Here is a 56,145-nt window from a genome sequence, read left to right as displayed (position 1 = left end):
CCAGGACAGCTTCTCCGGGTCGGAGAGGTCGCCGACGAGGGTTCTCGCGCCGGGGAACTGCGCGGCGAGCTCCTTGGCGCGGCCAGCGTCGCGCGCGTGCAGGAAGAGTTCGTCCCCGCGCGCGTGGAGGCGTCGGGCGACGGCGGCGCCGATGCCGGAACCGGCGCCGGTGATCACATGTGCAGCTGTGCCTGTCATGGCCGCCATGCTCGCACTACTCGATGCCCTGCGACTCCTCCAGGTAGGCCAGCGCGCCGACCGGCTCCTCGGCGAAGAACACCAGGTCGGTGAGGGGAATCGGCAGGAACCCCTCGTCCTCCATGCGGCGGAACTGCTCCTTGAGCCCGTCGTAGAAGCCGGCCGAGTTGAGCAGCACGATCGGCATGGTGGTCTTGCCGTGCTTCTTCAGTTCGAGAATCTCTGTGGCCTCGTCGAGCGTCCCGGTGCCACCCACCATGATCACAACGGCGTCGGCCTTCCCCAGGAGGAGCGCCTTGCGCTCGGCGAGATCCTTGGCGACGACCATCTCGTCGGGCGCCGAGACGGCCCGCGCCTTCGCCGCGAGAAAGTCCACGGAGACCCCCACGAGCCGCCCACCGGCCTCCTGCACCCCATCGGCGACCACCTTCATCAGCCCGCTCTCCGAACCACCCCACACCAGGGTGTGCCCCGCCTTGCCGAGCAGCTCGGCGAACTCGCGGGCGGGCCGGGTGTAGCGGTCGTCGAGGTCGGCGGCGGAGAGGAAGACACAGATGTTCATGGGGTCCACGGTACGACCCGCCATCCACAGCGGCCGCTGCCCCTGGAGAGAGCTCGTATGCGGCCGTCGGCGAGTTCGGTCAGAACGACGTTCGTATCGGACTCGGCGGAGCGTGATCCTTTCAGCGGCCTGCCCGTACCGGGAAGAACCCGTCACCTGTGAGCGCTGACACAGGTATGGCTGATGGACACACGATCACGATCGAGCAGGGTTCGCAGCGGGTGCGCGTGGTGCGCGACGGACAGGTGGTCGCCGAGAGCGCGCGGCCCCTGCTGTTGCGCGAGACGGGCTGTCCCGTGCGCTATTACCTCCCGGGCGAGGACGTCGCCATGGAGCTGCTGACGGCCTCGGACACGACGACGTACTGCCCCTTCAAGGGCACGGCCTCCTACTGGTCGCTGCCGGACGCGCCCGACTTCGTCTGGTCGTACCCCGAACCGAAGGCGGAGGTGGCTGCCATCAAGGGGCACTTGTGCTTCTACGAGGTCGAGGTGGTGGGTTGACGGCCGGGCAGGCCGCTGTGCGGGTCGCTATGTAGGAGCAGGCGGTTCCCTCCGCTTCAGGCGGAGCTTTCCGTGACCGCGGCGGGCCCGTCCATGAGTGCCGGGTGCGGGCGCGGCGCAGGACGCAGGTGCCGCTGTTCTCCACCATCACCCGGGGGCCCGGGGCTGATGCCCCGGCCCCGCAATTCACCGCTGCCGGGCCCCAGTTGACGCCTCGCCCGATCGGATGACTCCGCTCAGCGGGTGGCGACCAAGGGCCCGTTGAGTCGCGGCAGCCCGCCGCCCCGATCCTGCGCCCTCGGCGCGCTCTCCTCGCCTGTCGGCATCACTACTGTGCCGCTCCCTGCGATACCGCACCGAGGAGACGTAGTGACCGCCGAGACACCGCCCCGGCTCGACCGAGCCACCTATATGGACCTGACAGACGATCCGGTCCAGCAACGCCTCCTGCGCAAGGCGATGGAGGTCTTCCGCCGAGGGGACGCCGGGCCCGTTCTGAAGGAAATGGCTCAGGAGGTTCTTGCGGGGCGGGTGGGGTTGCGGGAGGCCGCGCGGATCCCTGCGTACGCGGAGGCGGTGATCGAGCGGGGCCGGGACTTCCGGGGGCGCTGGGACGCGATGTCCGACAGAGAACGGGATGAATTGGCCCGGAGCGGTGAGCAACAGGTGGCCGCGGAACTGGCCCACGTGAAGGCAGACCGCGCCGGGCAGAGGTCGGCATGACGCTGGCCGTGAAGTCCGGGAACCTCATCGGGTATGCGGGGCTGCTCCACCGGGCAAGCGGGGACTGCGGGAGTGCCCGCGCCTACCTCGATCGCAGCACCGGCATCGACTCGTCGCTCGTCGGGGAGCTCTGGAACTGGGCCCTTGGTGATCACGAACGGAGGATGCGTGACGCCCGCGACGTCCTGTGCCGTTTCGACACGATCCTCGACGCCTCGGTGGGCGAGCTGAAGAAGACTGCAGCCTGGTACGACGCGGTCGACCTGGAACAGGCGCGAAAGATCGATGCGACCTATCCGGCCGTGAAGCCCTCCGGTGTACCTAGGACCCGCCCGAGCGGCGATATGTCGTTCCGGGATGTACGCGACGCCGTCAGCTGTCTCAAACCACCCGGCAGCGCGGACGGCTGGCTCCAAGGGCACATGGCAGAACTCGAGTTCGCCCCTGCCAACAAAGCAGCGGGGACGCTGCTCGACTTCGGCAGCATGTCAGCGTTGGCTAACGAAGGTATCAAGTTCGCTTTCGGCCAGGACATCCTCGGATACGTCACGAATTGGCTCGCGGGCGATTGGCAGAGCTACGCCGATTGCGCTGACGCATGGGACTCCCTGGGGCGTGCGTGTGCCGACATCGCCGCGAACATTCGGCACGGGAATTCCGTGCTCGACCTCACGTGGCACGGGAGAGCTGCGGATGCCGCATGGAAATACTTCGAAAACTCTGCCACGAAGCTCGAAGCGACACGTGAAGCATTCCACGATCTCCGGGATCGCTACCTGCACGTGGCCACCATCGTCTTCTCGTTCGCTGAAACGGTGAAGGGAGGTATCGCGGAGATCTGCGACTGGGGAATTCAGGTTGCCATCTCCGCCGCTGCCTCCACCGCCATGGCAGCTTCTGGTGTCGGTGTCGGCGGCGCCCTCGTAGGAGCGGCCTACGCGGCAGAGCGCGTGACTGCGATGGTCAAGCGGTACCGAGAACTCACCGAGCAGTACGACAGAGTGATGAGCGCGGTCAATCTGGCTTTCGCCGGTGTCGGCGTCATGTGCGCTCTCGTCGGCGAGATGCGGAAGTTTCCTGTAGTAGGCAAGAGTTACGACAACGCGCTGGTGTGAAACACCCACCGGTCTCAGCAGGGAAGATCACATGAACCTCGAACAGAGATTGGCCGACGAGGCCCGAGAAAATCGCGACCGGCGGTTCACCGCCTTCGCTGTGGCTTTCTTCGCCACAGTGGCGACATTCGGAACCGTGACAAGCGCACTGGACGGCACACTTGCGTGGCCGGTGATCGGCATGAACTCAGTACTGCTCTACGGCGTGCACCTGGCATTTCAGGGTTGGCGGCACAAAGAAACCCGCTTCTCCTGCGCCGCTATGCTGGTGCTGCCCGGACTTTTCCTGGGAGCTCACCTTATGAAGTAGACCTGCGACTCGTGCCAGGGCCGGCACCGCCATGATCTCGGATCTGCCTCGGAAAACCGACGGGCTACGCCACCGCCGTGACCCGCGACGTCGACGCGATAGTCGCCGACCCCACAACCCGCGTCCCGTCATACAGAACAATCGCCTGGCCCGGGGCGACCCCTCGGGCCGGCTCGGTGAACGTGACTCGGAGTTCGGTGTCCACCAGCTCCGCCGAGACCTCGGTTTCGCCGCCGTGGGCGCGGAGTTGGGCCGTGTAGGTGCCGGGGCCGGAGGGGGCCGCTCCGCACCAGCGGGGCTTGATCGCCGTTAGGGATGTCACGTCCAGGGCGTCGACCGGGCCGACGGTCACGGTGTTGTTCACCGGGGAGATGTCCAGGACGTAGCGCGGCTTGCCGTCAGGGGCGGGGGTGCCGATGCGCAGGCCCTTGCGCTGACCGATGGTGAAGCCGTACGCGCCCTCGTGCGTACCCACCGTGGCCCCGGACTCGTCGACGATGTCGCCCTCCGCCTTGCCGAGGCGGGAGGCGAGGAACCCTTGGGTGTCGCCGTCGGCGATGAAGCAGATGTCGTGCGAGTCGGGCTTCTTGGCGACCGCGAGGCCGCGCCGCTCCGCCTCCGCGCGGATCTGCTCCTTGGTCGTCACCGTGTCGCCGAGCGGGAACATGGCGTGGGCGAGCTGGCGGTCGTCCAGGACTCCGAGGACATAGGACTGGTCCTTGGCCATGTCGGAGGCGCGGTGGAGTTCGCGGTCGCCGGACTCGTTCACGATGACCTGGGCGTAGTGGCCCGTGCAGACCGCGTCGAAGCCGAGGGCGAGCGCCTTGTCGAGGAGCGCGGCGAACTTGATCTTCTCGTTGCAGCGCAGGCACGGGTTCGGGGTGCGCCCGGCCTCGTACTCGGCGATGAAGTCGTCCACGACGTCCTCGCGGAAGCGCTCGGCGAGGTCCCACACGTAGAACGGGATGCCGATGACGTCGGCCGCGCGGCGCGCGTCGCGGGAGTCCTCGATGGTGCAACAGCCACGGGCCCCGGTGCGGAACGACTGCGGGTTCGCCGAGAGGGCCAGGTGTACGCCCGTCACGTCGTGCCCGGCTTCCGCGGCGCGGGCCGCCGCGACGGCGGAGTCCACGCCGCCGGACATGGCGGCCAGAACGCGCAGGGGGCGGTCGGGGCGGTCGGCAGGGCGCTGCGAGGTCTGCGGAGTCTGCGAAGTCATAGCTCTAACAGGGTACGGGGCGCCGGGAACCGAATCCCCCGGATATCCGTTTGGATCTAGTACGGGGAGGACGGGGGACGTGGGATGGCGAAGCCGGGAGCCGGAAAGGGCGGCCGGGACGGGGACCGTCGGGTCAGCAGGCGGACGCTGATCATCGGTGGCGCGGCGTCGGCCGTGGGCGTGGGGCTGCTCGCGCGCAGCGATCTCGCGCACATGTGGTGGCAGATGCCGGGCGTCGACAAGCCGCGTGACGCCGGGGCGGTGGACTTCAGGGGCGCGGAGTGGGTGGCGGCGGCCGCGGCGAACTGGCGGCGGGCGGACCGGCCCGCCGACTACACGATCGACCGGGTCATCATCCACGTCACGCAGGGCAGCTATCAGGGGACCCTGAAGGTCTTCAAGGACCCGTGGCACGGCGCGGCATCGCACTATGTGGTGCGCCAGGACGGGCACATAGCGCAGATGATCCGGGAGTTGGACGTCGCGTTCCACGCGGGGAACCGGGAGTACAACGAGCGCAGTGTCGGTATCGAGCACGAGGGGTTCGTCGACCGCCCGGAGGACTTCACGGAGGCCATGTACGCGGCCTCGGCCCGGCTGACCGCGGCGATATGCCGTCGCTACGACTTTCCGCCGGACCGCGAGCACGTCATCGGGCACGTGGAGGTGCCGGGTACCGATCACACCGATCCCGGGCCGCACTGGGACTGGGACAAGTACATGCGGCTGGTGCGAGCGGCTCACAAGCGGGCCGGCGCCGCCAAAGCCTGAGCCCGGGCTGAGCCTGCGGCCCCGGCCCGTCACCTCACGTCAGGCCCGCCGATCGCGCCCGTTCCACCGCCGGGCCGATCGCCGCGGCCACCGCTTCCACGTCCGCCTTCGTCGACGTATGGCCGAGTGAGAAGCGGAGCGTGCCGCGGGCCAGGTCCGGGGCGGTGCCGGTGGCGAGCAGGACGTGGCTGGGCTGGGCGACGCCCGCGGTGCAGGCCGAGCCTGTCGAGCACTCGATGCCCTGGGCGTCCAGGAGCAGCAGGAGGGAGTCGCCTTCGCAGCCGGGGAAGGTGAAGTGGGCGTTGGCCGGGAGCCGGCCGCCGGGGGCCGGGTCGCCGCCGAGGAGCGCCTCGGGGACGGCGGTGCGGACCGCCGTGACCAGGTCGTCCCGGAGGGCGCCGATCTCGCGGGCGAACCACTCGCGCTGCTCGACGGCGATCCGGCCCGCGGTCGCGAAGGCGGCGACGGCCGGGACGTCGAGGGTGCCGGAGCGCACGTGCCGTTCCTGTCCGCCGCCGTGCAGGACGGGGACGGGGGTGTGTTCACGGCCGAGGAGGAGTGCGCCGATGCCGTACGGGCCGCCGACTTTGTGGCCCGACACCGTCATGGCCGCGAGGCCCGACGCGGCGAAGTCGACCGGGATCTGGCCGTAGGCCTGGACCGCGTCGGCGTGCAGCGGGATGTCGAACTCCTGGGCCACGTCGGCGAGTTCGCGGATGGGCTGGATCGTGCCGATCTCGTTGTTGGCCCACATGACGGTGGCCAGGGCCACGTCGGCGGGGTTGCGGGCGATGGCCTCGCGCAGCGCCTCGGCGGGGACGCGGCCGTAGGAGTCGACGGGCAGGTACTCGACGGTGGCGCCCTCGTGCTCGGCGAGCCAGTGCACCGCGTCGAGGACGGCGTGGTGTTCGACGGGGCTGGAGAGGACGCGGGTGCGGGCCGGGTCGGCGGCGCGGCGGGCCCAGTACAGGCCCTTGACGGCGAGGTTGTCGGCTTCGGTGCCGCCCGCGGTGAGGACGACCTCACTGGGCCGGGCGCCGAGGGAGGCGGCGAGGGTCTCGCGGGACTCCTCGACGGTGCGCCGGGCGCGGCGGCCGGCGGCGTGCAGGGAGGAGGCGTTGCCGGTGACGCCGAGCTGGGCGGTCATCACCTCGACCGCCTCCGGGAGCATCGGAGTGGTCGCGGCGTGGTCGAGGTAGGCCATGGTGACCACGATTCTACGAGGCCGCCGGGGAACCTCGGCCGCCGCGTGGGGTCCCGTGCCCACGCGAGGCTTTTCGTAGGGCGTCAGCCTGCGATGCTCCAGGACAGAGTGCCGTCGGCGGCGACGAGGGCGCCGAGCACGACGAGGTCGGCGATGCCGAGTCCGAGACCGAGCAGGGCACGGCCGCGGCGCGCGGTGCCGCGCCACAGGGACAGGCCCGCGAGGACGATCGCGATCGGGCCGAGGAAGACGTTCAGGACCAGCAGGCCGATGAGGCCGAGGACGAACGAGGCGACGGCCATGCCGTCGGTGTCACGCCGTCCGGTGGGCCGGGTCGGCGTCTTGGTCTCGGTTGCCTTCGGCGTCTCGCTTGCCTCGGGCGCCTTCGATGTCCGGGCCGGTGCGGTGAGCTGCATGGTGGTACCCCCTTGCTGACGAATACTGACGAAACCGGTGCTGCGGCTCAGTGCTCAGTGCTCAGTGCTGGTGGCGGCGCCCGTGGCGCTCGCGGACCGCGAAGACGGCCAGCCAGACGCCGATGACGGCGGCGGCGACGAGCGTGAACGACAGCGGGGCGTGCGCCACGGTGCCGAGCGCGAAGCCCAGGAGCAGAAGGGCCGCTACGAGGAACAGCATGGAGAAGACCTCTCAGACTCAGCGTGGTTACCAGTGCGTGGGTTACAACTGTTCACTGACTTAGGAGTCTATCCCTCCTACGGCTTTCCAATTACGGAGAACAGTTGTTAACTGGATGACATGAGTCACACTCTCGGCATCCGGCAGGCACAGAAGCAGAAGACCCGGCAGGCCCTCCTCGACGCGGCACTGGAGCTGCTGGAGGAGCAGAGCCTCAGCAGCCTGGGCCTGCGGGAGGTCACGCGCGCCGTGGGGGTGGCGCCGACCGCGTTCTACCGGCACTTCGACAGCACGGCCGACCTGGGCGTGGCACTGGTCGACGAGGCGCTCGGCAGTCTGCACGGGGTCGTCTCCGAGTTGCTCACGGCGACCTGGGACAGCGACGAACGGATCGCGCGCACCGTGGAGTTGATCGCCGCGCACGTGGCCGCCCATCCGGCCCATGTGCGCTTCATCGCGCGCGAGCGGCACGGCGGCGTCCAGCGGGTCAGCGAGGCGATAGGAGCGCAGCTCGGGCAGTTCGCCGAAGAGGTGGCCGCGGCGCTGAGCCATGACCCGGAGTCGGTGGGCTGGAGCGAGGAGGACCTGCTGATGCTCGCGGGCCTGTACGTCGACCACATGGTGATGACGGCGTCGGTCTTCCTCACGACACCCCCCGAGCATTTCGCGCGCGCGGCCGGTCTGGCGGAGCGGCAGTTGAGGCTGGTGAGCCTCGGCCGCAGACACTGGCTGGACGCGTCATGAGCAATTAGCCTTATGGTCATGACAGCACCGGACCAGAACACCGGCTGGACCCTCGATCGCGGCTGCGCCGGCCCCTCCGGCGAGATCCGCTGGGCCGCGCTCGGCCCGGCGGACGCGCCACCCGTCGTCCTTGTCCACGGCACGCCGTTCTCGTCCTACGTATGGCGTGGCCCGGCCCGCGCACTGGCCGCCGAACACCGCGTCTACGTATGGGACTTGCCCGGCTACGGCGCCTCCGAGATGCGCCCCGGCCAGGACGTGACGCTCGACGCCCAGGCCCGCGCCCTGGCCGGGCTGATCGACCACTGGGGCCTGACCGAACCGGCGGTCGTCGCCCATGACTTCGGCGGCTGCGTCGCCCTGCGCGCCCATCTGCTGCACGGCGCCGGGTACTCCCGGCTCGCCCTGGTCGACCCGGTGGCGCTCGCCCCCTGGGGCTCCCCCACGTACCGCCTGCTCGCCGAACACGCGGATACCTTCCGGCAGTTGCCGGACGCTCTGCACGAGGCGCTCGTGCACCGCTACATCAGCTCCGCGAGCCACCCGGGGCTCCATCCGGACACGCACGCGCGGCTCGTCGCCCCGTGGCTGACCGAGGCGGGCAAGGATGCCTTCTACCGGCAGATCGAGCAGAATGACCAGCGCTTCACGGACGACATCCAGGTCCGCTACGGGGAGTTGGAGCTGCCCGTGCTGGTCTGCTGGGGCGCCGAGGACACCTGGATCCCGGTCGCGCGGGGGCGTGAGCTGGCCGGGCTGATCCCCGGTGCCGAGCTGCGGATCATCGAGGGCGCCGGGCATCTGGTCCAGGAGGACGCGCCGGCCGAACTCACGGCCGCGCTCGGTCGGTTCCTGCGTACAGGGCGGTGATCGCGGCGGCGCAGCGGGCCAGCTCCGCGCGTACCTCGGGGGGTTCGAGCACCTCCACGTGGTCGGCGAAGGGTGCCAGGGAACGGGCCGCGCCCAGGACCCCGTAGCCGAGCCCGACCGTGATCCACTCGCTGACGCCGTCGTCCTCGGGGTGTTCGGTCAGGGAGTTGCCGCACATCCGCAGGAACAGGTCGAAGCGGTCGCGGCGGACCCGGGCGGTGACGTCGATGCCGCCGGGCCGCACCTCGACCTGTCTCTTCAACGCGGCCCACACGTCGGCGAGTTCGACGCCCGCCCGACGCTTGACCGGGGCGTCGGTGGGCGTCGCGGCGTGCATCCGGTCGGCGCGGAAGAGGCGGGGCACGGCCCGGCGGTCGGCGATCAGGTACCAGACGCCGGCCTTGAAGACGAGGCCGTACGGGTCGACGGTGTACGTGCGGGGCGCGTCGGCGCCGCTGTGCCGGTAGCGGATGCGCAGTCGCCGGTCGGTGAAGACCGCGTCCCGCAGGGCGCTGACGTCGACCTCGGGCGGGGGCGGGCCCATCCAGCGCGAGGACTCGACCAGGATGCGGCGGCTGGTCAGTTCGGCGGCGGGCCGGTGCGGTGCGGGCAGGGCGGCCATGACCTTGCGCAGGGCCGAGCCGAACGCCGTGTCGAGGCCGAGGGCCGCGTGGGCGCCCTGCGCCGCGAGGATGAACAGGGCGCGGGACTCGTCGGCGGTGAGCCCGGTGACATCGGTGCGGTAGCCCGGCAGGAGGGCGATGCCGCCGTGGCGTCCGCGCTCGGCGTAGACGGGGACGCCCGCGGCGCTCAGCGCGTCGATGTCCCGGTAGATGGTGCGTACCGAGACCTCCAGGCGGTCCGCCAGTTCATGGGCGGGGACGCGGCCGCGGGTCTGGAGCAGCAGGAGGATGGAGAGCAGGCGGTCCGATTTCACCGCGCCAGCCTCTCGCACCCGGCCCGGCCTCCGCAGCGAAGAACTACCCGAGCCGCACCCGCGCCAGCTGCCTCGACTGGGCCACGAGACGATCCTTGGCGTCCCAGACCTCCGCGTCCTCCTCCAGGAAGCCGCCGGCCAGGTTGCGTGTGGTGATGGAGACGCGGAGCGGGCCCGGCGCCGGGCGGCAGCGGATGTGGACGGTCAGCTCGACCGTCGGGACCCAGCCCTTGAGGCCGAGTTCGAAGGCGGTCGGCGGCAGGGCGTCCACGGCGAGCAGCAGCGACAGCGGGTCCGCGTCGCGGCCGTCGGCCAGGGCGAACCACGCGCGCATCTCGCCCTTGCCGGACGGGGCGCCGAGGGCCCAGCCGAGCGTGGCCGGGTCGAGCTTGAGCGCGAGGCGGTCGGTGATCGCGGAGCTGCCGGGGACCGGGGGCGTGCCCTCGGGTGCGTCGCCCGCGCCGAAGCACTGCTCGATGGGCGGGATGGGCGGGGCCTGTGCGCTGGTGCGTACGTCGTCGGGGAGCGCGTCCAGGTCGCCGTAGGAGGCGAGGACGCGGATGCGCTCGACCTCGGTGCCGTCGTCGGCGTACTGGAACAGGGAGGCCTGGCCGGTGGAGAGGGTGCGGCCGGTGCGTACGACGTCGGTGCGGATCACGGCGGGGCCCGGGGCCGAGGCCGTCAGGTAGTGCGCCGAGATGGTGAACGGGTCACTGTGCGGCAGGGCGTCCGCGAGGGCGCGCCCGAGTACGGCGAGCAGGTAGCCGCCGTTGACGGCGTTGATGATCGTCCACCCGGCGGAGAGGTCGATGTCGTAGACACCGGGCTCCCGCCGGATGACGGTCGTGTCGCGGTCGAACTCGCTGTCGCCGATCGTCGCCGCGGTCATCGTCGTCGTACGGTCCTGCATGGACGCTGCTTCTGCCATACCGGCAACGTACAACAAGAAATTACTAAGCGGTAGCTTCGTATTTCGCGAGGATCTTGGTGAACGCCCAGGGCTCCTGGTCGACACCGGAGCACGTGTCGTCGTTCGGGTAGGCGCCGGGACAGGGCCGGTCGCGGTTGACCGACCAGAAGGAGAGACGGGCCAGGTGGTGCTCCTGCGCGTAGGCCAGGATCGTCTCGAAGTCGGCCTGGGTGACGGTCTCCTCGACGTCGGTGATGCCGTTCATGGAGGACAGGCCGCTGTGCCGGTACGCCTCGTCGTCGCTGTAGCCGTACGCCGACTTCACCCGGTCCTTCAGCCCGTCGGTGGCCTGCTCGGTCAGCTCGCCCATGTTCCGGCCCGCGCCGCCGAAGTCGAACGGCATGATCGTCCAGCCGTCCACCTCCAGACCCGCGTCGGCGGCCCGGTCGATCATGCTGCCGTCGGGACCGCTCTGGTCGGACGGGAACGTCACGTAGGTGGTGAGGCCCGCGTTGGCCGCCTTCACCTTCTTCAGGGCGTCGATCGTCTTCGTCTGCGTGGCCGGGTCGCCGTAGGCGTCGCCCTCGATGTCGATGTCGATCGCCTTGAGCCCGTAGGCGTCGATGACCTTCTGGTACGCCCCCGCGAGCGCGTCCGCGTCGGAGCAGGACTGCTCCAGCTTGGCGCCGCTCGCGCCGCCGAACGACGGGACGACATCACCGCCGCCCGCACGCACGGCCTCGACCGTCTTCTGGTCGGCGCCGCCGGTGAGCGGCCGGGAGCCGTCCCACTCCGGGGTGCAGCCGCCGGCGTCGAGGACGAAGGCGAGGGTGAACCAGCGGACGCCGGTGGCCTGTTGGACCTCCGCGGGGTCCGGCGGGTCGCCCCAGCCGTTGTAGAGGTAGGGGGCCACGGCCTGCGGGGCGGCCGCGGGGGCGGGGTCGGCCTGGGCGGTGGTGAAGAGGGCGCCTGCCGCGACGGCGGCGGTCGCGGCGGCCACGGCTATGAGCCGGGTACGAGTTCTCATGGGCCTTCCAAGCGTGGGGGGAGGGAAGGTTGGTCCAGACTTAATTCAGCACGTGAGTTAACTCGTGTGGCCGTTGGGCGTCAAGAGACAAACGGGAAAAGGGAGTTGGAGGCCCGCCCCGCTACGGCGTCTCCTCCGTCACGTCCACCGCGGCCGACCTGCGGTTCCACGCGCGGGGAGCGCGCCAGTGGTAGTGCATGGCGAGCAGCCGCAGAAGGAACGCGGTGAGGACCGCGACGGCGCTGGTGAAGCCGTTCAGGGCGTCGTAGTTGATGCACAGGACCACGATCCCGGCGCCGACCATCGCGGGGACCGCGTAGAGGTCGCGGTCCCAGCGGACCAGCGACGGCACCTCGTTGGCGATGATGTCGCGCAGCACGCCGCCGCCGACCGCCGTGGTGAGGCCGAGCGCGGCGGACGCGGTGAGGCCGAGCCCGTAGTCGTACGCCTTGGTCGTGCCCGTGACGCAGAACAGGCCGAGGCCCGCCGCGTCGAAGACGTTCACCGCGAGCTGGGTCCGCTCGACCTCGGGGTGCAGGAAGAAGACGAAGAACGCGGCGATGATCGGGGTCACGAAGTAGCCGAGATCGGTGAAGGCGGCCGGGGGCACGGCACCGATGACCAGATCGCGGAACACCCCTCCGCCCAGCGCGGTGGCCTCGGCGAGCGCGACGATGCCGAAGACGTCCCAGTTCTTGCGTACGGCCATCAGCGCGCCGGAGATCGCGAACACGAAGATGCCGATGAGGTCGAGCCAATGCTGGACGGAGGGGGTGAACAGTTCCTGGATCACCCGACATTCTTACCTGCCGGGCGGCCGGAACCCGGCTACAGGCTCGGCCTGCCCGTCGTGAACAGCCAGGTGTCGAAGAGACCGTCGAGCCGCTGACCGGAGATCCGCTCGGCGAGGGCGATGAACTCGGACGTCCGCGCGTTGCCGTAGCGGTGCAGCTTCGTCCAGGCGGGCAGCAGCTTGAAGAACGCCTTGTCGCCGATGCGCTCGCGCAGCACCTGGAGCGTCATCGCGCCGCGCTGGTAGACCGCGGAGGCGAACATCGTGTCGCGCTGCGGGTCACCGACCTTCGTCTGCCAGAAGGAGGAGGTGGCCGGGCGGGAGTTGTAGCCCGCGAGGAAGGAGTCGTGGGCCGACTGGGTCCCCTTGTGTTCCGCCCACAGCCACTGGGCGTACGTGGCGAAGCCCTCGTTGAGCCAGATGTTCTTCCACTGCTCGACGGAGACGGAGTCGCCGAACCACTGGTGGGCCAGCTCGTGCACGATCGTCGACTCGTTGCGGACGGCCGAGTAGCTGGGCTTGGACTGGGTCTCCAGGGAGAAGCCGGCCTGCGGCATGTCGTCGACGACCGCGCCCGTCTCCTCGAAGGGGTAGGGGCCGAAGACCCGGGACCAGTAGTCGGTGGCCTCGGCGGTCACGGCGTACACGTCGACGCTGTTGCTGTCGGCGAGGACCGGGTCGATGGCGACGTAGATGGGAGTGCCCGCCGGGGTCCGCCCCTTCTTCACGTCGAACTTCCCGATGCTGGCGGTCGCGAGGTAGGTCGCCATGGGCTTCGACTCGCGCCAGTGGTGGACGGTCTGCCCGCCCTTCGTGTCGTACGTGTCGACCAGCCGGCCGTTGGAGACGCCGGTGAGGCCCTTGGGCGCCTTGATGCGGATGTCGTAGGTCGCCTTGTCCGAGGGGTGGTCGCTGGACGGGAACCAGGTGGAGGCGGCGTTCGGCTCACAGGCGACGAAGACGCCGTCGGTGGTCTTCATCCAGCCGTAGTCGGAGCCGAAGACGATCGGGCCGCTGAGCGCTTCGGGGACGCCGCCGTAGGTGACGGCGACGCGGAAGGTGTGGCCCTCGCGGATCGAGCCGCGCGGGGTGACCGTCATCTCGTCGGCGGTGCGCGTGAAGTCGGCGCGTCTGCCGTCCACCTCGACCCGGGTGACCGTGAGCTTCTGCAGGTCGAGATCGAAGGAGGAGAGGTTCTGGGTGGCGCGCGCGGTGAGGGTCGTACGGCCGTCGAGGCGGTCGGTGTCGGGGTTGTAGGCGACGTCGAGATCGTAATGACGGGCGTCGAAGCCGCCGTTGCCGAGCTGGGGGAAGTACGGGTCGCCGATGCCGTCGGCGCCGGGGGTGGGGGCCGGGGAGGCGGCTATCAGGCAGAAGGAGGCGGCCGCGACGGTGAGCGCGGCCAGGCGTGCCGAACGGGAGAGAGCCATGGGGCGTCCCTTCGAACGTGTTCCGGTGTATCGGACACGGAGACACTGCCGTTCGGGGGCACGACGTGTACATGACCCTTCTGGGTCATGTTGGGCGGCGGCGCCGCGGAGATCCACCGGGGGGCCGCCGCGGCTCGTGCGGCAGGCCCCCCGCAGCGGGCTACTTCTTCTCGGGCTCCTCCGGCGTCTCCGGTGCCACCGACGCGTCCGGTGCCTCCGGTGCCGCCTCCGACGGCGTCTCCTCCGACGGCTCCTCCACGACCGCGGCCGGTGCCGGGACCGTCACCACGTCGATCGCCTCCTTCGCCACCGAGAGCAGCTTGGTGTCCTCGGGGGCCTGGTCCGGGGCGTTCTCCGGGTGGTGGCAGGCGACCTGGTGGCCGGTGCCGAGCTGGAGCAGCGGGGGCTCCTTCGTCGCGCACACCTCCGTCGCCTTCCAGCAGCGCGTGTGGAAACGGCAGCCGGCGGGCGGGTCGATGGGCGAGGGGACGTCGCCGCGCAGCAGGATGCGCTCGCTCTTGATGCCGCGCCGCTTCGGGTCCGGCACCGGCACCGCCGACAGCAGCGCCTTGGTGTACGGGTGCATCGGCGTCGAGTAGAGGTCGTTGCGGTCGGCGAGTTCCACGATCTTGCCGAGGTACATCACCGCGATGCGGTCCGAGACGTGCCGGATGACCGAGAGGTCGTGCGCGATGATCACGTACGTCAGGCCGAGCTCGTCCTGCAGGTCGTCGAGCAGGTTCACGACCTGGGCCTGGATCGACACGTCGAGGGCCGAGACCGGCTCGTCGGCGACCACCAGCTTCGGGCGCAGGGCCAGCGCGCGGGCGATGCCGATGCGCTGGCGCTGGCCGCCGGAGAACTCGTGCGGGTAGCGGTTGTAGTGCTCGGGGTTGAGCCCGACGCGCTCGAGGAGATCCTGTACGGCCTTGCGCACACCGCCCTCGGGCTTGACGCCCTGGATGTTGAATGGCGCCCCGACGATCGTGCCGATGTTGTGGCGCGGGTTCAGCGACGAGTACGGGTCCTGGAAGATCATCTGGACGTCGCGGCGGAGCGGCCGCATGCCAGTGGTGCCCAGGTGCGTGATGTCGGTGCCCTCGAACTCGACGCGCCCGGCGGTGGGTTCGAGCAGCCGCGTGATCAGCCGGCCCATCGTCGACTTGCCGCAGCCGGACTCACCGACCACACCCAGGGTCTCCCCCGCGCGCACGTCGAAGGTGAGCCCGTCGACGGCCTGCACCGCGGCGACCTGCCGCTTGAGCAGCCCCTTCTTGATCGGGAAGTGCTTGACCAGTCCCTCGACCTTGAGCAGCGGCTCGCCCTTGGCGGGATCCGTTGAGGTGGCCGGCGCGTCGCCCGCCTGCTGAGGGATCGTCATCTCGGGTCCTTTGGCGTCCGTCACAGCTTCGGCGCAATCTCTTCGGTCCAGATCCGCTCCCGCTCCTCGGCCGACATGTGGCAGGCCGAGTAGTGACCGGTGCCGATCTGGTGCAGTTCGGGGCGCTCGCGACGGGTGATGTTGTCCTTGGGGATGTCCGCGTACGGGCAGCGCGGGTTGAAGGCGCAGCCGCTCGGCAGGTTGATCAGGCTGGGCGGGGAGCCCTTGACCGGGGTGAGCCGGTCGGTCTGCTCCCGGTCGATGCGCGGCATCGAGCCCAGCAGGCCCCAGGTGTACGGGTGCTGGGGTGTGGAGAAGACCTTGCCCGCCGGACCGCGCTCGACGCAGCGGCCGCCGTACATGACGAGGAGTTCGTCGGCCATCTCCGCGACGACGCCCAGGTCGTGCGTGATCATGATGACGGCCGAGCCGAACTCCTTCTGCAGGTCCCGGATCAGGTCGAGGATCTGCGCCTGCACCGTCACGTCGAGGGCCGTGGTCGGCTCGTCGGCGATCAGCAGCTCGGGGTTGTTCACCAGCGCCATCGCGATCATCGCGCGCTGGCGCATACCGCCGGAGAACTCGTGCGGGTAGGCGTCGACACGCTTGTCCGGCTGGGGGATGCCGACCCGGTCGAGCATCTCGATGGCCCGCTTGCGCGCCGTCTTCTTGTCCACGTTGTGGTGGACCCGGTACGCCTCCACGATCTGCTTGCCGATCGTGTAGTACGGGTGCAGCGCGGAGAGCGGGTCCTGGAAGATCATCGCCATGTCGCGGCCGCGCAGCTTGCGCACCTTGTCGGGGTCCGCGGTCAGCAGCTCGGTGCCGTCCAGCCAGATCTCGCCGCTGATCTGCGCCTTGCGCCGGCCGTACTGGCCCGCGGTGTGCAGGCCGAGGATGCCCAGCGACGTGACGGACTTGCCCGATCCGGACTCGCCGACGATGCCGAGGGTGCGGCCCTTCTCCAGCTTGAAGGAGAGCCCGTCGACGGACTTGACCAGACCGTCGTCGGTCGGGAAGTGCACCTTGAGGTCGCGGACCTCGAGGAAGGCCTTGGGAGCGGCCGGGGCGGCGACGGGTTCTCCGACCGCCGCACCGGTCTTGTGCAGTTCGGTCATCCCAGCCTCACTCGCGGGTCGATGACGGCGTACAGAAGGTCCACGACGAGGTTGGCGACGGCGATCGCGAGAGCCGCGAACAGCGTCACGCCGAGGATCACGGGCAGGTCCTTGTTGCTGATGGCCTGGACCGCCGCGAGGCCGAGACCCGGCAGGTTGAACGTGGACTCGGTGAGCACGGCGCCGCCGAGCAGCACACCGAGGTCGAGGCCGAAGACGGTGAGGATCGGGGTCATCGCGGAACGCAGGGCGTGCCGGGTGATGACCGCGGACTCGCCGAGTCCCTTGGCGCGCGCGGTGCGGATGTAGTCCTCGCCCAGGATCTCCAGCATCGTGGCTCTGGTGAGGCGGGCGTACATCGCGGCGTTGAGGAAGGCGAGCACGATCCACGGCAGGATCAGTGTCTCGAACCAGGTGCCGATGGAATCCTCGGTGGAGAGGCTGTCGGCGATGTGCACCCAGCCGAGGCTGTGCACGAAGACGCCCATCGCGACCATGCCCGTGAAGAAGACCGGCAGCGAGACACCGCCGAGGGCGATGGTCATGGCGGAACGGTCCCAGATGGTGCCGCGCTTGAGCGCGGACAGCACACCGGTGGCGACACCGGCGATCAGCCACAGGACGCAGGCACCGGCGGCGAGCGCCAGGGTGACCGGCAGCGCGTCCTTGAGGGTGTTCCAGACGGGCTCCTCGGTACGGAAGGAGTACCCGAAGCACGGGGCGCCGCAGTGGGTCACGTCATTGCCGTTGACGTAGTCGCGGCCCAGCGGGATGCCCTTGACGAAGTCCCAGAACTGAACGAGCACGGGGTCGTTCAGGCCGAGCTTCACCCGGATACCGGCGAGCTGCTCGGCTCCGGTTGCCTTGCCGGCGAAGAGGACGGCTACGTCCTGACCCGCCCATTTGGGCAGCATGAAGAAGATGGTGAACGTCGCGAGCAGCACGACGAGCACCATGATGACAACGGCGAACAGGCGCCGGATGAGATAAGCAAGCACTGTGCGCGGCCCGGCATCGGCCGGGAACTCCTTGTGGGAGTTCCCGGTCGGCGCCCGGGGCCATCACCTGCCCTTCGGACTGGCGGGTTTCGGCGGCGGAGGTCCAGATCCGGGCAACGGATCGACTCCGTTGCCCGGAAAGGGTGTTACTTGACGACGCCGAGGGAGGCGTAGTCGTAGCGACCGTTGTACGCGTCGGACATGTAGACGTTGGTCAGACGCGGGCCACGCCAGGTGATGTTCTTCTCGTAGATGAAGGGCATCCAGTCGGCCTGGTCGAGGATCCGGTGGTCGAGCTCCTCGTAGATCTTCCCGGCCTTCTCGGCGTCGGTCTCGGCGATCGCCTTGTCGAAGAGACCGTCGATCTTCTTGTCCTTGATCTGGGACTCGTTGTAGTTACCGGTGTCCGACAGGAACCGGCTGTCCCACAGCGGCTGGCCGAAGCCCTGGCCGGACGGGAAGTCCGGGCCCCAGCCGCTCATCGTCATGCCGTAGCCGCGCTCCTTGACGACCTTCGGCGAACCGGTGATCGCGGAGGTCTCGGCGCCGTCGAGGGAGTCGACCTCGAGCTTGATGCCGACCTTGGAGAGCTGCTCCTGGAGCGCCTCGGCGGTGTCGACCTCACCCGGCTGGTTGTTACGGGCGGTGATCTTCGTGGAGAAGCCGGCCGGCTTGCCGCACTCCTTCAGCTCGGCCTTGGCCTTGGTCACGTCCGGCTTGCCCTTGCGGGCGAGGACGCCGTACGGGTCGTAGTCGCTGTGGCCCTTGATGGAGACCGGCAGGGTCGAGTTGGCGATCTCGCCACCGGCCAGCTGGCCACCGCGGGTCTGCTGCAGACCGGCGAAGTCCGTCGCGTAGAACACGGCCTTGCGGCAGTGGACGTTGTCGAACGGCTTGGCGGTGTGGACCAGGGCGACGTAGCGGACGAACGAGGTCCGCATGTTGTCGACGCTGTCCTTGTGGTCCTGCACGGCGGTGACGCGACCCGACTGCGTCATGCCGGTGCCGTTCAGGTCGACGTCGTAGTCGCCTTCCATGAGGCGCTTGTCGTTCTCCTCCAGGTTGGCGGAGATCGTCACGTCGATCTTGTCGGGAAGCGCGGCGCGGATCGGGTCCGAGGCCTTCTTCCACTTGTCGTTGCGGACCAGCACGATCTTCTTGTTGGCCTTGTACGACTGGAACTTGTACGGGCCGGAGGAGAACGGGTGCTGGGTGTACTTGGTCGCCGTGTCCTTCTCCTGCTTCACCGGCGAGCCGGACGGCATGGCGAGGAACTGCTCGAAGTCACCGTTGGCCTTGGGCAGCTTGAAGACGATGGTCTTCGCGTCCGGCGTCTGGATCGACTTCAGGCCGAGCTTGTCCTTGGACTTGTCCTTGTAGGGGCCCTTGTACTCGCCCTTGGGGTCCAGGTTCTGCTTCAGGTACTGCGGACCACCGGTGATGGTGTCCGTCGCCCAGATGCGCTCGATGCCGTACTTGATGTCCTGCGAGGTGATCGGCGAACCGTCTTCCCACGTGACGCCGTCACGCAGGGTGTACGTGTAGGTCTTGCCGCCGTCGGTGACCTTCGCGGTGGAGGAGGCGAGGTCGCCGACCAGCTCGGTGGAGGCGGCGCCCGCCTTCGGCGCGAACGTCACCAGCTGACGCGTGTAGAACCGCATGAAGTCCCACGACATGCCGTAGTAGGCGCGCTGCGGGTCGGCGGAGTCCAGGTCCTGCTTGCCGACCATCTTCAGCGTGCCTCCCTTCTTCGTGGAGGCGTTGGCGATCTTGTTGTACGCCGCGTCGTAACCGGCGCCCTTCGACGAGTCCTTGGAGTCGCCGTCACCGCCGCCGCACGCCGTGGTCGACACGAGCGCCGCGACGACGAGGGCCGCGCCAGCGGCGAGCCGTCGCTTCGGGGAACTTGTGGGCATTTTCTCGTAACCTCCGAGATCGCGGTCCCGGGCAGAGCTGCCGGAGAACCATGGAGTAGAGCCACCTGACAGTGCGGCAGGGGCAGTTCGGTACAGACCTGTCGGGCCTGTGGCTTTACCGGGACCCCTTGGGGTCGAGCGCGTCGCGCAGCCCGTCGCCGAAGAGGTTGAACGCGAGGACGGTGATGAAGATCGTGACGCCCGGGAAGATCATGAACATCGGGTCGTGCTCGTACGTCTCGAGCGCGTCGCGGAGCATGCCGCCCCAGGACGCCGTGGGCGGCCGGACACCGGCGCCGAGGAAGCTGAGCGCGGCCTCCGTGAGGATGTTCGTCGGGATCATCAGCGTCATGTAGACGACGATCGGCGCGGCCAGGTTCGGCAGCAGCTCCCGGAAGAGGATGTGCCGCGAGCCGCCGCCCAACGACCGGGCCGCTTCCACGTATTCGCGCTCACGCAGCGAGAGCGTCTGCCCTCGGACGATGCGGCCGACGTACGGCCAGCCGAAGAAGCCGATGACCATCACGAGGACGGCGATGCGCACCCCGCTGCCGGTCAGGCCCAGCAGGTCGTCCGGGAGCACCGAGACCAGGGAGATGATGAAGAGCAGCTGCGGGAAGGAGAGCAGCACGTCCATGACGCGGCTGATCAGCGCGTCGACCCAGCCGCCGAAGTAGCCGGCGATGATGCCGAACAGCGTGCCGAGCGCCACCGCGAGGATCGCCGCGAGGAAGGCCACGAGCAGCGAGATGCGGGCGCCGTAGACGATGCGGCTGAACACGTCGCGGCCCTTGTTCGGCTCGACGCCGAACAGGAAGTCGCCGCTGACACCGCCCAGGGAGCCGGTGGGCAGGTTCGTCAGGGGGTCCAGCTTGTCCTGGTGGAACTGGTTCGGCGGGTGGCCGAGAAGGCTCACGATGAGCGGCGCGAAGACCGCCACCAGGATCAGGAAGACGACAACGATGCCACCGGCGAGGGCGACCTTGTCCCGCTTGAGGCGGTTCCAGGCGATCTGCTTCAGCGACCGGCCCTCGACCTTGCGGCCGGGCGCGCTCGCGGCGGCGTCGACCGCGGCGGTCGGATCCGCTTCCGCAGTCGTGTCGTGCAATGGTGCCGTCATCGTGGCAAGGACCCCTCTCAACCGGCGGTGACCGGCCCACACTTGCCGCTGTAGCGGCGTGATTCAGTCCGTCGTACAAAGAGGCGAAGCCCCTTGCTGCCGGAGTCTTCAACCTGTGTGCGATCTGTTGCCAGACTTGACGGGGAAAGGATGCCTAAACGTGATGCTGTCAGGGGTGTTCCGTTATCCGGACGGCTGTGAACGGGGTGCGGACGTTGGGCAGTTGGGTCGTTAGTGGCGCCAGCTCGGACATTGGGCCCACAACTGCCCATAGACCGTGGTCAGTACGAAGCGCCGTACGGCGGCGGATATCCGTACCCGCCACCGGCCGGGGCCGCCGGCGCGGCATGCGCCTCACGGTCGTAGAACGGCCGGGCGTTCGCCCGCAGCCACATCGCCACCGGGTCGTACGCGTCGGACATGGCCACCGTGGAGACCGGCAGGCCCTCCGGGACCGCCGCGACGGACTGCTGCATCATCGCGCGCACCGCGTCCACCGACGCGGGCGCCGTGTCGTACACGTCGAGGCCGATCGCCAGGTACGGCACGCCGATCGCGGGCTGCACCCAGGCGCGGCGCAGCGAGCGGATCGCGGTGGTGCGGTGCGCGTTCTGCGCGAGCAGCGCGTAGAACTGCGGGAGTTCGATGGTCGGCTCGGCCAGCCGCATCGGCCCGGCGGGCTGCCGGTCGAGCCCGCCCGCGATGCGGCGCAGGTCGAGCCAGGGCACGCCCACTCCGCCGCCGGGGGCGTGCGGGTTGAGCCACAGGCCGTAGTGGTCGGGGTAGAGGGTGCGGGCCGCGTCGACCCCGCCGACCACCTCGTAGGCGCGGGACCAGCCGGACGCGGAGAGTTCCTGAGCGGACGTCACGCAGGGTGCGTAGGAGAAACCGTCGACGTCCATGTTCCCGTACTGGGCGTCGGGCGAGCCGGCCTGGCCGTGCCAGAGCAGCATCCAGACCTGTCCGGCGGCGAGGGCCGCGAGGAGCGCCTCGTATGCGTCGTAGCGCCCGGGGGTCACCTGGCGCAGCATGTGCTCGACCTGTCCGGCCGCGGCCGTGCCCGACGCACTCACCCGTAACCGCCCCTTCGTGAACGTCCGTGTTCCGCCGTGACCGGAGGGCACAGCGCCGCCCGGTCAGGTCATGAAACCAGCTTAAGCGGCGTTCCTGACACCGACTTGACGGACGGCGTCACCGTTCCCGCGCGTAGAACGGACGTACGCGTGCGCGCAGGAAGTCGGCGACCGGGTCCTGCGTGACGTCGAGGAAGACCAGGTTCACCGGCCAGCCGACCGGTGCCCGGCCGAGCGCACGGCCCAGCGCGTCCAGCGGCAGATCGCGTGCGGCGCCCTCCCACTGGCTCAGTTCCACGCCGACGAACAGGGAGGGAGTCGCGTCCTCGACGACGGCGAGGCAGCGGCGGGCGCTCAGTACGGTGCCGGTCGCCTCGAACTCCTCGCGCACCGCCGCCAGGAAGTCCACCGGGTCGTGCTGCCAGTCCGGCTCGGAGAGCACGACGCGGCCGCCGGTGGCCGGGCCGTCCAGCGGGGTGCGGCCGCTGCGGGCCAGCTCGGCGACGGCGGCCGGGGGCAGCGGGATGCCGACCGCGCCGTCCGGGTTCACGGCGAGCCCGACCTGGGCGGGCAGTCCGCGCGCGAACTCGACGGCCGGGGCCACCGTGCAGTCCATGCGGCCGCCGGTGACCTGCATGAATTGCTGCTCGGAGCTGAAGACGGGCACGTACACCTGGCCCTCGATCTCCAGCGTCGGCAGGTCGAGGTCGCGGCTCGCGGTGCCGCCGCCCTGTGGCAGGGGTATCCAGACCGGGCTGCGGCCGAGGACCTCGACGATGCGGGCGCCCGCCCCTTCGACACCGAGTGCCGCGGCGAGGACCTCCTCCAGCTCGTTCGCCGGCCAGCCCCGCGTGGGGTGGGGGTGGGGGTGTGCGTCCTCGTGATGCGCCGGGTGCTCCATAGCCGCCGACGATAACGCGAACGTCCGGACGGGCGGGCTACTCCCCGGGCCCGGACGGCTGTTCCCTGAACGTGATCCCGCCGAGCGCGTCGGTCGCCGCCCGGTCCAGCAGCACCGCCGACTCGATCCCCGACGGCAGATCGCCCCGCTCCGTCGACGTCACCAGGGCGCCCACCGCCCGACGATGCCGCGCGAACGCGTACCGCGACACCCCTCGGCCGCGCTCCAGCTGCCCTTCGAGCGCCGTGTCCGGCGGCACGTCGAGGAGCAGCAGGTGGACGGAGGCGCCGCGCCGCCGGGCCGCGCGGGTCACCCAGCGGCGCACCCAGGCCTGGGTGCCGCAGTCGTGCACGACGACGCTGGCGCCCGAGCGCATCGCCCGCCGCAGGCCCACGTAGTGCGCGATGCGGACCAGCGGGCGGTAGAGCGCGTACGGCACCCGGCGGGGCAGCCGGGCGGCCCAGCGCTCCCGGGTGTCCTGCGAGTCGATGCGCACGACCGTGACGGCCCGCCGCATCAGGGTCGACTTGCCGCTGCCCGGCAGTCCGGAGAGCACGACGAAGTCGCCCGCCGCGAAGCCGATCCGGTGCGGTGTACGGCCATCGCGCCCTCGCAGGTCCCGCACCGAACGCTGCCGCGGGGCACGCACCCCCGGCACTCCCGGCACCACCGCCGACCCGGCCGAAGCCGTCGTCCCGTACGCGCCCACGACTGCCTTGTGCACCGTGATCGTCCTCCCCGTTCCGGTCACGCCACTCTTCTCACCAAGTGTAAAGAGAAGGTAATGCCCTACAAGAGGTTTCCCCGTTCCGCGGGCGTGCAATGATGTGCGCGCCACACGCACACAACCGCATACCGGCCGTTCGAATCCGCGCGGGAGAGTTCCGGACACGTACGTGTACCCGGACGCCGAAGGAGCAAGTTCCTCCCTTGAATCTCTCAGGCCCCGTACCGCGCGGGCGAGGCACATCTGAAAAGCGGGCCGCCCGGCCAGTCCGGCGGTCCCACCCAAGGTGCAAGTCATGACCACCAGTACGCGTGGTCGGGGCGAACCTCTCAGGTTCCGATGACAGATGGGGAGGAACCTCCGCCACGGGGGACCCCTCGCCATCGCCGTCACGCCCGGGAGCAGCACCATGACCCGTACCACCGCACTCGACGCCCTGCACCGCTCGCTGGGCGCCACGATGACCGACTTCGCCGGCTGGGACATGCCGCTGCGGTACGCCAGTGAGCGCGACGAGCACAACGCCGTGCGTACGAAGGCCGGCCTCTTCGACCTGTCGCACATGGGTGAGATCACGGTGTCGGGACCGGACGCGGCGGCGTTCCTGAACTTCTCGCTCGTGGGCAACATCGCCACGGTCGGTGTCGGCCGCGCCCGCTACACCATGATCTGCCGCGCGGACGGCGGCATCCTCGACGACCTGATCGTCTACCGCCTCGGTGAGACCGAGGCCCCCGAATATCTGGTGGTCGCGAACGCGGGCAACGCGCAGACCGTCCTGGACGCCCTGACCGAGCGCGTCGCCGGGTTCGACGCCGAGGTCCGCGACGACCGGGACGCGTACGCGCTGATCGCCGTGCAGGGCCCGCACTCCCCCGCCATCGTGAAGTCCGTCACGGACGCCGACCTGGACGGGCTGAAGTACTACGCCGGTCTGCCCGGCACCGTCGCCGGTGTCGAGGCGCTCATCGCGCGTACCGGCTACACCGGCGAGGACGGCTTCGAGCTGTTCGTCGCCCCCGCCGACGCGGAGAAGCTGTGGCAGGCGCTGACCGAGGCGGGCGCCGAGTACGGCCTCACCCCGTGCGGCCTGTCCTGCCGCGACACGCTGCGCCTGGAGGCGGGCATGCCGCTGTACGGGCACGAGCTGACCACGGAGCTGACGCCGTTCGACGCGGGGCTCGGCCGGGTCGTGAAGTTCGAGAAGGACGGCGACTTCGTGGGCCGCGAGGCCCTGACGGCCGCCGCCGGTCGCGCCGAGACCGCCCCGCCCCGCAAGCTCGTCGGCCTGGTCGCCGAGGGCCGCCGCGTCCCGCGCGCGGGCATGCCGGTCGTCCACGAGGGCCAGGTGGTCGGCGAGGTCACCTCCGGCGCCCCCTCCCCGACCCTGGGCAAGCCGATCGCCATCGCGTACGTGGACGCCGCGCTCGCCGCGCCCGGCACGGCAGGCGTGGGCGTGGACATCCGCGGTACGCATGAGCCGTACGAGGTCGTGGCGCTGCCGTTCTACAAGCGCCAGAAGTAACCCGCGCCACCCCGTAGCGCTCACCCCACTGTCACCAGCACCGTCCCGCGTACAGGAGAATTCGCCTCATGAGCAACCCCCAGCAGCTGCGTTACAGCAAGGAGCACGAGTGGCTGTCGGCCGTGGAGGACGGCGTCGCCACGGTCGGTATCACGGAGCACGCGGCCAACGCGCTCGGTGACATCGTGTTCGTCCAGCTCCCCGAGGTCGGCGACACCATCACCGCGGGCGAGACCTGCGGCGAACTGGAGTCCACCAAGTCGGTCTCCGACCTGTACTCCCCGGTCTCGGGCGAGGTCACCGAGGCCAACCAGGACGTCGTCGACGACCCGTCCCTGGTGAACTCGGCCCCCTTCGAGGGCGGCTGGCTGTTCAAGGTCCGGATCTCCGAGGAGCCCAAGGACCTGCTCACCGCCGACGAGTACACCGAGTTCTCCGGGAGCTGACCGAAGATGTCTGAAAAGTCCGCACTGAACGCGTCCCTGCACGAGCTCGACCCGGACGTGGCCAAGGCCGTCGACGCCGAGCTGCACCGCCAGCAGTCGACCCTCGAAATGATCGCGTCGGAGAACTTCGCGCCGGTCGCCGTCATGGAGGCCCAGGGCTCGGTCCTCACCAACAAGTACGCCGAGGGCTACCCCGGCCGCCGCTACTACGGCGGCTGCGAGCACGTCGACGTCACCGAGCAGATCGCGATCGACCGGGTCAAGGAGCTGTTCGGCGCCGAGTACGCCAACGTGCAGCCGCACTCCGGCGCCTCCGCGAACCAGGCCGCCCTCTTCGCGCTCGCCAAGCCCGGCGACACGATCCTCGGCCTGGACCTGGCGCACGGCGGCCACCTCACGCACGGCATGCGCCTGAACTTCTCCGGCAAGCAGTTCAACGTGGTCGCGTACCACGTCGACGACAACGGCCTGGTCGACATGGCCGAGCTGGAGCGGCTCGCCAAGGAGCACCGCCCGAAGGTGATCATCGCCGGCTGGTCGGCGTACCCGCGCCAGCTGGACTTCGCCGAGTTCCGTCGCATCGCCGACGAGGTCGAGGCGTACCTGTGGGTCGACATGGCGCACTTCGCGGGCCTCGTGGCCGCGGGCCTGCACCCGAACCCGGTCGAGCACGCGGACGTCGTCACCTCCACGACGCACAAGACGCTCGGCGGTCCCCGCGGCGGCATCATCCTCGCCAAGAAGGACTTCGCGAAGAAGCTGAACTCGTCCGTCTTCCCGGGCTTCCAGGGCGGCCCCCTGGAGCACGTGATCGCGGCGAAGGCGGTCTCCTTCAAGCTCGCGGCCTCGGACGACTTCAAGGAGCGCCAGCAGCGCACGATCGAGGGCGCCCGCATCCTCGCCGAGCGTCTGACCTCCGAGGACGCCCGCGCCCACGGCGTGAACGTGCTCTCCGGCGGTACGGACGTGCACCTGGTCCTGGTCGACCTGCGCGACTCCGAGCTCGACGGCCAGCAGGCCGAGGACCGCCTCCACGAGGTCGGCATCACGGTCAACCGCAACGCCGTCCCGAACGACCCGCGCCCGCCGATGGTCACCTCCGGCCTGCGCATCGGCACGCCCGCCCTCGCCACCCGCGGCTTCACCGCCGAGGACTTCACCGAGGTCGCCGACGTGATCGCCGAGGCCCTCAAGCCGTCCTACGACGCGGACGCCCTCAAGGCCCGGGTGACCGCTCTGGCCGAGAAGCACCCCCTGTACCCCGGCCTGTAGGGAATTGGACGCAGTTACGTACCCTTGCGTACGTACACACTTCCGGGGCACCGCGCACACTGGAAACAGAAGGATCCAGCGCGCACGGTGCCCCGCCCGTGTTCCTGAACCCGTTCCCGCACATCCGCACGACCCGGCAGACAACGGCGTCTACCACCCACCATTGGAGTCCTCACCGTGGCCATCTCGGTCTTCGACCTGTTCTCGATCGGCATCGGCCCGTCCAGCTCGCACACAGTCGGCCCGATGCGCGCCGCGCGGATGTTCGCGCGGCGCCTGAAGAACGAGGGCCTGCTGGCCCACACCGTCTCGATACGCGCCGAGCTGTACGGTTCGCTCGGCGCGACCGGCCACGGGCACGGCACGCCGAAGGCGGTCCTGCTCGGCCTGGAGGGCGAGTCCCCGCGCACCGTCGACGTCGAGCACGCCGACGAGCGGGTGGAGACGATCAGGTCGTCCGGCCGGCTCAACCTGCTCGGCGTGCACGACATCGCCTTCTCCTACGACGACGACCTGATCCTGCACCGCCGCGAGACGCTGCCCTACCACGCCAACGGCATGCGGCTGTGGGCCCACGACGCCGAGGGCGCCGAGCTGCTGACCAAGACGTACTACTCGGTGGGCGGCGGCTTCGTCGTCGACGAGGATGCCGTGGCCGGCGAGAACCCGGTCGTGCCGGACGACACCGTCCTGAAGTACCCGTTCCGCACCGGCGACGAGCTGCTGCGCCTCACCCGCGAGACGGGCCTGTCCATCCCGGCGCTGATGCTGGAGAACGAGAAGGCCTGGCGCACCGAGGACGAGATCCGCTCCGGGCTGCTCGAACTCTGGCGCGTGATGCAGGCGTGCGTGTCGCGCGGCATGTCCCGCGAGGGCATCCTGCCGGGCGGCCTCAAGGTCCGCCGCCGGGCCGCGGGCTCGGCCCGCAAGCTGCGCGCCGAGGGCGAGCCGCTGGCGCACGCCATGGAGTGGATCACGCTGTACGCGATGGCGGTGAACGAGGAGAACGCGGCCGGCGGCCGGGTGGTCACCGCCCCGACGAACGGCGCGGCCGGCATCATCCCGTCCGTCCTGCACTACTACGTGAACTTCGTGCCCGGCGGGTCCTCCCAGGAAAAAGACGAGGGCGTGGTCCGCTTCCTGCTCTCGGCCGGAGCGATCGGCATGCTGTTCAAGGAGAACGCCTCGATCTCGGGCGCCGAGGTCGGCTGCCAGGGCGAGGTCGGCTCGGCCTGCTCGATGGCGGCGGGCGCGCTCGCCGAGGTCCTCGGCGGCAGCCCGGAACAGGTGGAGAACGCGGCCGAGATCGGCATGGAGCACAACCTCGGCCTGACCTGCGACCCCGTCGGCGGCCTCGTCCAGATCCCCTGCATCGAGCGCAACGGCATGGCGGCCGTGAAGGCGGTCACCGCCGCCAAGATGGCGATGCGCGGCGACGGCTCGCACAAGGTCTCCCTCGACAAGGTCATCAAGACCATGAAGGAGACCGGCGCGGACATGAGCGTGAAGTACAAGGAGACGGCGCGGGGCGGGCTCGCCGTCAACATCATCGAGTGCTGATCACCGAGTGCTGAGAGGGCACACCCTGCGCAGCAGGTTCGCGACACACGACCAGTTACGAGATCCGCTCCCGCGATCTGAATGTATCGAATCGACCCCTCGAACCACTTATGGGGGTACCATTTGATACATGAGTGCTGCGGAAATCTCGCGCCTGGAGCAGCGGCTGTCCGACCTATCCCCTACGTTCACGACAGCGCAGGCACGTCAGGCCCTGCTCTCCGCTCGCGATGTGGCGCACCTGGTCGCCGAAGGCGAGATAGACGAACTGTCCCGTGGTGTGTACCGGCGGGCAGACGCGCCGGAGACTGCACACGCAGACCTACTGGCCGTGTGCACTCGGGCGCCTCGCGCGGTCCTCTGCGGGGAGTCCGCCCTGGCTCTGCACGAGCTGATCGACGACATCCCCAGCGCGGTACACATCGCCGTACCACGCGGCTCACGCCGTCCTACGATCTCTTATCCCCCGACCGTGGTGGCGCAGTACACGGCGAAGACTTTCAACCTCGGCGTCGAACGGTTCGAGGCCGCACCAGGGGAGACAATTCCCTCCTACAACGCCGCCCGCAGCGTTGTCGACGCGATGCGCCACCGTGGCAGAATCGGCGAGACCACGGCCCTGTCGGCACTTGGCCGCTACCTGCGTCGCAACGGACGGAGCGGGGGCGGCGAACTCCAGCTCATCGCCCGCGAACTGGGCGCGCTCTCCATCATCCGTCCCGCCGTAGAGGCGGTGCTCGCCTGATGGTCAACCCAACCCGTAGTACCACCGCAGGGCGCGTCTACAACGACCTGCGCAAACTGGCCCGCCGCGACGACCGTTCAACGGACGAGGTGATGGTCGAGTACGTGCTCGAACGCTTCCTCTACCGCCTGGCGGCATCCCCTCTCGGCCGCGAACACTTCATCCTCTAGGGCGGCTTGCTGCTCGCCCAATTCGGCGCCCGCCGGACAACCCGGGACATCGACATCCTCGGTCACGCGTTCTCCGGCGAGGAAGCCGAGATCACCCACAGAATCGCCACGATCGCAGCCACAGAGGTCGATGACGGTGTGGCATTCGACTCCGCCACGCTCAGAACCGTACCCATCCGAGAGGAGGACGAGTATCACGGTCTGCGGCTGTCCATGGCCGCATCGATCGCCCGGGCACGTCTCAAACTCCAACTGGACATCAGCTTCGGCGATCCCGTCACTCCTGGACCTCAGACCATCGACTACCCACAGCAGCTCACCCCGGAAAGCTTCCCGCTCCTCGGCCACCCGCTCGCCACGGTCATCGCCGAGAAGCTTTCCACCGCCGTCTCACTCGGCGATCTCAACACTCGCGATCGGGACTACGCGGACCTCTACCGCCTGCTGACGCTGAACAATCTCAGCGGCGGAGAACTGACCGCGGCACTGGCCGCCACAGCCACACACCGCAGCATCGAGTTGAAGCCCCTCAGCGCCGCGATCACCGACCTCGCCGAGCGCCGCCAATCCTCCTACGCCGCCTGGCGCCGACGACAGGGGCCTTCTTCGGCCGGTTACCCGAATCTCTTCACTGACGTGGTCGGCGTTGTGGTCGCATTCGCAGACCCGCTGCTCGCAGGCGCTGCCGACACACGTGTTTGGAGCAGCTCAGCCAGTACGTGGATGTGATACGCCTGACACACGAATGGTGGATGCCGCCCCGTTCGCGATGCCGCGAAGATGCGGCAACTCCCCGTACGTAGAACGACGTTACAGACGCGGACTACACAGGCCATGAGCTCGGCGGTGAAGACCACGAGGCTGCGGAAGCAAGAAGCAGGGCCGATCCGTTCGGCCACGGCGGTCAGGCCGGCCCGGATCCCACCCACAACTTGAGCCTTTTCCAACCTCATACGGAAGCGGCGAGGTGAAGGGCGAGTATCGCCCGTACGAGGCCGGTGATCCGGGTGGTGCTGCACCGGATCTTGCGGAGGACGCGCCAGCTCTTCAGGGTGGCCATGGCTTGTTCGCCGACGCACCGGATCTTGGCGTGGGTGGTGTTGTGACGCCGCTGCCATCGCTTGAGCTTCCGGCCTCGGATCGGTACGCGGACGTGGCGGCCGGCGCCCTGGTAGGCGCGGTCGGCCCAGCACTCCAATTCGGCCGCTGCCAGGGCCTCGACGAGTCCGTGGGCACGGGCCCCGGTCAGATCATGGGTAGAACCGGGCAGGGCCGGAGAAGCCCAGATGAGACAACCGAACGGATCGGTCATCACCTGCACGTTCACGCCGTGGCGCTTGTGTTTCCCCGAGTAGTACGGGCGGTCGACGGCGATCCGGTCGATCGGCAACAAGGTGCCGTCCAGGATGACGAACGCTTTGTGTCGTGCGGCCCCCACGGGCCTCGGTCAGCGTGGGCGCGATAGCGACGAGGACGTTGATGGCCTCTCGTATGTAGCGGTAGACCGTGGCGATCCCCACGCCGAACCCTGTGGCGAGCTGGGCGTAGGTGTCACCGCACCGCAGGTGGGCCGGCGTGAGCAGGGCCTGGCGCCCCGTAGACAGACGTCGCCACCGCGTACCGACTTCCCCTCGCCGCGTAGCAAGTTGCCTGCTCAGGTATCGCAAGATACGGCTCGACAGATCGATGGCGCATGGGTAGACAAGCACGTGAAACTCCTGGCGGACAGGGTGATCTTGGTCGTGAACCCGTCTACCAGGAGCTTCGTCGTTCCGTACAGCCCTCCGCCGCTAACGCCTCTGCGCAGCCAACAGGTTGGGAAAGGCTTATTAGCTCGGACGGCCGTGGAGCGTAGGCCGAAAACCAGTGATGTGCAGTGAGAAACGCACCAGCCCTCTCACCCCTCACCGTCCCCCGATGAACGTCAAGTAGAAGGAGACGGCGCGCGGCGGGCTTGCGGTGCACATCATCGAGTGCTGACCCGCCGCGCCCGGACTCAGAGGTTCGCGGTGGTTCCCTCGCCCGAGCCGCTGCCCGCGAGCCACTGGTCCCAGCTCAGGTTGAACGACGCGTACCCGTTGTCGGCCGGGGCCTTGGCGCGCGGGGAGCCGGTGATGGTGATCGGGTCGCCCTGCTTGACCTGCCCGTAGAACCACTTGGCGTCGGCGAGCGAGAGGTGGACGCAGCCGTGCGAGCCGCGGGCGCTGCCGCCGCCCGGGTTCGGGTCGCCGGTGGAGTAGTGGACGTAGGTGCCGGACTGGGTGAGGTGGACGTCCCAGGGCAGGGTCAGGTCGTAGTAGTTGGCGCTGCCCTTGTCGCAGCTGATGCCGACGCTGCAGGAGGTCATGTGGACCTTCTCCTGCTTGTCGATGACGGCCATCGTGCCGTTCCAGGTCGGGTACTCGGCGCTGCCCGCGTTGATCGACAGGGTGCGTACCGTCGAGCCGTTCTTGGTGACCTTCATGGTGTGGCCGGTGACGGAGACATCGGCGCGGACGTCGTCGCCGACCTTGAAGGTGTGGGTGTAACTGCGCACGCCGTACCGGCCGTTGCCGTTGGTGACGCCCTTCATGTCGGCGTCGACCTTGACCGTCGTACCGGAGGGCCAGTACTCCTTCGGCCGCCAGTCGGCGCGCTTGTCACCGAACCAGTGCCAGGCGCCCTCCACCGGCTGCGAGGCGCTCACCTTCATGTGCTTCTCGACCGCGGCCCGCGCCTTGGCGGCCACCGGGTTGGTGAACACCACCGAGACCGGCATCGCCACGCCGACCGTGGTGCCGGTCTGCGGGGTGATCGTCTCCAGGAGCATCGGCGGGCCCTTGGGCTTCGCCGGTGCGTGCGACGCGCTCGCACTCGGCTTCCCCGCGGCCCTGCCGTCGTCCCCGCCCGACCCGCTGCCGCTGCCGCCGCAGGCGCTCACGCCCGCCAGCGCCGCAACCGTCACGAGCGCGATCCCTATGCCGCTGCCCTTGCGCCGTCCCACGACCTGCCCCACTCTCTCCGTCACGCCGCGCGCCCCGATGGGGCCCGCTCCCTGTCCCCCGACTCCCTGTGAGACAGCGGAGGGACCGACGGTAGTTGCGTATCCCCGTGTAAAGCGTGTTCCAAGACTGCGGGCGGGCAAACGACCGCTGACCGAGACGCTGCCCTTCCGACGGTGCCTGACCGGTAACGATGGGTATGCCGATCTCGTCGCCCCACCGGCTTGGAGGCCCCTGCATGATTCGTGGCATCGATGTCAGCGCGTACCAGTCCTCGTTCGACACGGACGGCCTGTCGTTCGTCTTCATCAAAGCGACGGAAGGCCGCAGTTACGTCAACCCGCGGCTGGCCGCGCAGACGAAGAAGGCCCGCGACGGGGGCTGTGTCGTCGGCTTCTACCACTTCCTGTGGCCGGGGAACCTGACGGCACAGGCCGAGTACTTCGTGAGCAAGGCACCCGAGAAGGCGGGTGACCTGCTGGCCGTGGACTGGGAGACGACCGGCGACGGCACGCGCGCGAGCAACGCGGAGAAGGACAAGTTCATCCGGGAGGTGAAGCGGCTGCGGCCGGACAACCGGGTCGTGCTCTACACGAACCGGAACTTCTGGCTGACCGTCGACACGACGTCGTACGCCGGTGACGGCCTGTGGATCGCCGACTACGTGACGTCGGGGAAGCCGCGCATCCAGGCGGACTGGCGCTTCCACCAGTACACCGACGAACCCCTCGACAAGAACGTGGCCGACTTCGCGAGCAAGGCTGCGCTGCGCGAGTGGGCCACGCCCTGACGGACACCGGGGCGACGGAGGTCAGGCGCGCCACTCCGCGGTGCGCTCCGGGGACGCCGCGTCCAGGGCCTTGCGGACGGCGATGGCGTCGGAGGCGAGGCCGTAGACCGGGGTGCCGGGCTGCTGGTGCCACGAGTCGTCCTGGCCGCCCGCGTCGACGGTGTCGAAGCCGATCTCGTCGAGCAGTGCGGTGACGACCTGCTTGGCGGTCGTGTCGTCGCCCGCGATCGGCAGGGCGACGCGCGCCGGGTCGCCGGACGGGCGCGGCTTGTCGAGGATGTCCTGGGCGTAGGTGCCGTTGAACGCCTTGACGACGTCGTGGCCGATCTGGCGCTCCGTCCAGCGGCTCTCGGTCAGGCCCTCCTCGATCTCGGCGATCTTCCCGTCGCGCTGCTGCGGGTAGTAGTTGCCGGTGTCGATGACCGTCACGTCGGCCGCGGCCGTGTCCAGCAGGCCCTTGGGCAGGTTCGGGACGGCCTTGAGCGGGATCGTGACGACCACGACCTGCGCGTCGCGCACCGCGTCCTCGAGGGTGGCGGGCGTGGCGCCGGTCTCCTCGGCGAGCTCGGTGAGGGTGTGCGGGCCGCGCGAGTTGGCCACGTGCACGTCGTGGCCGACGCTCGTGAAGCGGCGGGTGAGGTTGCCGCCGATGTTGCCCGCGCCGATGATGCCGAACTTCATGTCATGCCCTTCGAGAGGAATTCATGCATGTGCATCGAGTGCGAACCTCGGGGGCGGTTCGGCTATTCCTGGGCGCCGCTCAAAGAGTGACGGCTCAAAGAGTGACGGCTCGGAGAGTGACCCCTGCCGCCCACCGAGCACGCACCGCTGCGCGCCGTATCCCAACGGGCGGGCTACGCATCGCAGGCCGACCGTCAGCCGGTCTCCTCCGCCCTCAACTTCCCCTGGATCGCCACCAGTTCCTCCCGCGTCGCGCGCCCCGCCCGTTCCGCGTCCCCCGCCGCGACGGCGTCCACCAGCTCCGCGTGCGCCGCGTCCCCGTGGTCGCGCTCGGCCCGCTGTACGTCGACGAGTCCGAGCAACTCGATCAGCCCCTGCCGCAGCGCCGGCGCGAACTCCGTGAACAGGTCCGTCAGAACCGGGTTGTGCGCCGCCGCCACGACCGCCGCGTGCAGCGCGACATCGGCGTCCACGAAGGCGTCGCCGGGACCGCCCGCGGCCGCCCGCCGCCCTTCGAGCGCGGCCCGCATCGCCGCGATGTCGTCGTCCGTACGGCGCTCCGCCGCGAGGCGTGCGGCCTGGATCTCCAGGAGGGTGCGCACCTCGTACACGTCACCGACCGCCGCCCTGCGCAGCCGCGCCGGCCAGTCCTCGACCGGGCGCAGGGCCGTGACGAACACGCCCGCGCCCTGCCGGGCCCGCACCATCCCGGCCCCGGCGAGCGCGCGCAGCGCCTCGCGGACCGTGGAGCGGCCGACGCCGAGGTCCTTGGCGAGGGTCGTCTCGCCGGGCAGCCGGGCGCCGACGGGCCAGACGCCCTCGGCGATCCTGGCCCGCAGACGCTCGGCGGCCTGCTCGACGAGGGGACTGGGGCGGACGGGACCGAGGGGCTGCGACATGACTGGGAACCAACTTGTCTGAGGAGTACTTGTCTGAGGACCTGAGGTGTGGTTAGTCTACCGACCATGTTCCGCGGTCTCCTTCTTCTCGGCTGCCGCGGCGGGGCCTGACGCGACCGGCACCCCGCCGCGGGTCGCCGTGCTGCCGGTCGCACCCGACGACCCAGTCACGAGAGGCCCCCTCCCATGAACCGTCCCGCGAACACGCGGCCCGCGCACACCGGCTTCCGCTGGAATCCGCAGCGGCCCGGCCCCATGCCGTTCCACCGCTACCGCCCCTATCAGGACCGCGTCGACGTACCCGTGCTGCAGCGGAGCTGGCCCGACCGCACGTTCACCGAGGCGCCCCTGTGGATCCCCGTCGACCTGCGCGACGGCAACCAGGCGCTGGCCGAGCCGATGGACACCGCCCGCAAGCGCCGCTTCTTCGACCTGCTGGTGGGGATGGGGTTCAAGGAGATCGAGGTCGGCTACCCGTCGGCGAGCCGCACGGACTTCGACTTCGTACGCCACCTCGTGGACCGTGTCCGGAGCGGCGCCGTGCCCGACGACGTGACCCCTGTCGTCTTCACGCCCGCCAGGCCGGACCTGATCGAGCGGACCTTCGCCTCGATCGACGGGCTGCCCCGCGCGGTGGTGCACCTGTACATCCCGACCTCGCGCGTCTGGCGCGACGTCGTGCTGGGCCGCTCACGCGCCGAGGTGTGGGAGACGGTGCGGGAGGCCGCCACGCACATGGCGCGGCTCGCCGACGCCCGGCCCGACGCGCACATCCGGTTCCAGTTCGCGCCGGAGACGTTCAACCTGACGGAACCGGACTTCGTCCTGGAGGTCTGCAACGGCCTGACCGAACTGTGGGACGCGAGCCCGGACCGCCCGGTCACCCACAACCTGCCCGCGACGGTCGAGATCGCCACCCCGAACATCTACGCGGACCAGATCGAGTACGCCCACCGGAACCTGGACCGCCGCGACTCCGTCATCCTCTCCGTCCACCCGCACAACGACCGCGGCACCGGCGTGGCCTGCGCCGAACTCGCCGTCCTGGCGGGCGCGCAGCGCGTGGAGGGCTGCCTGTTCGGCAACGGTGAGCGCACGGGCAACGTCGACCTGGTGACCCTCGCCCTGAACCTGTACGCGCAGGGCGTCGACCCGATGATCGACTTCTCGGACATCGACGCGGTGCGCGAGACGGTCGAGCACTGCAACCGCATCGCGGTGCACCCGCGCCATCCCTACGGCGGCGACCTCGTCCACACGGCCTTCTCCGGTACGCACCAGGACGCCATCAGCAAGGGTCTCGCCCACCGTGCCGAGCACCCGGACGAGCCGTGGGAGGTGCCGTATCTGCCGATCGACCCGGCCGATGTCGGGCGTACGTACGAGGCGGTGATCCGCGTCAACTCCCAGTCGGGCAAGGGTGGAATGGCGTACCTGCTCAAGGAGCGCCACGGGGTCGACCTGCCGCGGGAGATGCGCCCGGAGTACGCGCGCGTGGTGCAGGAGGCCACCGACGACAGCGGCGCCGAGGCGAGCCCGGACGAGCTGTACGAGCTGTTCCGTTCGGCCTACCTGGACGTCACGGGTCCCGTCGCGCTGGCCGACTGGACGGCCCACCAGGACGGAGCCGTGCACCACTTCTCCTGCACGGCCGAAGTCGACGGCGAGGCAAGAGAGTTGGACGGCAAGGGCAACGGCCCGCTGGCCGCCTTCACCGACGCGCTGGCCGCCGCCGGGCTCGACGTCGGCATCGAGTCGTTCACCCAGCACGGCCTGACCGCGGGCCCCGACAGCGAGGCGATCGCCTACGTACGCTGCCGGGTCGGCGGAGCCCACGCATGGGGCGCGGCCCGGTCCACCTCGGTGCTGACCGCCTCCGTGCGGGCGGTGCTGTCCGCGGTGAACCGGGCCGCGCTCCTGCGGCACTGACCGGGCCTCGCCCGGCGGCTGTCAGGCCTTGTTCAGGTTCGCCCAGAACTCGTCGAACGAGAGGAGCTTGTCCCCGTCGGTGTCCTGCCGGGCGATGAGGACCTCGGCCACCGACTCGGTGACGTTGAAGTCGCCCATCTGCGCCATGGCGCTCTTGTACTCGGCCGCCGTGATGAAGCCGTCGCCGTCCGCGTCGAACCGCGCGAACGCCTTGCGTGCTTCCTCGATGTCCGCCACCGGGACCACCCCTCGTTTACGTACCGCTGTTACGTACTGCTGTGTTGACGGGGTCAGATTATCCGGCGAGCCGCGCACGCAGTGCGGCGAGTACCCAGGTGAACTCCTCGTCGGGGCGGCGCGTGGGTTCCAGGCCCCGGACCAGGGAGACCAGGTCGCGGAACCTCGCGACATCGTTGTTGGCCCCGTCCTCCAGACGGTGCAGGACCTCGGCCCGGTCGGCGTCGCCGAGCAGGCCCCGGAGCACCTCGTCCGCCTCGTCGGAGGCGGGCGCGACCCCGCGCTCCAGGGCCTCGCTCGCGAGCTGCACCAGGCGGCTCATGAACCACAGCGAGCTGCCCGGTGCCACGTCCGGGCCGCGGTCGGCGCTGTTGAACTCGATCATCCGGCGCATATGGGCGCGGAAGCCGGCGTCCCGCATCAGCTCGGCCAGTTCCACCCAGGCGTCGACCTGGGCGCTGGACGGGTCGTCGGGCAGGTCCGGGACCATGACCCGCATCCGGTTGCGGATATCGGGATCGGCGGCGTCCAGGCCGCCGGACGTCTCCTCCATGAAGTCGTCGATGATCTGCTTGCGTTCGGCGGCGGAGAGCCGCGCCAGCCTGTTCATCAGGGCCATCTCCTCGGTGGTCGAGTTGCGCTTCGCGACCGTCGACAGCACCGCCCGGTTCAGCCGCAGCGTCCGCATCCGCGCGTCGAGCGCCCGCACGTGCGCGGCGGCCACCGACGCGATGTCCCGCTCCCCGGCCAGCACATGGCGTACGTCGTCCAGGCCGAGGCCCAGCTCGCGCAAGGTGCGGATCAGTTCCAGGCGGGCCACCGACTCGGCGTCGTACAGTCGGTAGCCGCCGTCGCTGCGGGCCACGGGGTACAGGACGCCCTCGTCGGACCAGTAGCGGATGGTGCGCACCGTGAGGCCGGTGCGGCGGGCCAGCTGTCCGATGGTGAGCCGCTGCGGGCCGTCGTCGGTCATGTCGAGGAGTCTGGGCCTTCCAGTGGGTGGAGACTCAAGCGAGGAGTCAAGGTGGAGCTGCGGGACATTCTGGACGCGGCGGCGAAGGGTGTCTTCCCGCCGCCGGACGGTACGACGACGGTCGTGCCGCAGATGTGCGCGCGGGACGCCGGAGTGATCGCGTTCACGGCGCACACCGTGATCTTCACCGACGAGCCCGAACAGTGGGTGCGCGAGGCGCTGGCGGCGGTGGACTGCGACGCGTTCGCGGCGTCCATGAACGCCCGGTTCCTCGCCGCGTTCATGGACCGCACGGGCCGCGCCCACGACACGGTCGACCTGCTGACGGTGGCGCCGGCACTCGCGGGCCCGCCGCCGCTGGAGCTGCGGGAGATCAGGGACCGGGAGCACCCCCGGGTGACGCGGGCCCTCGCGCACCGGGACGAGGTGCGGGTGTGGGAGGCGGACGGCGGCGTGCTGGTGCTCGGGCGCGGGGTCGGCGGGCGTCCGGAGGCCGCGATCGAGGTGGCCGAGGAGGTACGCCACCGCGGGCTCGGGCGGCAACTGGCGGTCGCCGCCCGGCACTTGGTCACGGAGGAGTTCGTCTGGGCGCAGCAGTCACCGGGCAACGCACGCAGTGTCCGGGTGTTCCAGGCGGCGGGTTACCGCCCGGTGGGATCGGAGGCGCTGCTGACCGCCCGGTGACTACCGGAAGATGCCGGTGTGGCCCAGGGAGTAGCGGCCGGGCTGCGGGTACACCGCGAGGCCGTGCGGGCCGTCGCCGACCGGGATGCGGGCGATCTGCACTCCCGTGCGCGTGTCGATGGCGTAGACCTCGGAGTCGTAACGGCCGGAGAGCCACAGCGTGTTGCCGTCCGCCGAGACGCCGCCCATGTCGGGGCTGCCGCCCTGCGGCAGCTGCCACTTCTTCGTCAGCCGGTTCCGCGTGAAGTCGAAGATCGAGACGGTGCCCTCGCCACGGTTGGTGACGAACATTTCCTTGGAGTCGCGGCTGATGTAGAGGCCGTGCGTGCCCTTGCCGGTCGGCAGCAGCCGCGGCTTCCCGAAGGTGTCGCCGTCCAGGACCCACATGCCGTTGGCCATCATGTCGGCGACGTAGAACCTCTTGCCGTCCGGGGACATCTTCACGTCCTGCGGCATGGCCCCCTGGAAGGGGAGCTTCTGCTGGCCGACGACCTTCATCCTCGCCGTGTCGACCTTCAGGAGTTCGCCGCTGAACTCGCAGCTGACGATGAAGTAGCGGCCGTCGCGGGAGAAGTCGGCGTGGTTGACGCCGTAGCAGCTGACCGGCTCGGTGTGCTTGATCTTCATGGTGTGCGGGTCGCGGAAGACCAGCTGGCGGTCGAGCGAGGCCATCACGACGGCGTACTTGCCGTCGGGCGTGAAGTACAGGTTGTACGGGTCGTGCACGTCGACCGGCGGGCCCGCCTTGCCGGTCTTCGGGTCGAGCGGGGTGAGGGTGTTCCCGCGGTTGTTGTTCACCCAGAGCGTCTTCATGTCCCAGGACGGGACGACGTGTTGGGGCTGCCGTCCGACCGGGATGGTCTCGGTGACCTTGAACGTCTTCGGGTCGATGACGGTGACCGAGTCGGACTCGGTGTTGGGGACGTAGACGCGGGACGGGAAGTCCTTCACCACCGGCGAGAGCTTGTTGGGCCGGTCCGCGGCGTACACGTCCTTGGGGTCCTGGACGGGCGGCATACCGGGCAGCCCGTTCACGGCCTGCTGCTTCGGCGCCGCCGGCCTGACCGGGACCACGGCGCCCTGGGTGCCGCGGTCCGCCGTGTCCTCGGTGCCGCACCCGGCGAGTGCGGCGAGGACGACGGTGACAGCGGCGGCGAGCAGCACACCGGTGCGCCGGCTCGGGCGGGCCTTCGGGGAGTCGGACGGGGTGGTGTTCACGTGAGCAGCTCCGTGCAGGTCACCGCGGACAGGCCGCGACGGGCGAGGTGGTCCAGGAGGGGCGGCAGGGCGGCGATCGTGTCCCGGTAGCCGAAGTGCAGGCTGACGACCGAGCCGGATCGCACGGCCGAGGTGACGTTGGTGACGACGGCGTCCGCGCCCGGCGAGGTGAAGTCCAGCGAGTCGACGTCGTACGACAGGACGTGCGGATATCCGGCGCGCTGGGCGAGGCGGGTGACGAGCGGCGTCGCCGTCTGGGTGCGCGAGGGCCGGAACCACGTGCCGATGGAACCGGTGAGGCGGCGCAGGCGCTCGGCGCAGCCGGTGATCTCGGCGTACGCGTCGGTTTCGGACATGGTGTTGACGGAGCGGTGGTGGAGGGTGTGGTTGCCCAGGTCGTGGCCGCCGTCGAGGATGCGCCGGGCGACGGCCGGGTGTTCGTCGAGCCACGTGCCGACGGCGAGCACGGTCACGTGGGCGCGGGCCCGCTCGGCCTCCTTCAAAACGGCGTACGCGATGGCCGGGTCGCCCTGGCCGTGGAAGGTGAGGGCGACGCGGTCGCCGGTGCGCGGGCCGTGGCCGATCTGGGCGGGCAGGCCGGGGAGCCGGCGGGGGCCGGGGGCGGCGCGGGCAGGGCGGGCGGGGCGGGCGGGGCTGGGGGACGCCGAATGGGCGGCCGGGGCCGGGGTGGGCGCCTGCCGTCCGGCGGCGCAACCGGTTGCAAGAGCGGCGGTGAGCCCGGCGCCGACGCGCAGGGCCGAGCGGCGTCGGATCGGTTCTGCCTGTGTCACCCGCCCATTTAAGAGGGATCACGGACAAAAGCCTCTTACCGACCCGAGGGCCTTAACGATTACTGGATGCCAGGTGTATTTATTCTTCATTTGCGAGGCTGGTGGCCCATGTCGCCGATGATTTATTTGGTCCTCGGCGAACCCGTCTGCCATGATCGGTGCCACGACCCCCATTGACCCGGGCCAGGTCGTCGTCAGACGCCGCGGACTACACCCCCCACTGTTCGCGGCGCACCACACGAAAGCCCCCGCGGCGCCGCACGACGGCGAAAACGGGGGCTTTCGTGCGTTCCGGGCCGGCTCAGCGGTCGGCGACGCGCATCTCGAACCAGGTGGTCTTGCCGCGCGGCAGCAGGTCGACGCCCCAGCGGTCGGAGAGCTTGTCGACGAGGAAGAGGCCGCGGCCGGAGATGTCGAACTCCTGCACGGGCATCAGACACGGCAGGCCGCGCGAGGGATCGCGCACCTCGATGCGGATCCAGCCCCGGCGGCGCAGCATGCGCAGTCCGAAGACGCGGGCGCCGGTGTGCCGCACGGCGTTGCCGACGAGTTCGGAGACGAGCAGGACCGCGTCCTCGGTCATCTTCGGGGACAGCCCCCAGTGACGCAGGACGATGACCTGGGCGAGGCGGCGGGCGGTCGCCGCCGATTCCGGACGCGACGGCAGAGGCACCTCCGCCTCGGTCGGATTTCCGAACAACTCCAGCGCCCGCAGCGCGTGTTCGTCCTCGACCGCGGGAGACCAGCGCGCCGCGGTCGCACTTCCGTGCCGTCGCGGCTGTTCGACACCCTCAAGCCCCGCCATGCCCCCATGATGGCTGCAGAGACGGGGTCTTGGGGCCGTTCCGGCTGAATAGACCCCCCGGAACGCCTCATTCCGGAGAGTCGGTTTGGCATATGCCACCGGCACTTAAGGAGCTTTCGCAACCCATCTGACCTGCGATGACTTACCGTGCGCGACCGATTCGTGATCGTCACGGACAAGGTTCACTTAAGGCCGCCTTAAGGTTCGGATAATGCGCTCCAACGAGGTACGAGATCAACTCGACCGAGGCGCAGGGGAGTTGACCGGTGTATCTGAGGGCCCCTCAGGCGAACTTGGCCTTGCCCGGACCTTCCTCCACAAAGCTGCGCATTCCGGTCTCCCGGTCCTCGGTTGCGAACAGACCCGCGAACCAGCCACGTTCGATGGCGAGACCCGTCTCCAGGTCCGTCTCCAGACCCGCGTCGATGGACTCCTTGGCGGCGCGCAGGGCGATCGCCGGGCCCTGCGCCAGCTTCGCCGCCCAGGCGTGCGCCGCCGCGAAGACCTCCCCGGCCGGGACGATCCGGTCCACCAGGCCGATGGCGAGCGCCTCGTCGGCCTTCACCTGACGTCCGGTGAAGATCAGGTCCTTGGCCTTGGAGGGGCCGACCAGGCGGGCCAGGCGCTGGGTGCCGCCGGCGCCGGGGATCAGGCCGAGCAGGATCTCCGGCTGGCCGAGTTTGGCGTTGTCGGCGGCGATCCGGAAGTCGGCGCAGAGCGCCAGCTCGCAGCCGCCGCCCAGCGCGTACCCCGTGACGGCGGCCACGACGGGCTTGGGGATACGGGCCACCGCGCTGAACGAGTCCTGCAGCGCGCGGGCCCGCACGACCATGGCCGCGTGGTCCATGGCCTGCATCTCCTTGATGTCCGCACCGGCCGCGAAGACCTTCTCGCTGCCGCGGACGACCACGGCCCGTACGTCGGTACGGGCCGTGGCCTCTGCTGCCAGTTCCTTGACGCGGTCCTGGGTGGCGACATCCAGGGCGTTCATCGGGGGGCGGTCGAGGCGGATCGTGCCCACCCCGTCGGCGATTTCCAGGTGTACGGTCATGGGCCGCAGGTTAGCGGCCGTTCACCGCGCCGCGGCGGTCGCCCTACTTCTTCCAGTCCGCCCAGGACATGTTCCAGCCGTTGAACCCGTTGTCCGGGGCCACCGTCTTGTCGTGGGTGTTCTTGACCACGACCACGTCGCCGATCATCGACTGGTTGAAGAACCAGGCGGCCGGGACCTTGCTGTCGTAGCCGCCACGGACGTCGCGCAGGCCGACACAGCCGTGGCTCGCGTTGTAGTTGCCGAACGCGCCGCCGCCCCAGTAGTTGCCGTGGATGAACGTGCCCGATGTGGTCAGGCGCATGGCGTGCGGGACGTCCTTGATGTCGTACTCGCCGCCGTAGCCGACCGTCTCGCCGTTCATCCGGGTCACCGCGAGCTTCTCGCTGATGACCATCTGGCCGTCCCAGGTCTCGTAGCCCGGCTTGCCCGTCGTGATCGGGATCTTCTTGAGGGTCTTGCCGTCGCGCTTGACGGTCATCATGTGCGTCTTCGCGTCGACCGTGGAGACCTGGCTGCGGCCGATGGTGAACTTCACCGTGCGGACCTGCTTGCCGTAGACGCCCGGACGCCCCTCGACCCCGTCGAGGTTCAGCTTGACGGTGACCGTGGTGCCGCTCGCCCAGTACTTCTCGGGGCGGAAGTCGATGCGGTCGTTGCCGAACCAGTGGCTCTCGACCGGGACGGCGGGCTCCGTCTTGACGGTGATCGCCTTCTCGACGTCCTCGGGGTGCGTGATGCCCCGCGTGAAGTGCACCGAGAACGGCATACCGACGCCGACCTTGGAACCGTCCTCCGGTGTGAACGTACCGACGAAGGTGTTCTTCGGGGTGAGCGTGGTGAAGGCGGTGTCCTTGGCCGACTCCCGCCCGTCCTTGTCCTTCGCCACCGCGTGCACCGTGTACTTGGTCGACGCGGCCAGGTGGTGCGCGGGGGTCCAGCTGCTCGCGCCGGTTATCTCGCCCTCGACCGCGTTGCCCTTGGAGTCCGCGACCTTCACCTCGGTCAGCTTGCCCTTGGCGGCGGTGACCTTGAGGGCCCCGCTGGTGGCGACGCCGCCCGCGCCGTCCTTCGGCGCGACCGTCACGACGGCCTGTGACGCCTCGGCCGCCTTGCCGGATTTCCCCTTGCCGTCATGACCCGAATCGCCCCCGCCACCGCACGCGGTGACCAGCAGCAGCGCTGCCCCCAGCAGAGCCGCCGATATCGGTCGTCGCCCGTTCAAAATGTTCTTCTCCCCTCGCACGGCCTCGGTCCAAGGCCCGCACTCCCGCGCGTCTGCGCGCGCGTTTGAAAGATTAACTGCACGACCTGGGAAAACGGCCCCCCACATATGTCACCGTTCGGTCCCAACGGCCGGGCGCAGACCCCCTTTCCGCGCTCCCGTGGGCTACGAACCCGCCGCGGCCCCCGCCGTCCACTCCTTCCAGTCCATGTTCCAGCCCCCGAGGCCGTTGTCAGGAGCCACTTTCTTGTCAGCGCTGTTCTTCACCTCGACGACGTCGCCGATGAGCGTGCGATCGAAGAACCAGCCCGCGGGGGTGAGCGAACTGCCGCCCTTCACATCGCGCAGGCCGACACAGCCGTGGCTGACGTTGCTGGAGCCGAAGGCGCTGCCCGACCAGTAATTGCCGTGCAGGAACGTGCCGGAGTCGGTGAGCCGGACCGCGTGCGGCACATCCGGGATGTCGTACTCGCCGCCGAAACCGACCGTGCGGCTGTTCATACGGGTGACGTCGAGCATCTCGGTGACGACCATCTTCCCGTTGTACGTCGTCGAGCTCGGCGCCCCCGCCGTGATCGGCAGGGTGTCGAGGAGCTCCCCGTCCCTGCGGACCTCCATGGTGTGCCGCGCCGCGTCGACCAGGCTGACCTGGCTGCGACCGATGGTGAACGAGAACGACTTGTGCTGCAGGCCGTAGACACCGGGAGCGCCCTCGACGTCGCGCAGCCCCAGGTCGACGGTGACCGTGGTGCCGGGCTTCCAGTACTTCTCGGGGCGGAAGTCGAGGCGCGACCTGCCGAACCAGTGCGGGGCGACGCGCACGGCGGGCCGGGCCCTGACCCGGATCGCCCGCTCGACCGCGGCGCGGTTGTCGATGTCCCGGTTGAACTCCAGCTTCACGATCATGCCCGTGCCGACCGTGGCGCGGTTCTCGGGCGTCACGTAGCCGATGAACCGCTCGTCGGGCACGGCCGTCGTGAAGGTGGTGTGGCGGGCCATCCGGCGGCCGCCGTCGTCGACCGCGACCGCGTCGACGGTGTACTTCGCACCGAGTGTCAGCCGGTCCGCGCCGGGGCCGGTCGGGCGCCACCGCGTGCTGTCCTCCTCCAGGCGTCCCGGTACCGCCTCTTCCTGCGCGTCCTGCACCCTGACGACCTTCACCGACTCCAACCGGCCCTCGGGGACCTCGACTTGGAGCCTGTCGTCCGTCTTCACGTCCTTGCTGGCGTCGTCCGGTGCGACCCGGATCAGATTCTCCGGCGAACGGGGCTTGCCGAGTGTCCCGCCCGCGTCGCACCCGGCGAGCCCGCCGAGAAGTCCTGCCCATGTCAGTACGGCGGCCAGTGTCGCCCCTGCGCGCCGCGCGCGCCCCACAGCTGTTCTCACGTGAGGCCAACGACGCTCCCCCCGCCGGGGAAACGTGAGTGCGACCCAAGCTCTGGGCAGAACAGTGGAGAGGGGACGGGGCCTGGTCGGGACGCCGTCCGCCCCATCGCCCAACCTTCGTGGAGCCGCGGGAGGCTGACAGGTGTCGAGCGCACCCGAGCAGGAGGCAGTGCAGGCCGGTGTGCCGGCCGGACGGACGGGGAACGGAAGGCCGCCCGTCCGCGCCCCGGCGCCGAACGAGCCGGAGCGTGGGCGCACGCCCCCGCTCGATCCCGTGTGGCCCGGCGCGTCCATGCCGCTCGGCGCACGGTTCCGGGTCGGCCCGCACGGGGTCGCGGGAACGAACTTCGCGCTGTGGGCCGGCGGCGCGGAATCCGTCGAGGTGTGCCTGTTCGACGAGGAGGGGCGCGAACGCCGGGCGCCGCTCACCGAGTTGACCCATGAGATCTGGCACGGCTTCGTGCCGGGCGTGCTGCCCGGGCAGCGCTACGGCTTCCGGGTGCACGGCCGCTGGGACCCGTGGACGGGCGCCCGCTGGAACCCGGCCAAGCTGCTGCTCGACCCGTACGCGCGGGCCGTGGACGGTGAGTTCGTGCTGCCCCCCGAGGTGTACGGGCACGTGCGCGACTGGCCCGAGCAGCACGTGGCCGACACCGTGCGCGACGGCCGGGACTCGGCCCCGTACGTGCCGAAGGGGGTCGTGGTCCATGACGACGCGCCCGGCGACGAGTGGGTGGACGACCGGCGGCCGAAGACGCCCTGGGCGGACTCGGTCATCTACGAGCTGCACGTACGCGGCTTCACCCGCAGCCACCCCGGGATACCGGAGCGGCTGCGGGGCACGTACGCGGGCCTCGCCCATCCCGCCGCGATCGAGCACCTCACACGGCTCGGGGTGACGGCGGTGGAGCTGCTGCCGGTGCACCAGTTCGCCCACGAGGACCACCTGCTACGCAGGGGCCTGAAGAACTACTGGGGCTACAACTCGATCGGCTACTTCGCCCCGCACGCGGCCTACGCGGCGTCGGGCACGGGCGGGCAGCAGGTCGACGAGTTCAAGCGGATGGTGCGGGCGCTGCACGACGCGGGGATCGAGGTCATCCTCGACGTGGTCTACAACCACACCGCGGAAGCGGGCGAGTTGGGCCCGATGCTGTCGCTGAAGGGCATCGACAACCGCGGCTACTACCGGCTGCAGGACGACGCGCGCCGCTACGCCGACTACACCGGCTGCGGCAACACCCTCCACGTGGTGCAGCCGCACGTGCTGCGCCTGATCACCGACTCGCTGCGCTACTGGGTGACGGAGATGGGCGTCGACGGCTTCCGCTTCGACCTCGCGGCGGCGCTGGCCCGCTCCATGCACGACGTCGACATGCTGTCGCCGTTCCTCGCGGTCATCGCGCAGGACCCGGTGCTGCGCCGCGTGAAGCTGATCGCGGAGCCGTGGGACGTGGGCTCCGGCGGCTACCAGGTCGGCGCGTTCCCCCCGCTGTGGACGGAGTGGAACGACCGGTACCGCAATGCCGTACGGGACTTCTGGCGCGGCGCGCTCCCGGACGTACGGGATCTGGGCTACCGGCTCTCCGGGTCCAGCGACCTGTACGCGTGGGGCGGGCGGCGGCCGTACGCGTCGGTCAACTTCATCAGCGCGCACGACGGCTTCACCCTGCGCGACCTGGTCAGCTACGAGCGCAAGCACAACGAGGCGAACGGCGAGGGCAACCGGGACGGTTCGAACGACAACCGGTCATGGAACTGCGGCGCCGAGGGCGAGAGCGACGAGGCCTCCGTACTCGCCCTGCGCAGAAGGCAGTTGAGGAACCTGCTGACGACACTGCTGCTGTCGACGGGGGTGCCCATGCTGGTCGCGGGCGACGAGTTCGGGCGCACCCAGCGCGGCAACAACAACGCCTACTGCCAGGACAACGAGATCAGCTGGGTCGACTGGGGGCTCCTGGACGACCCCGGCTGGCGGGCGCTGTTCGACCTCACGTCCCGGCTGATCGCGCTGCGGCACGCGCATCCGGTGCTGCGGCGGCGGGCGTTCTTCTCGGGGCGCGCGCATTCGGCGGACGGGCTGCGGGACCTGGCCTGGTTCACGTCGCGCGGCACGGAGATGACCGAGCGGGACTGGTACGCGCCCGCCGCCACGCTCGGCATGTACTTGTCCGGGCGGGACATCCCCGGCCGGGACGCGCACGGCGAGCCGGTCGAGGACGACAGCTTCCTGGCCGTCCTGCACGCGGGCGACAGGGCGTCGGAGTTCGTGCTGCCCGGGGAGCCGTGGGCCCTGGGGTACGAGGTGGTGGTCGACACGGGTTCCGAGGAGCAGGGTTCGGTGCCGGGTGTGGTCCATGGCGCGGGGACGGTGATCACGGTGGGGGCCCGGACGGTGTTGTTGCTCCGGGTTCGGGAGTAGCCCGCGATTGTGTCCGCCGGGTTGGGGCTTCGTCGGCGGGTGCGGCTCGGTGGGGACTTCTCGCGCAGTTCCCCGCGCCCCTCAGGAGATGCCGCACGAAGTGCGCATCTCAGGGGCGCGGGGAACTGCGCGACCAGCCACGACGAACTCGCACTCGTAAGGCCACAGGAACCCGGCAGACGCTCGGAGCGCCCGCGAACCACCGGAGACTGGGCTTGCCCATACCCGTGCCTGCGGGGCGCATGCCCGTCACCCGCGGTGACGTCGATCATGGCGCAGGCGGCGGGGCCGCCCTAGCGTGGCCCGCCGTGAACTTCACCAGCAGTGACTCCTTCCGCAAAAAGCCCCAGAAGCCCCTTCTGCTCGGGGCCGCAGGCGCCGCCCTCGCCGCCGCTCTCGCCACGACCGTGCTGTGGCCGGGCGCCGACGCCACCGCGGCGGCCGGCCGCGACGACAACACCGCCGTGCGGACCATCGCCGCCCAGCTGAAGCACTGGCCGCGGCCGCAGGCCGCACAGCTCGCCCGCGTGATCGCCGCGCACAAGAACCAGGGCGCGTACGCGACCTTCGACGCGGACAACACGACGTACCGAAACGACCTGGAGGAGTCGCTGCTGCCCTTCCTGGAGACGAAGGGCGTCCTGACGCGGGACACGATGGACCCGTCGCTGAAGGTCATCCCCTTCAAGGACACGGCCACGCACAAGGAGACGCTGACCGAGTACTACAACCGGCTGTGCGAGGTCGACGACCAGGTCTGCTATCCGTGGGCCGCGCAGATCTTCTCCGGGTTCACACTGAAGCAGCTCAAGGGCTACGTCGACGAGTTGCTGGCGTACGACAAGCCGCTGCCGGGCGGGGCGAAGCCGCCGCGGTTCTCGGACGGCATGCGGGAGCTGTACCACGCGCTGCGCTCGCACGGCATCGAGGTGTACGTGGTGAGCGCCGCGAGCGAGGACCTCGTACGGATGGTGCTCGCCGATCCGAAGTACGGCTACGACGTGAAGCCGGAGAACGTGCTCGGCGTCGCCGCCCTGCTGAAGGACCGAAAGACGGGTGACGTGACGAGTTCCCGGAAGGAGATCGCGGCCGGGACGTTCGATCAAAAGGCGCTGGAGAACCGGGAGTTGACACCGACTCTGTGGGCGCCGGCCACCTGGTACGAGGGCAAGCCCGCCGCGATCAGCACGTACATCGACGCATGGAAGAAGCCGGTTCTGGCCGCCGGGGACACGCCCAGGAGCGACGGCCCGATGCTGTTCCGGTCGGTGGACGTGGCGCACGGCGGGGTCCGCGTATGGGTCAACCGCAAGGACAGCTACATGCAGGAGCTGAACGCCATGAAGGCGGACGGCGCGAAGCGGCAGAAGGAGCTGGGGCAGAAGGTCACCGCCGACAAGCGGTGGGTGACCGTGACCCCGGAACAGATCGGCTAGGGGCTAGCCGAGGATCTTGCGGTCGTACGCCACCGCCACCGCCGCCGCACGGTCCTTCACGCCCAACTTGCCGTAGATGTGCGTGAGATGGGTCTTCACCGTCGCCTCGCTGATGAACAGCTCGCGCGCGATCTCCTTGTTCGAGGTGCCCTTGGAGACCAGGCCCAGGACCTCGCGCTCCCGGGCCGAGAGGGTCTCGTCGGCGGGGGCGGCGGGCGTCCGCACGGCGGTGACCAGGCGGGAGGCGACCGCCGGGGAGAGGACCGTGCGGCCCTCGGCGGCGGCGCGCACCGCCGTGAACAGTTCCTCGCGCGGCGCGTCCTTGAGGAGGTAGCCGGTGGCGCCCGCCTCGATCGCGGGCAGCGTGTCCGAGTCGGTGTCGTACGTGGTGAGGACCAGGACGCGGGCGCGGGCCCCGCGGCGGGTCAGCTCCTTGATGGCGTCGACGCCGTTGCCGCCGGGCATGCGCAGGTCCATGAGGACGACGTCCGGGTCGAGTTCGGCGGTGCGGGTGACCGCCTCGACGCCGTTCGCCGCCTCGCCCAGGACCGTGTAGCCGTCGGCGGATTCGAACATGCCGCGCAGGCCGTCGCGGACCACGGGGTGGTCGTCGACGATGAGGAGGGTGATCACGGGGTCAGTCATGGCGGACCAACGGTACGCGAGCCGAGATCGCCGTGCCGCCGCCCGGCTCCGACTCGATGGTGACGTCGCCCGCGAGGCGTTCGGCGCGCGCCCGCATGCCGTCGAGGCCGAACCCCGCGGTGCCGGTGCGGGCGGGCAGGGCGACGGGGTCGAACCCGAGGCCGTCGTCGCGCACGTCGAGGGTGACCTCGCCCGCCATGAAGGAGAGGGTGACACCGAGCCGGGTCGCGTGCGCGTGCCGGGCCGCGTTGGACAGGGCCTCCTCGGCGATTCGCAGCAGGGACGCCTCGATCTCGTCGTGGAGGGGTTCGGCGGTGCCGGTGACGGTGAACTCGGCGCGTACGCCGGTGCGGCCCGCCCAGTCGGCGACCGTCTTCTTCAGCGCCTCGGGCAGGGTGGCGTCGGCGAGGGCGGCGGGCGAGAGGTTGTGCACGGAGCGGCGGGCCTCGCCGAGGCTGTGCCGGGCGAGGCCCGAGGCGCGGTCGAGGTGCTCGCGGGCGACTTCCAGGGTGGGCGCGTTCGCGACGACCTGGAGCTGGGCGATGATGCCGGTCAGGCCCTGCGCGATGGTGTCGTGGATCTCGGCGGCGAGCCTGCGGCGCTCGTCGGCGACGCCCGCTTCCCTTGCCTGGACGAGGAGTTGGGTGTGCAGCTGCGCGTTCTCGTCCATGGCCTGCTGGAGGGCGGTGTTGGCCTCCTCCAGTTCCCCGATGATGCGGGCCTGCGCGTGCGCCCGATCCTCCTCCTGCCCCTGGAGGCGCCCCGTCACGAAGACCAGGACCAGATTGACGACGAGCAGCCCGCCGAACACGGACCAGCCGAGCGATCCGTCGGGCGGAAACCCCCCGGCCTGCGCGCCCGCGATGATGACGGCCGAGGCGAGCAGGCCCGGCCACTGCAGCGACCGCGGCAGCAACCGGTCCGCGTCGAAGTAGCCGACGGCCGCGTAGAACGAGTAGAACGGGTTGATCATCGCGAGGACGAAGGCGAAGGCCCAGCGCGTCCAGTAGCAGAAGACGCCGGCGGCGGATGGTCCCGGCCGGGTGCGTTCCCTTCGGGTCCACCACAGCTGGAGGGCGAGTCCGGCGGCGGTGAGGACGCCGATGGCGTACCACTCGACGCGATCCGTGCCGATCATGCCGGACGTGACGACGCACAGGACGAAGCCGACGCCGAACAGCACGTAGGGCGCCCAGCGGTGGAAGGCCAGCCGCCGCTCCTCAATGGCGGCGACGGCTTCCTCCGCTGTGCGCTCCACTCCGGTACCCCTGGTCATACGCTCAGTCTCCACGGCCCCGCCGTCCCTCTTCACGTCACTCCCAGCGGAACCAGCGCGCCGCGGAGCCGGACAGGGCCACGGCCCACAGGACGAGGACGCCCAGGTGGGCCGAGCCGGGCCAGCTCCCGGCGGCGGCCTCGTTCAGGGCCTGGGACGCGGCGCCGAACGGGGTGCACTCGACGACCCGGGCGAGCGCGTCCGGCATCGACTGCACCGGCAGCCACACCCCCGCGCAGAACATGCTGGGGAAGAACACGGCCGAGCCGATCGCCCCCGCGACCTTCTGGGTACGGGCCCGCGCGGCGACCAGCGCGCCGAGCGTCAGCGCGACGACGACCGAGAGCACGAGCGCGAGCAGGTAGCCGAAGGCCTGCTGCGGCAGCCGGACGTCGAACGCGAGCCGCCCGATGGCGAGCGAGAGCAGCGACGAGACGAAGGCCGCGACGCCGTGGATGGCCATCTGCGCGCCGAGCAGCGCGGGCGGTCGTACGGGCGTGGTCGACATGCGGCGCAGGATGCCGCGCTCCCGGTATCCGGCGATGACCGGCGCCATCGCCTGCAGGCCCGCGACGATCAGCGGGAGCAGCACGGTGACGGGCACGTACGCGTCGATGAGGCGCAGGCCGTCGGGCCCCGAGTCCGATGCGCGGAACGCCGGGATGCAGCCGAGGATCACCAGCAGCACGGGCGGGAAGACCGCGATGCCGAAGAGAGCGCCGGGTTCGCGCAGGAACAGCCGGACCTCGCTCTTCAGGACGGCGGAGTTGGCGCCGGGCAGACGCACCGGGGTGTGGGCGAGGGCGCTCATGACTGGCCGGCTCCCGTCAGGTCGAGGAACGCGTCGTCCAACGTGGCGTCGACGACACGCAGTTGATGGGCGGTGATGTGGTGCCGGGCGAGCAGGGTGATGACGGCGTTGACGGTCTCGTCGCCGCCGGTGAGGGTCGTCCGGCCGTCCCGGTGCTCGACGGTGGCGAGCCCGGGGAGTCCGGCCAGCTCCCTTTCGTCCAGCGGCGCGGACGGAGTGAAGGAGATGACGGTCGCCCCGGCGGCGCGGCTGATCAGCCCGGCCGGGGTGTCGAGGGCGGCGACGCGCCCCTTGTCGATGACGGCGATGCGGTCGCACAGCCGCTGCGCCTCTTCCATGAAGTGCGTGACGAGCAGCACGGTGACCCCGCTGTCCCGTACGTCCTCGATGAGCTGCCAGGTGTCGCGGCGGGCGCGCGGGTCGAGTCCGGTGGTCAGTTCGTCGAGGACGACGACGCGCGGGTTGCCGACGAGGGCGAGCGCGATGAACAGGCGCTGCTTCTGGCCACCGCTGAGCTTCGCGAACCGGGTGGAGAGCTTCTCGTCGAGCCGCAGCCGTTCGGCGAGCGGCCGCCAGTCGAGCGGGTCCGGATGGAAGGAGGAGTACAGCTCCAGGGCCTCGCGCACGGTCAGCTTGGCCTGGACCTCGCTCTCCTGGAGCTGGGCGCCGAGGATCCGGGTGACCTTCTCGTGGTCGCGCACGGGGTCGAGCCCGGCGACCCGCACCTGTCCCTCGTCGGGGACGCGCAGTCCCTCGACGCACTCCACGGTGGTGGTCTTCCCGGCCCCGTTGGGCCCGAGGATGCCGAAGATCTCGCCTTCTTCCACGGCGAAGGAGATCCCGTCCACGACGGCCCGCCCGGCGTACGTCTTGCGCAGCCCGGTGACCTCGATGAGCGGTGCACTGGTGGTGGTCATGGCCCAAGCGTCGCCCGACGGGGGCGGCCCGGGCATCGGCCATCGCGCTCGAAGGGGCATCAGCCGATCGGTTGACGGGCGGTACGACCGCGGTGGTCGGCCGCCGGAAACCCACTGGGCGTTGTCAGTGCCGAACCGTAGTCTCACCCCTGATGGCGACTACGGATGCACCTACCACGGACCCTGACCGGATCGACGGGGCGGACCAACACCCGGCGCCTGTACGGCAGTCGGCGTCCCGCACGCTGCTGCGGCTGTGGCCGTACGTACGGCCGGTGCGGGCGCGCTGGTCGGGCGCTGCCGCGGTGGCCGTACTGGCGTCGCTCGTGGGGCTCCTGTTTCCGCTGGTGCTGAAGTGGATCGTGGACGGACCGGTCACCGACCGGGACCCGGGCGGGGTGTGGGCCGGCGCCGGGGTGCTGCTCGCGCTCGGCATCGTCGAGGCACTCCTGTTCGGGCTGCGGCGCTGGCTCATCGCGCGGCCGCTCGCGGGGGTCGAGGCGGCGATGCGGGGCGATCTCTACCGGCATCTGCAGCGGCTGCCCGTCTCCTTCCACGACCGGTGGGCCTCGGGCCAGCTGCTGTCACGCGGCACGACGGACCTCATGGTCGTGCGGATGTTCCTCGCCTTCCCGCTGACGTTCCTGATCGTGAACGGGGTGACCATCGCCGCCGGTCTCACCCTGCTCGTCGCACAGGACTGGAGCCTCGGGCTCGTGCTGCTCGCGCCGGCCGTGCCGCTGATCGCGGTCTGCTACCGGTTCGAGCACGGGTACGCGCAGGCGTCGCGCCGGGCCCAGGACCAGGTCGGCGATCTGACGACCGTCGTCGAGGAGTCCGTGCTCGGCATCCGGATCATCAAGGGGTTCGGCCGGCACCGCAGCCAGGCCCGCGTCTTCCGTGAGCTGTCGCGCACGCTGCGCGGCACCGAGCTGACCAAGGCGCGGCTGCTCGCGGGCATCCTCGCGGTGATCACGCTGCTGCCGGAGGCGGCGCTCGGCGCGGCCCTCGTCATCGGCACGGTGCAGGTCGCCGACGGCGAGCTGTCCACCGGCACGCTCGTCGCGTTCCTGTCGACGGCGCTCGCGCTGCGCTGGCCCATCGAGTCCATCGGCTTCCTGCTGGCGATGAGCCAGGAGGCGGCGACGGCGACACGGCGGTACTTCGAGGTGATGGACGCCGAGGAGGAGGACCCGCTGGTGCGGCAGTCCGCCGCCGCACCCGGCGAGGACGGACTCCGCTTCGACGGCGTCGAGTTCCGCTACCCGGACGCCGCCGAGGACTCCGAGCCGACGCTGCGCCGGATCGACCTGCACGTCCGGTCCGGCGAGACCATGGCCCTGGTCGGCGCGACCGGCTGCGGCAAGACCACACTGACCGCGCTCGTGCCCCGCCTGTACGACGTCACGGCGGGACGCATCACGCTCGACGGGCGGGACGTCACCGCCGTCCCGCGCGACGAGCTGCGCACCCTCGTGTCGATGGCGTTCGAGGAGCCGACCCTGTTCTCCGCGTCCGTCGCCGAGAACGTGCTGATGGGCGCGCCCGACGGCACCCCGGAGCAGGTGGAGCGGGCGCTCGGGGTGGCGCAGGCCGACTTCGTGCGACGCCTCCCGGACGGCGTCGACACCGAGGTCGGCGAGCAGGGGCTGAGCCTCTCCGGCGGTCAGCGCCAGCGCCTCGCGCTCGCCCGCTCCGTCGTGGGCGCACCGCGCTTCCTGATCCTGGACGACCCGCTGTCCGCACTCGACGTGCACACGGAAGCCGCGGTGGAGGCGGCGCTGCGGCGGGTGCTGGCGGACAGCACCGCCCTCGTCGTCGCGCACCGCCCCTCCACGGTGCTGCTCGCCGACCGGGTCGCACTGCTCTCCCGGGGACGGATCACGGCGGTGGGCACGCACCACGAACTGCTGCGCACGAGCGCGGAGTACCGGCACCTGATGTCGGGGGACACGGCGGGCGACGCCCGGGAGGCAGCGCAGACATGACGACCACCGCGAACACCCAGGCGCCCACCGATCCGGACGGCCCGGACACCCCGGACGGCGCAGTCCGGCCCCCCTCCCCCGGCGACCCCTTCGACCAGGACGACCTGCCCACGCCCAAGGGTGCGACGGGTCTGCTGCTGCGCTCGCTGCTCGCGCCGCACCGCCGCACGGTCTGGCTCACCGTCCTCGCGCTGCTGCTCCAGCAGGCGGCCGTGCAGTCCGGGCCGCTGATCGTCGCGTACGCCATCGACGGCGCGGTGCCCGCGTTCCGGGACCACCGCTACGGGCCGCTGATCGCGGTCGGCGTCGCCTTCCTGCTCACCGCCTGCTGCTCGGCTGCCTTCCAGTACGCCTACGTCCAGCTCTCCGCCCGCGTCAGCCAGAACGCGCTGCTCGATCTGCGCGGCCGCATCTTCCGGCACGCGCAGGCGCTCAGCGTCGACTTCCACGACCGGTACACCTCCGGCCGGGTCATCTCCCGGGCCACGACGGACGTCGAGGCGCTGCGCGAACTGCTCGCCGAAGGCTTGCAGGAACTGGTCAACGTCATCCTCGCCTCGCTCTACATCACCGTGATGCTGCTCTGGCTCGACCTGGGCATCGGAGCGGTCGCCGCGCTCTCCTTCGTCCCGCTGTCCGTCCTCATCCGGCTCTACCGGCGGCGGGCCGCGCGCGCGTACGGGGAGCGGTCGTCGGCGATCGCCGCGGTCATCGTGAAGTTCGTCGAGACGATGAACGGCATCCGGCCGGTGCGGGCGTTCCGCCGGGAGCAGGCCAACGACGAGCACTTCGGCGTGCTCAACCACCGGCACGAGCGGGCCAACGGCACGGCCATGCTGGAGATGGCGCGCTACGTCATCGGCTCCCGCCTCCTCGCGAACACGGCTGTCGCCGGCATGGTCCTGTGGGGCGCGTACCGGGTCGCGGACGGGACCCTCGAACTGGGCGTGCTCGCGGCCGCGGTGCTCTTCATCCGCCGCCTCTACGACCCCATCGACCGGCTCGCGATGTTCCTCAACTCGTACGAGTCCGCGGCCGCGTCCCTGAAGAAGATCGCGGGCCTCCTCGAACAGACGCCGTCCGTGCCGGAGCCGGAGTCGCCGCGTCCGCTGCCCGCGCCGCGCCCCGGCCGGCCGGGGCGCGAAGTGGACTTCGCGGACGTCTCGTTCGGCTACCGCACGGGCGGTGAGGTGCTGCCGCGCTTCGACCTGCTGCTGCCGGCCGGCCAGACGGTGGCCGTCGTCGGTTCGACGGGCGCCGGCAAGTCGACCCTGGCGAAGCTGCTCGCCCGCTTCTACGACCCGTCGCACGGGCGGGTGCTGCTCGACGGGGTCGACCTGCGGGAGCTGTCCCACGCCGAGTTGCGGCGCGGGGTGGTGATGGTGACGCAGGAGGCGTTCCTGTTCTCCGGGACGGTCGCCGAGAACATCGCGATCGGGCGTCCGGAGGCGAGCCGCGAGGAGATCGAGGAGGCCGCGAGGGCGATCGGCGCCCACGACTTCATCACCGCGCTGCCCGACGGCTACGACACCGATGTGCGCAAGCGCGGCGGGCGGATCTCGGCCGGGCAGCGCCAGTTGGTGGCGTTCGCGCGGGCGCTGCTCGCGGACCCGGCGGTACTGATCCTCGACGAGGCGACCAGCTCGCTGGACATCCCCGGGGAGCGGGCGGTCCAGCGCGCGATGCTCACGGTGCTGCGCGGCCGCACGGCCGTGGTGATCGCGCACCGCCTCTCCACGGTGGCGATCGCGGACCGCGTCCTGGTGATGGAGAACGGCAGGGTGGTGGAGGACGGCTCCCCCTCGGACCTGACCGGCGGAACCGGCATCTACGCAGACCTGCACCGAGCCTGGCAGGACAGCCTGGTGAGCTAACGCCCCGCCCCCACTCAAGCCCCTCCGGCGATAGAGGAGCGGGGACCGGGACAGAGCCCCGGGGCCGAACCCCAGCCGCCCCCAGCCAACATCCCGCCCACTCCAGCCCCACTCAAGCCCCTCCGGCGATTGAGGAGCGGGGACCGGGACAGAGCCCCAGAGCCGAGCCCCAGCCGCCCCCAGCCAACATCCCGCCCACTCCAGCCCCACTCAAGCCCCTCC

At 70.2% G+C, this 56,145-nt stretch carries 55 protein-coding genes, 1 pseudogene and 1 riboswitch (1 of these 57 only partly in view); of the genes and pseudogenes, 21 read left to right on the top strand and 35 right to left on the bottom strand.

All coding sequences use genetic code 11. From position 1 onward, the window contains the following. On the bottom strand, positions 1–198 hold the beginning of the coding sequence (locus AB0J02_RS38840; RefSeq protein ID WP_363198606.1) for an SDR family oxidoreductase. It extends 501 nt beyond the left edge of the window; 198 of the gene's 699 nt are visible here — the first part of the coding sequence; the start codon lies at positions 196–198; its stop codon lies off the left edge, out of view. A 16-nt stretch (positions 199–214) separates the two neighbouring features. Next, entirely contained in the window at positions 215–760 is a 546-nt protein-coding gene (locus tag AB0J02_RS38835) for a TIGR00730 family Rossman fold protein (protein ID WP_363198605.1), read from the bottom strand. Between the two features lie 176 nt (positions 761–936). On the opposite strand from AB0J02_RS38835, the gene AB0J02_RS38830 reads away from it, so the two are divergent. The 4 genes from AB0J02_RS38830 (at position 937) to AB0J02_RS38815 (ending at position 3,411) form a co-directional block, all read left to right on the top strand. Then, complete coding sequence (locus AB0J02_RS38830) at positions 937–1,263, top strand: DUF427 domain-containing protein (protein WP_363198604.1); 327 nt, start codon at positions 937–939, stop codon at positions 1,261–1,263. 369 nt (positions 1,264–1,632) lie between these two features. Then, positions 1,633–1,986 carry a hypothetical protein gene (locus AB0J02_RS38825; protein ID WP_363198603.1) on the top strand — a complete coding sequence of 118 codons (354 nt, stop codon included), beginning with the start codon at positions 1,633–1,635 and terminating at the stop codon, positions 1,984–1,986. Further along, a complete protein-coding gene (locus tag AB0J02_RS38820) occupies positions 1,983–3,101 on the top strand; it encodes a hypothetical protein (RefSeq protein WP_363198602.1) in 1,119 nt (372 codons plus the stop codon). Before AB0J02_RS38825 ends, AB0J02_RS38820 begins: the two co-directional genes overlap by 4 nt. 31 nt (positions 3,102–3,132) lie before the next feature. Then, positions 3,133–3,411, top strand: coding sequence for a hypothetical protein (locus AB0J02_RS38815; RefSeq protein WP_363198601.1), 279 nt, complete (start codon positions 3,133–3,135; stop codon positions 3,409–3,411). Positions 3,412–3,475: 64 nt separating this feature from the next. On the opposite strand, the gene mnmA is transcribed toward AB0J02_RS38815, so the two are convergent. Beyond that, positions 3,476–4,630, bottom strand: a complete 1,155-nt coding sequence (mnmA, locus tag AB0J02_RS38810; protein WP_363198600.1) for a tRNA 2-thiouridine(34) synthase MnmA — start codon at positions 4,628–4,630, stop codon at positions 3,476–3,478. A gap of 84 nt (positions 4,631–4,714) precedes the next feature. On the opposite strand from mnmA, the gene AB0J02_RS38805 reads away from it, so the two are divergent. Continuing rightward, on the top strand, positions 4,715–5,401 hold the full coding sequence (locus tag AB0J02_RS38805; protein ID WP_363198599.1) for an N-acetylmuramoyl-L-alanine amidase: 687 nt from the start codon (positions 4,715–4,717) through the stop codon (positions 5,399–5,401). Positions 5,402–5,435: 34 nt separating this feature from the next. On the opposite strand, the gene AB0J02_RS38800 is transcribed toward AB0J02_RS38805, so the two are convergent. The 3 genes from AB0J02_RS38800 to AB0J02_RS38790 all read right to left on the bottom strand — a co-directional run bounded on the left by AB0J02_RS38800 (position 5,436) and on the right by AB0J02_RS38790 (position 7,241). Continuing rightward, entirely contained in the window at positions 5,436–6,605 is a 1,170-nt protein-coding gene (locus tag AB0J02_RS38800; protein ID WP_363198598.1) for a cysteine desulfurase family protein, read from the bottom strand. Between the two features lie 83 nt (positions 6,606–6,688). Then, on the bottom strand, positions 6,689–7,021 hold the full coding sequence (locus tag AB0J02_RS38795) for a hypothetical protein (RefSeq protein WP_363198597.1): 333 nt from the start codon (positions 7,019–7,021) through the stop codon (positions 6,689–6,691). A gap of 61 nt (positions 7,022–7,082) precedes the next feature. After that, positions 7,083–7,241 (bottom strand): hypothetical protein, encoded by a 159-nt coding sequence (locus tag AB0J02_RS38790; protein ID WP_363198596.1) that lies wholly within the window; start codon positions 7,239–7,241, stop codon positions 7,083–7,085. A gap of 120 nt (positions 7,242–7,361) precedes the next feature. Between AB0J02_RS38790 and AB0J02_RS38785 the strand changes: the two genes are divergently transcribed. After that, a complete protein-coding gene (locus AB0J02_RS38785) occupies positions 7,362–7,985 on the top strand; it encodes a TetR/AcrR family transcriptional regulator (protein ID WP_363198595.1) in 624 nt (207 codons plus the stop codon). Between the two features lie 18 nt (positions 7,986–8,003). Further along, positions 8,004–8,855, top strand: a complete 852-nt coding sequence (locus tag AB0J02_RS38780) for an alpha/beta fold hydrolase (RefSeq protein ID WP_363198594.1) — start codon at positions 8,004–8,006, stop codon at positions 8,853–8,855. On the opposite strand, the gene AB0J02_RS38775 is transcribed toward AB0J02_RS38780, so the two are convergent. The 13 genes from AB0J02_RS38775 to AB0J02_RS38715 all read right to left on the bottom strand — a co-directional run bounded on the left by AB0J02_RS38775 (position 8,815) and on the right by AB0J02_RS38715 (position 23,129). Then, a complete protein-coding gene (locus AB0J02_RS38775; protein ID WP_363198593.1) occupies positions 8,815–9,792 on the bottom strand; it encodes a YafY family protein in 978 nt (325 codons plus the stop codon). The two genes, AB0J02_RS38780 and AB0J02_RS38775, sit on opposite strands and share 41 nt — an antisense overlap. A 43-nt stretch (positions 9,793–9,835) precedes the next feature. After that, a complete protein-coding gene (locus AB0J02_RS38770; protein ID WP_363198592.1) occupies positions 9,836–10,720 on the bottom strand; it encodes a thioesterase family protein in 885 nt (294 codons plus the stop codon). A 25-nt stretch (positions 10,721–10,745) separates the two neighbouring features. Beyond that, entirely contained in the window at positions 10,746–11,729 is a 984-nt protein-coding gene (locus AB0J02_RS38765; protein WP_363198591.1) for a chitinase, read from the bottom strand. Between the two features lie 121 nt (positions 11,730–11,850). Then, positions 11,851–12,522: a trimeric intracellular cation channel family protein gene (locus AB0J02_RS38760; protein WP_363198590.1), complete on the bottom strand. Its 672-nt coding sequence runs from the start codon at positions 12,520–12,522 to the stop codon at positions 11,851–11,853. 35 nt (positions 12,523–12,557) lie between these two features. After that, a complete protein-coding gene (locus AB0J02_RS38755; protein WP_363198589.1) occupies positions 12,558–13,952 on the bottom strand; it encodes a M1 family metallopeptidase in 1,395 nt (464 codons plus the stop codon). Between the two features lie 160 nt (positions 13,953–14,112). Next, positions 14,113–15,333, bottom strand: coding sequence for a dipeptide ABC transporter ATP-binding protein (locus tag AB0J02_RS38750; RefSeq protein WP_363198588.1), 1,221 nt, complete (start codon positions 15,331–15,333; stop codon positions 14,113–14,115). 20 nt (positions 15,334–15,353) lie between these two features. Next, on the bottom strand, positions 15,354–16,451 hold the full coding sequence (locus AB0J02_RS38745; protein ID WP_363198587.1) for an ABC transporter ATP-binding protein: 1,098 nt from the start codon (positions 16,449–16,451) through the stop codon (positions 15,354–15,356). Beyond that, a complete protein-coding gene (locus AB0J02_RS38740; RefSeq protein WP_363198586.1) occupies positions 16,448–17,449 on the bottom strand; it encodes an ABC transporter permease in 1,002 nt (333 codons plus the stop codon). Before AB0J02_RS38740 ends, AB0J02_RS38745 begins: the two co-directional genes overlap by 4 nt. Before the next feature lie 146 nt (positions 17,450–17,595). Next, positions 17,596–19,365: an ABC transporter substrate-binding protein gene (locus tag AB0J02_RS38735; protein ID WP_363198585.1), complete on the bottom strand. Its 1,770-nt coding sequence runs from the start codon at positions 19,363–19,365 to the stop codon at positions 17,596–17,598. A 115-nt stretch (positions 19,366–19,480) separates the two neighbouring features. Further along, the gene (locus AB0J02_RS38730; RefSeq protein WP_363198584.1) at positions 19,481–20,485 is read right to left on the bottom strand and encodes an ABC transporter permease; all 1,005 of its coding nucleotides are present in this window, start codon (positions 20,483–20,485) and stop codon (positions 19,481–19,483) included. Between the two features lie 281 nt (positions 20,486–20,766). Continuing rightward, positions 20,767–21,558, bottom strand: coding sequence for an enhanced serine sensitivity protein SseB C-terminal domain-containing protein (locus AB0J02_RS38725; RefSeq protein ID WP_363198583.1), 792 nt, complete (start codon positions 21,556–21,558; stop codon positions 20,767–20,769). A gap of 118 nt (positions 21,559–21,676) precedes the next feature. Then, on the bottom strand, positions 21,677–22,459 hold the full coding sequence (locus AB0J02_RS38720) for an enhanced serine sensitivity protein SseB (RefSeq protein WP_363198582.1): 783 nt from the start codon (positions 22,457–22,459) through the stop codon (positions 21,677–21,679). Between the two features lie 37 nt (positions 22,460–22,496). Beyond that, entirely contained in the window at positions 22,497–23,129 is a 633-nt protein-coding gene (locus AB0J02_RS38715) for an AAA family ATPase (RefSeq protein ID WP_363198613.1), read from the bottom strand. A gap of 194 nt (positions 23,130–23,323) precedes the next feature. Beyond that, positions 23,324–23,423, top strand: a riboswitch (glycine riboswitch). A 172-nt stretch (positions 23,424–23,595) separates the two neighbouring features. Between AB0J02_RS38715 and gcvT the strand changes: the two genes are divergently transcribed. The 7 genes from gcvT (at position 23,596) to AB0J02_RS38680 (ending at position 29,633) form a co-directional block, all read left to right on the top strand. Beyond that, complete coding sequence (gene gcvT / locus AB0J02_RS38710; protein WP_363198581.1) at positions 23,596–24,711, top strand: glycine cleavage system aminomethyltransferase GcvT; 1,116 nt, start codon at positions 23,596–23,598, stop codon at positions 24,709–24,711. A gap of 68 nt (positions 24,712–24,779) precedes the next feature. Beyond that, a complete protein-coding gene (gcvH, locus tag AB0J02_RS38705; protein ID WP_363198580.1) occupies positions 24,780–25,157 on the top strand; it encodes a glycine cleavage system protein GcvH in 378 nt (125 codons plus the stop codon). A gap of 6 nt (positions 25,158–25,163) precedes the next feature. Beyond that, positions 25,164–26,429 (top strand): serine hydroxymethyltransferase, encoded by a 1,266-nt coding sequence (glyA, locus tag AB0J02_RS38700; protein WP_363198579.1) that lies wholly within the window; start codon positions 25,164–25,166, stop codon positions 26,427–26,429. A 177-nt stretch (positions 26,430–26,606) separates the two neighbouring features. Continuing rightward, entirely contained in the window at positions 26,607–27,989 is a 1,383-nt protein-coding gene (locus AB0J02_RS38695; protein ID WP_363198578.1) for an L-serine ammonia-lyase, read from the top strand. Between the two features lie 130 nt (positions 27,990–28,119). Further along, positions 28,120–28,734 (top strand): type IV toxin-antitoxin system AbiEi family antitoxin domain-containing protein, encoded by a 615-nt coding sequence (locus tag AB0J02_RS38690; RefSeq protein WP_363198577.1) that lies wholly within the window; start codon positions 28,120–28,122, stop codon positions 28,732–28,734. Then, positions 28,734–28,904, top strand: a complete 171-nt coding sequence (locus AB0J02_RS38685; protein ID WP_363198576.1) for a hypothetical protein — start codon at positions 28,734–28,736, stop codon at positions 28,902–28,904. The genes AB0J02_RS38690 and AB0J02_RS38685 overlap by 1 nt, the downstream gene beginning before the upstream one ends. 6 nt (positions 28,905–28,910) lie before the next feature. Further along, positions 28,911–29,633, top strand: coding sequence for a nucleotidyl transferase AbiEii/AbiGii toxin family protein (locus AB0J02_RS38680; RefSeq protein WP_363198575.1), 723 nt, complete (start codon positions 28,911–28,913; stop codon positions 29,631–29,633). 220 nt (positions 29,634–29,853) lie between these two features. Here the strand turns inward: AB0J02_RS38680 and AB0J02_RS38675 are convergent. Continuing rightward, positions 29,854–30,613, bottom strand: a pseudogene (locus AB0J02_RS38675) (transposase family protein). A gap of 287 nt (positions 30,614–30,900) precedes the next feature. Beyond that, positions 30,901–31,887, bottom strand: a complete 987-nt coding sequence (locus AB0J02_RS38670) for a L,D-transpeptidase (RefSeq protein WP_363198612.1) — start codon at positions 31,885–31,887, stop codon at positions 30,901–30,903. Positions 31,888–32,123: 236 nt separating this feature from the next. Here AB0J02_RS38670 and AB0J02_RS38665 point away from each other — a divergent pair, with 236 nt between their 5' ends. After that, positions 32,124–32,675: a glycoside hydrolase family 25 protein gene (locus AB0J02_RS38665; RefSeq protein WP_363198574.1), complete on the top strand. Its 552-nt coding sequence runs from the start codon at positions 32,124–32,126 to the stop codon at positions 32,673–32,675. A gap of 21 nt (positions 32,676–32,696) precedes the next feature. On the opposite strand, the gene AB0J02_RS38660 is transcribed toward AB0J02_RS38665, so the two are convergent. Together AB0J02_RS38660 and AB0J02_RS38655 are read right to left on the bottom strand one after the other, a co-directional pair. Continuing rightward, entirely contained in the window at positions 32,697–33,356 is a 660-nt protein-coding gene (locus AB0J02_RS38660) for an NAD(P)-binding domain-containing protein (RefSeq protein ID WP_363198573.1), read from the bottom strand. 194 nt (positions 33,357–33,550) lie between these two features. Beyond that, complete coding sequence (locus AB0J02_RS38655) at positions 33,551–34,255, bottom strand: FCD domain-containing protein (RefSeq protein WP_363198572.1); 705 nt, start codon at positions 34,253–34,255, stop codon at positions 33,551–33,553. 186 nt (positions 34,256–34,441) lie between these two features. Between AB0J02_RS38655 and leuA the strand changes: the two genes are divergently transcribed. Then, positions 34,442–36,184 carry a 2-isopropylmalate synthase gene (gene leuA / locus AB0J02_RS38650; RefSeq protein ID WP_363198571.1) on the top strand — a complete coding sequence of 581 codons (1,743 nt, stop codon included), beginning with the start codon at positions 34,442–34,444 and terminating at the stop codon, positions 36,182–36,184. 21 nt (positions 36,185–36,205) lie between these two features. Here the strand turns inward: leuA and AB0J02_RS38645 are convergent, their stop codons facing one another. Both AB0J02_RS38645 and AB0J02_RS38640 read right to left on the bottom strand, forming a co-directional pair. Next, entirely contained in the window at positions 36,206–36,421 is a 216-nt protein-coding gene (locus AB0J02_RS38645; RefSeq protein ID WP_363198570.1) for an EF-hand domain-containing protein, read from the bottom strand. Between the two features lie 58 nt (positions 36,422–36,479). Then, a complete protein-coding gene (locus AB0J02_RS38640; RefSeq protein WP_363198569.1) occupies positions 36,480–37,394 on the bottom strand; it encodes a MerR family transcriptional regulator in 915 nt (304 codons plus the stop codon). A gap of 51 nt (positions 37,395–37,445) precedes the next feature. Here AB0J02_RS38640 and AB0J02_RS38635 point away from each other — a divergent pair, with 51 nt between their 5' ends. Further along, positions 37,446–38,078, top strand: a complete 633-nt coding sequence (locus AB0J02_RS38635) for a GNAT family N-acetyltransferase (protein ID WP_363198568.1) — start codon at positions 37,446–37,448, stop codon at positions 38,076–38,078. Here AB0J02_RS38635 and AB0J02_RS38630 read toward each other — a convergent pair whose 3' ends face one another. From AB0J02_RS38630 to AB0J02_RS38605, 6 genes are all read right to left on the bottom strand, one after another. Continuing rightward, positions 38,079–39,242, bottom strand: coding sequence for a PQQ-binding-like beta-propeller repeat protein (locus tag AB0J02_RS38630; protein WP_363198611.1), 1,164 nt, complete (start codon positions 39,240–39,242; stop codon positions 38,079–38,081). A gap of 50 nt (positions 39,243–39,292) precedes the next feature. Next, positions 39,293–40,087, bottom strand: coding sequence for a polysaccharide deacetylase family protein (locus AB0J02_RS38625; RefSeq protein WP_363198567.1), 795 nt, complete (start codon positions 40,085–40,087; stop codon positions 39,293–39,295). A 301-nt stretch (positions 40,088–40,388) separates the two neighbouring features. Beyond that, a complete protein-coding gene (locus AB0J02_RS38620) occupies positions 40,389–40,892 on the bottom strand; it encodes an ATP-binding protein (RefSeq protein WP_363198566.1) in 504 nt (167 codons plus the stop codon). 283 nt (positions 40,893–41,175) lie between these two features. Beyond that, positions 41,176–41,943, bottom strand: a complete 768-nt coding sequence (locus AB0J02_RS38615; protein WP_363198565.1) for an enoyl-CoA hydratase-related protein — start codon at positions 41,941–41,943, stop codon at positions 41,176–41,178. A gap of 43 nt (positions 41,944–41,986) precedes the next feature. Further along, a complete protein-coding gene (locus AB0J02_RS38610) occupies positions 41,987–43,168 on the bottom strand; it encodes an Ig-like domain-containing protein (protein ID WP_363198564.1) in 1,182 nt (393 codons plus the stop codon). Positions 43,169–43,333: 165 nt separating this feature from the next. Then, entirely contained in the window at positions 43,334–44,554 is a 1,221-nt protein-coding gene (locus AB0J02_RS38605) for an Ig-like domain-containing protein (protein WP_363198563.1), read from the bottom strand. A 142-nt stretch (positions 44,555–44,696) separates the two neighbouring features. On the opposite strand from AB0J02_RS38605, the gene glgX reads away from it, so the two are divergent. After that, positions 44,697–46,976 (top strand): glycogen debranching protein GlgX, encoded by a 2,280-nt coding sequence (glgX, locus tag AB0J02_RS38600; RefSeq protein WP_363198562.1) that lies wholly within the window; start codon positions 44,697–44,699, stop codon positions 46,974–46,976. Between the two features lie 308 nt (positions 46,977–47,284). Continuing rightward, positions 47,285–48,412 carry an HAD family hydrolase gene (locus AB0J02_RS38595; protein ID WP_363198561.1) on the top strand — a complete coding sequence of 376 codons (1,128 nt, stop codon included), beginning with the start codon at positions 47,285–47,287 and terminating at the stop codon, positions 48,410–48,412. Between the two features lie 3 nt (positions 48,413–48,415). Here the strand turns inward: AB0J02_RS38595 and AB0J02_RS38590 are convergent, their stop codons facing one another. From AB0J02_RS38590 to AB0J02_RS38575, 4 genes are read right to left on the bottom strand one after another with little or no spacing between them, the layout of a single operon-like run. Beyond that, positions 48,416–49,057 carry a response regulator transcription factor gene (locus AB0J02_RS38590; protein ID WP_363198560.1) on the bottom strand — a complete coding sequence of 214 codons (642 nt, stop codon included), beginning with the start codon at positions 49,055–49,057 and terminating at the stop codon, positions 48,416–48,418. Next, on the bottom strand, positions 49,050–50,333 hold the full coding sequence (locus AB0J02_RS38585; protein ID WP_363198559.1) for a sensor histidine kinase: 1,284 nt from the start codon (positions 50,331–50,333) through the stop codon (positions 49,050–49,052). Before AB0J02_RS38585 ends, AB0J02_RS38590 begins: the two co-directional genes overlap by 8 nt. A 37-nt stretch (positions 50,334–50,370) precedes the next feature. After that, complete coding sequence (locus AB0J02_RS38580) at positions 50,371–51,144, bottom strand: ABC transporter permease (protein ID WP_363198558.1); 774 nt, start codon at positions 51,142–51,144, stop codon at positions 50,371–50,373. Further along, complete coding sequence (locus tag AB0J02_RS38575) at positions 51,141–52,061, bottom strand: ABC transporter ATP-binding protein (protein ID WP_363198557.1); 921 nt, start codon at positions 52,059–52,061, stop codon at positions 51,141–51,143. Before AB0J02_RS38575 ends, AB0J02_RS38580 begins: the two co-directional genes overlap by 4 nt. 152 nt (positions 52,062–52,213) lie before the next feature. Between AB0J02_RS38575 and AB0J02_RS38570 the strand changes: the two genes are divergently transcribed. Both AB0J02_RS38570 and AB0J02_RS38565 read left to right on the top strand, forming a co-directional pair. Then, positions 52,214–54,049: an ABC transporter ATP-binding protein gene (locus AB0J02_RS38570; protein WP_363198556.1), complete on the top strand. Its 1,836-nt coding sequence runs from the start codon at positions 52,214–52,216 to the stop codon at positions 54,047–54,049. Next, on the top strand, positions 54,046–55,923 hold the full coding sequence (locus tag AB0J02_RS38565) for an ABC transporter ATP-binding protein (RefSeq protein WP_363198555.1): 1,878 nt from the start codon (positions 54,046–54,048) through the stop codon (positions 55,921–55,923). The genes AB0J02_RS38570 and AB0J02_RS38565 overlap by 4 nt, the downstream gene beginning before the upstream one ends. Positions 55,924–56,145 lie beyond the last annotated feature (222 nt).

The sequence above is a fragment of the Streptomyces sp. NPDC050264 genome (assembly GCF_040655895.1).
In the GTDB taxonomy this organism is placed as follows: domain Bacteria; phylum Actinomycetota; class Actinomycetes; order Streptomycetales; family Streptomycetaceae; genus Streptomyces.
The sequence above is the reverse complement of the archived record's forward strand: the minus strand, read 5'-3'. Positions and strand labels throughout refer to the sequence as shown.

Coding starts and splice junctions, on each gene's coding strand:
- AB0J02_RS38665 (WP_363198574.1), top strand. CDS start 32,124: ATGATTCGTGGCATCGATGTCAGCGCGTACCAGTCCTCGTTCGACACG.
- AB0J02_RS38720 (WP_363198582.1), bottom strand. CDS start 22,459: ATGGAGCACCCGGCGCATCACGAGGACGCACACCCCCACCCCCACCCC.
- AB0J02_RS38765 (WP_363198591.1), bottom strand. CDS start 11,729: ATGAGAACTCGTACCCGGCTCATAGCCGTGGCCGCCGCGACCGCCGCC.
- glyA (WP_363198579.1), top strand. CDS start 25,164: ATGTCTGAAAAGTCCGCACTGAACGCGTCCCTGCACGAGCTCGACCCG.
- AB0J02_RS38780 (WP_363198594.1), top strand. CDS start 8,004: ATGACAGCACCGGACCAGAACACCGGCTGGACCCTCGATCGCGGCTGC.
- AB0J02_RS38805 (WP_363198599.1), top strand. CDS start 4,715: ATGGCGAAGCCGGGAGCCGGAAAGGGCGGCCGGGACGGGGACCGTCGG.
- gcvH (WP_363198580.1), top strand. CDS start 24,780: ATGAGCAACCCCCAGCAGCTGCGTTACAGCAAGGAGCACGAGTGGCTG.
- AB0J02_RS38640 (WP_363198569.1), bottom strand. CDS start 37,394: ATGACCGACGACGGCCCGCAGCGGCTCACCATCGGACAGCTGGCCCGC.
- AB0J02_RS38615 (WP_363198565.1), bottom strand. CDS start 41,943: ATGACCGTACACCTGGAAATCGCCGACGGGGTGGGCACGATCCGCCTC.
- AB0J02_RS38735 (WP_363198585.1), bottom strand. CDS start 19,365: ATGCCCACAAGTTCCCCGAAGCGACGGCTCGCCGCTGGCGCGGCCCTC.
- AB0J02_RS38750 (WP_363198588.1), bottom strand. CDS start 15,333: ATGACGATCCCTCAGCAGGCGGGCGACGCGCCGGCCACCTCAACGGAT.
- AB0J02_RS38790 (WP_363198596.1), bottom strand. CDS start 7,241: ATGCTGTTCCTCGTAGCGGCCCTTCTGCTCCTGGGCTTCGCGCTCGGC.
- AB0J02_RS38575 (WP_363198557.1), bottom strand. CDS start 52,061: ATGACCACCACCAGTGCACCGCTCATCGAGGTCACCGGGCTGCGCAAG.
- AB0J02_RS38820 (WP_363198602.1), top strand. CDS start 1,983: ATGACGCTGGCCGTGAAGTCCGGGAACCTCATCGGGTATGCGGGGCTG.
- AB0J02_RS38585 (WP_363198559.1), bottom strand. CDS start 50,333: ATGACCAGGGGTACCGGAGTGGAGCGCACAGCGGAGGAAGCCGTCGCC.
- AB0J02_RS38755 (WP_363198589.1), bottom strand. CDS start 13,952: ATGGCTCTCTCCCGTTCGGCACGCCTGGCCGCGCTCACCGTCGCGGCC.
- gcvT (WP_363198581.1), top strand. CDS start 23,596: ATGACCCGTACCACCGCACTCGACGCCCTGCACCGCTCGCTGGGCGCC.
- AB0J02_RS38580 (WP_363198558.1), bottom strand. CDS start 51,144: ATGAGCGCCCTCGCCCACACCCCGGTGCGTCTGCCCGGCGCCAACTCC.
- AB0J02_RS38590 (WP_363198560.1), bottom strand. CDS start 49,057: ATGACTGACCCCGTGATCACCCTCCTCATCGTCGACGACCACCCCGTG.
- AB0J02_RS38800 (WP_363198598.1), bottom strand. CDS start 6,605: ATGGCCTACCTCGACCACGCCGCGACCACTCCGATGCTCCCGGAGGCG.
- AB0J02_RS38770 (WP_363198592.1), bottom strand. CDS start 10,720: ATGGCAGAAGCAGCGTCCATGCAGGACCGTACGACGACGATGACCGCG.
- AB0J02_RS38660 (WP_363198573.1), bottom strand. CDS start 33,356: ATGAAGTTCGGCATCATCGGCGCGGGCAACATCGGCGGCAACCTCACC.
- AB0J02_RS38830 (WP_363198604.1), top strand. CDS start 937: ATGGCTGATGGACACACGATCACGATCGAGCAGGGTTCGCAGCGGGTG.
- AB0J02_RS38570 (WP_363198556.1), top strand. CDS start 52,214: ATGGCGACTACGGATGCACCTACCACGGACCCTGACCGGATCGACGGG.
- AB0J02_RS38835 (WP_363198605.1), bottom strand. CDS start 760: ATGAACATCTGTGTCTTCCTCTCCGCCGCCGACCTCGACGACCGCTAC.
- AB0J02_RS38690 (WP_363198577.1), top strand. CDS start 28,120: ATGAGTGCTGCGGAAATCTCGCGCCTGGAGCAGCGGCTGTCCGACCTA.
- AB0J02_RS38655 (WP_363198572.1), bottom strand. CDS start 34,255: ATGTCGCAGCCCCTCGGTCCCGTCCGCCCCAGTCCCCTCGTCGAGCAG.
- AB0J02_RS38620 (WP_363198566.1), bottom strand. CDS start 40,892: ATGGCGGGGCTTGAGGGTGTCGAACAGCCGCGACGGCACGGAAGTGCG.
- AB0J02_RS38815 (WP_363198601.1), top strand. CDS start 3,133: ATGAACCTCGAACAGAGATTGGCCGACGAGGCCCGAGAAAATCGCGAC.
- AB0J02_RS38745 (WP_363198587.1), bottom strand. CDS start 16,451: ATGACCGAACTGCACAAGACCGGTGCGGCGGTCGGAGAACCCGTCGCC.
- AB0J02_RS38785 (WP_363198595.1), top strand. CDS start 7,362: ATGAGTCACACTCTCGGCATCCGGCAGGCACAGAAGCAGAAGACCCGG.
- AB0J02_RS38685 (WP_363198576.1), top strand. CDS start 28,734: ATGGTCAACCCAACCCGTAGTACCACCGCAGGGCGCGTCTACAACGAC.
- AB0J02_RS38565 (WP_363198555.1), top strand. CDS start 54,046: ATGACGACCACCGCGAACACCCAGGCGCCCACCGATCCGGACGGCCCG.
- AB0J02_RS38795 (WP_363198597.1), bottom strand. CDS start 7,021: ATGCAGCTCACCGCACCGGCCCGGACATCGAAGGCGCCCGAGGCAAGC.
- mnmA (WP_363198600.1), bottom strand. CDS start 4,630: ATGACTTCGCAGACTCCGCAGACCTCGCAGCGCCCTGCCGACCGCCCC.
- leuA (WP_363198571.1), top strand. CDS start 34,442: ATGAACCGTCCCGCGAACACGCGGCCCGCGCACACCGGCTTCCGCTGG.
- AB0J02_RS38730 (WP_363198584.1), bottom strand. CDS start 20,485: ATGACGGCACCATTGCACGACACGACTGCGGAAGCGGATCCGACCGCC.